Source organism: Bradyrhizobium sp. BLXBL-01, assembly GCF_051853025.1.
Classification (GTDB): Bacteria; Pseudomonadota; Alphaproteobacteria; order Rhizobiales; family Xanthobacteraceae; genus Bradyrhizobium.
This window is the reverse complement of record NZ_CP182471.1, coordinates 6105661-6161570: the sequence shown is the minus strand read 5'-3', so window position 1 is coordinate 6161570 and position 55910 is coordinate 6105661. Positions and strand designations below refer to the sequence as shown.

Annotated in this window: 54 protein-coding genes and 1 tRNA gene (2 of these 55 only partly in view); 29 read left to right on the top strand and 26 right to left on the bottom strand. The window is 66.0% G+C overall.

Going from position 1 to position 55910, the window contains the following annotated elements; translation table 11 throughout:
* The 5 genes from lpxC to ACNJYA_RS28645 form a co-directional block, all read left to right on the top strand.
* On the top strand, positions 1–553 hold the 3' portion of the coding sequence (gene lpxC, locus ACNJYA_RS28665; RefSeq protein ID WP_439401094.1) for a UDP-3-O-acyl-N-acetylglucosamine deacetylase. It extends 410 nt beyond the left edge of the window; the window shows 553 of its 963 coding nt (coding positions 411–963); its start codon lies beyond the left edge, outside the window; its stop codon occupies positions 551–553.
* A 242-nt stretch (positions 554–795) separates the two neighbouring features.
* Positions 796–1686, top strand: a complete 891-nt coding sequence (locus tag ACNJYA_RS28660) for an outer membrane protein assembly factor BamD (RefSeq protein ID WP_172787252.1) — start codon at positions 796–798, stop codon at positions 1684–1686.
* Between the two features lie 13 nt (positions 1687–1699).
* Positions 1700–3373 carry a DNA repair protein RecN gene (recN, locus tag ACNJYA_RS28655; protein ID WP_439401093.1) on the top strand — a complete coding sequence of 558 codons (1674 nt, stop codon included), beginning with the start codon at positions 1700–1702 and terminating at the stop codon, positions 3371–3373.
* Between the two features lie 161 nt (positions 3374–3534).
* On the top strand, positions 3535–5688 hold the full coding sequence (ligA, locus tag ACNJYA_RS28650; RefSeq protein WP_212254616.1) for an NAD-dependent DNA ligase LigA: 2154 nt from the start codon (positions 3535–3537) through the stop codon (positions 5686–5688).
* Between the two features lie 308 nt (positions 5689–5996).
* Positions 5997–7445, top strand: coding sequence for a cell wall hydrolase (locus ACNJYA_RS28645; protein ID WP_439401092.1), 1449 nt, complete (start codon positions 5997–5999; stop codon positions 7443–7445).
* Positions 7446–7628: 183 nt separating this feature from the next.
* Here ACNJYA_RS28645 and nadC read toward each other — a convergent pair whose 3' ends face one another.
* Genes nadC through nadA form a run of 3 tightly spaced genes read right to left on the bottom strand, consistent with a single transcriptional unit; the run spans position 7629 to position 11240 of the window.
* A complete protein-coding gene (nadC, locus tag ACNJYA_RS28640) occupies positions 7629–8507 on the bottom strand; it encodes a carboxylating nicotinate-nucleotide diphosphorylase (RefSeq protein WP_260382612.1) in 879 nt (292 codons plus the stop codon).
* Between the two features lie 10 nt (positions 8508–8517).
* Entirely contained in the window at positions 8518–10122 is a 1605-nt protein-coding gene (locus ACNJYA_RS28635) for an L-aspartate oxidase (protein WP_439401091.1), read from the bottom strand.
* Positions 10123–10133: 11 nt separating this feature from the next.
* A complete protein-coding gene (nadA, locus tag ACNJYA_RS28630; protein WP_439401090.1) occupies positions 10134–11240 on the bottom strand; it encodes a quinolinate synthase NadA in 1107 nt (368 codons plus the stop codon).
* 340 nt (positions 11241–11580) lie between these two features.
* On the opposite strand from nadA, the gene ACNJYA_RS28625 reads away from it, so the two are divergent.
* From ACNJYA_RS28625 to ACNJYA_RS28600, 6 genes are all read left to right on the top strand, one after another.
* Positions 11581–12834, top strand: coding sequence for an MFS transporter (locus ACNJYA_RS28625; RefSeq protein WP_439401089.1), 1254 nt, complete (start codon positions 11581–11583; stop codon positions 12832–12834).
* A 42-nt stretch (positions 12835–12876) separates the two neighbouring features.
* Entirely contained in the window at positions 12877–13863 is a 987-nt protein-coding gene (gene acuI / locus ACNJYA_RS28620; protein ID WP_439401088.1) for an acrylyl-CoA reductase (NADPH), read from the top strand.
* A gap of 115 nt (positions 13864–13978) precedes the next feature.
* Positions 13979–14566, top strand: a complete 588-nt coding sequence (locus tag ACNJYA_RS28615; RefSeq protein ID WP_172787261.1) for a hypothetical protein — start codon at positions 13979–13981, stop codon at positions 14564–14566.
* A gap of 162 nt (positions 14567–14728) precedes the next feature.
* On the top strand, positions 14729–14974 hold the full coding sequence (locus tag ACNJYA_RS28610; RefSeq protein WP_172787262.1) for a DUF6894 family protein: 246 nt from the start codon (positions 14729–14731) through the stop codon (positions 14972–14974).
* A gap of 207 nt (positions 14975–15181) precedes the next feature.
* Positions 15182–16918, top strand: a complete 1737-nt coding sequence (locus tag ACNJYA_RS28605; protein ID WP_439401087.1) for a methyl-accepting chemotaxis protein — start codon at positions 15182–15184, stop codon at positions 16916–16918.
* Positions 16919–17306: 388 nt separating this feature from the next.
* Positions 17307–18995 carry a methyl-accepting chemotaxis protein gene (locus ACNJYA_RS28600; RefSeq protein WP_260382618.1) on the top strand — a complete coding sequence of 563 codons (1689 nt, stop codon included), beginning with the start codon at positions 17307–17309 and terminating at the stop codon, positions 18993–18995.
* 4 nt (positions 18996–18999) lie between these two features.
* Here ACNJYA_RS28600 and ACNJYA_RS28595 read toward each other — a convergent pair whose 3' ends face one another.
* The 6 genes from ACNJYA_RS28595 to ygfZ all read right to left on the bottom strand — a co-directional run bounded on the left by ACNJYA_RS28595 (position 19000) and on the right by ygfZ (position 25766).
* Positions 19000–21705 (bottom strand): DUF2339 domain-containing protein, encoded by a 2706-nt coding sequence (locus ACNJYA_RS28595; protein WP_439401086.1) that lies wholly within the window; start codon positions 21703–21705, stop codon positions 19000–19002.
* 50 nt (positions 21706–21755) lie between these two features.
* Positions 21756–22724 carry an NUDIX hydrolase gene (locus tag ACNJYA_RS28590; RefSeq protein WP_439401085.1) on the bottom strand — a complete coding sequence of 323 codons (969 nt, stop codon included), beginning with the start codon at positions 22722–22724 and terminating at the stop codon, positions 21756–21758.
* 280 nt (positions 22725–23004) lie between these two features.
* Positions 23005–23511, bottom strand: a complete 507-nt coding sequence (locus tag ACNJYA_RS28585; RefSeq protein WP_172787267.1) for a tyrosine phosphatase family protein — start codon at positions 23509–23511, stop codon at positions 23005–23007.
* A 145-nt stretch (positions 23512–23656) separates the two neighbouring features.
* Positions 23657–24271 carry a YfbR-like 5'-deoxynucleotidase gene (locus ACNJYA_RS28580; protein ID WP_212254628.1) on the bottom strand — a complete coding sequence of 205 codons (615 nt, stop codon included), beginning with the start codon at positions 24269–24271 and terminating at the stop codon, positions 23657–23659.
* A complete protein-coding gene (locus ACNJYA_RS28575) occupies positions 24268–24894 on the bottom strand; it encodes a DNA-3-methyladenine glycosylase I (protein WP_439401084.1) in 627 nt (208 codons plus the stop codon). Before ACNJYA_RS28575 ends, ACNJYA_RS28580 begins: the two co-directional genes overlap by 4 nt.
* A complete protein-coding gene (gene ygfZ, locus ACNJYA_RS28570) occupies positions 24891–25766 on the bottom strand; it encodes a CAF17-like 4Fe-4S cluster assembly/insertion protein YgfZ (RefSeq protein ID WP_439401083.1) in 876 nt (291 codons plus the stop codon). The genes ACNJYA_RS28575 and ygfZ overlap by 4 nt, the downstream gene beginning before the upstream one ends.
* A gap of 97 nt (positions 25767–25863) precedes the next feature.
* On the opposite strand from ygfZ, the gene ACNJYA_RS28565 reads away from it, so the two are divergent.
* The 5 genes from ACNJYA_RS28565 to ACNJYA_RS28545 all read left to right on the top strand — a co-directional run bounded on the left by ACNJYA_RS28565 (position 25864) and on the right by ACNJYA_RS28545 (position 29991).
* The gene (locus tag ACNJYA_RS28565; RefSeq protein ID WP_439401082.1) at positions 25864–27198 is read left to right on the top strand and encodes a dihydroorotase; all 1335 of its coding nucleotides are present in this window, start codon (positions 25864–25866) and stop codon (positions 27196–27198) included.
* A gap of 170 nt (positions 27199–27368) precedes the next feature.
* Positions 27369–28238: a sulfurtransferase gene (locus ACNJYA_RS28560; RefSeq protein WP_172787272.1), complete on the top strand. Its 870-nt coding sequence runs from the start codon at positions 27369–27371 to the stop codon at positions 28236–28238.
* Positions 28239–28348: 110 nt separating this feature from the next.
* Positions 28349–29041, top strand: a complete 693-nt coding sequence (locus ACNJYA_RS28555) for an RNA polymerase sigma factor (protein ID WP_439363997.1) — start codon at positions 28349–28351, stop codon at positions 29039–29041.
* An 86-nt stretch (positions 29042–29127) separates the two neighbouring features.
* Entirely contained in the window at positions 29128–29661 is a 534-nt protein-coding gene (locus ACNJYA_RS28550; RefSeq protein WP_172787274.1) for a DUF4142 domain-containing protein, read from the top strand.
* A gap of 9 nt (positions 29662–29670) precedes the next feature.
* The gene (locus ACNJYA_RS28545) at positions 29671–29991 is read left to right on the top strand and encodes a cupredoxin domain-containing protein (RefSeq protein WP_439401081.1); all 321 of its coding nucleotides are present in this window, start codon (positions 29671–29673) and stop codon (positions 29989–29991) included.
* Positions 29992–30180: 189 nt separating this feature from the next.
* Here ACNJYA_RS28545 and ACNJYA_RS28540 read toward each other — a convergent pair whose 3' ends face one another.
* From ACNJYA_RS28540 to ACNJYA_RS28525, 4 genes are all read right to left on the bottom strand, one after another.
* Complete coding sequence (locus ACNJYA_RS28540) at positions 30181–30447, bottom strand: hypothetical protein (RefSeq protein ID WP_025034564.1); 267 nt, start codon at positions 30445–30447, stop codon at positions 30181–30183.
* Positions 30448–30695: 248 nt separating this feature from the next.
* Positions 30696–31073, bottom strand: coding sequence for a TIGR02301 family protein (locus ACNJYA_RS28535; RefSeq protein ID WP_212254635.1), 378 nt, complete (start codon positions 31071–31073; stop codon positions 30696–30698).
* A 45-nt stretch (positions 31074–31118) separates the two neighbouring features.
* The gene (locus tag ACNJYA_RS28530) at positions 31119–31553 is read right to left on the bottom strand and encodes an NUDIX hydrolase (protein ID WP_439401080.1); all 435 of its coding nucleotides are present in this window, start codon (positions 31551–31553) and stop codon (positions 31119–31121) included.
* Positions 31554–31562: 9 nt separating this feature from the next.
* Positions 31563–32072 (bottom strand): hypothetical protein, encoded by a 510-nt coding sequence (locus tag ACNJYA_RS28525; RefSeq protein ID WP_172787278.1) that lies wholly within the window; start codon positions 32070–32072, stop codon positions 31563–31565.
* 64 nt (positions 32073–32136) lie between these two features.
* On the opposite strand from ACNJYA_RS28525, the gene ACNJYA_RS28520 reads away from it, so the two are divergent.
* Positions 32137–32901, top strand: coding sequence for an SOS response-associated peptidase (locus ACNJYA_RS28520; protein WP_439401079.1), 765 nt, complete (start codon positions 32137–32139; stop codon positions 32899–32901).
* 144 nt (positions 32902–33045) lie between these two features.
* Here the strand turns inward: ACNJYA_RS28520 and ACNJYA_RS28515 are convergent, their stop codons facing one another.
* The 6 genes from ACNJYA_RS28515 to ACNJYA_RS28490 all read right to left on the bottom strand — a co-directional run bounded on the left by ACNJYA_RS28515 (position 33046) and on the right by ACNJYA_RS28490 (position 39124).
* Positions 33046–34239, bottom strand: a complete 1194-nt coding sequence (locus tag ACNJYA_RS28515) for a CaiB/BaiF CoA transferase family protein (RefSeq protein WP_439401078.1) — start codon at positions 34237–34239, stop codon at positions 33046–33048.
* Positions 34240–34273: 34 nt separating this feature from the next.
* Positions 34274–35203 (bottom strand): glycine reductase, encoded by a 930-nt coding sequence (locus tag ACNJYA_RS28510; RefSeq protein ID WP_439401077.1) that lies wholly within the window; start codon positions 35201–35203, stop codon positions 34274–34276.
* Between the two features lie 277 nt (positions 35204–35480).
* Positions 35481–36062 (bottom strand): NUDIX domain-containing protein, encoded by a 582-nt coding sequence (locus tag ACNJYA_RS28505; RefSeq protein ID WP_439401076.1) that lies wholly within the window; start codon positions 36060–36062, stop codon positions 35481–35483.
* A gap of 188 nt (positions 36063–36250) precedes the next feature.
* Positions 36251–36694 (bottom strand): GNAT family acetyltransferase, encoded by a 444-nt coding sequence (locus ACNJYA_RS28500; RefSeq protein ID WP_172787283.1) that lies wholly within the window; start codon positions 36692–36694, stop codon positions 36251–36253.
* Entirely contained in the window at positions 36691–38118 is a 1428-nt protein-coding gene (locus tag ACNJYA_RS28495) for an FAD-binding oxidoreductase (protein WP_172787284.1), read from the bottom strand. Before ACNJYA_RS28495 ends, ACNJYA_RS28500 begins: the two co-directional genes overlap by 4 nt.
* Positions 38119–38134: 16 nt before the next feature.
* A complete protein-coding gene (locus ACNJYA_RS28490; RefSeq protein WP_439401075.1) occupies positions 38135–39124 on the bottom strand; it encodes an L-threonylcarbamoyladenylate synthase in 990 nt (329 codons plus the stop codon).
* Positions 39125–39192: 68 nt separating this feature from the next.
* Between ACNJYA_RS28490 and ACNJYA_RS28485 the strand changes: the two genes are divergently transcribed.
* Positions 39193–39269: transfer RNA gene (locus tag ACNJYA_RS28485), tRNA-Pro, on the top strand.
* A 447-nt stretch (positions 39270–39716) separates the two neighbouring features.
* On the opposite strand, the gene ACNJYA_RS28480 is transcribed toward ACNJYA_RS28485, so the two are convergent.
* Genes ACNJYA_RS28480 through ACNJYA_RS28470 form a run of 3 tightly spaced genes read right to left on the bottom strand, consistent with a single transcriptional unit; the run spans position 39717 to position 42450 of the window.
* Positions 39717–40847: a DSD1 family PLP-dependent enzyme gene (locus ACNJYA_RS28480; protein WP_439401074.1), complete on the bottom strand. Its 1131-nt coding sequence runs from the start codon at positions 40845–40847 to the stop codon at positions 39717–39719.
* A gap of 2 nt (positions 40848–40849) precedes the next feature.
* A complete protein-coding gene (locus ACNJYA_RS28475; RefSeq protein ID WP_439403482.1) occupies positions 40850–41800 on the bottom strand; it encodes a tripartite tricarboxylate transporter substrate-binding protein in 951 nt (316 codons plus the stop codon).
* A 20-nt stretch (positions 41801–41820) separates the two neighbouring features.
* Positions 41821–42450 (bottom strand): HAD-IA family hydrolase, encoded by a 630-nt coding sequence (locus ACNJYA_RS28470; RefSeq protein ID WP_439401073.1) that lies wholly within the window; start codon positions 42448–42450, stop codon positions 41821–41823.
* A 71-nt stretch (positions 42451–42521) separates the two neighbouring features.
* On the opposite strand from ACNJYA_RS28470, the gene ACNJYA_RS28465 reads away from it, so the two are divergent.
* Complete coding sequence (locus tag ACNJYA_RS28465; RefSeq protein WP_172787289.1) at positions 42522–43433, top strand: LysR family transcriptional regulator; 912 nt, start codon at positions 42522–42524, stop codon at positions 43431–43433.
* Positions 43434–43619: 186 nt separating this feature from the next.
* Here ACNJYA_RS28465 and ACNJYA_RS28460 read toward each other — a convergent pair whose 3' ends face one another.
* The 3 genes from ACNJYA_RS28460 to ACNJYA_RS28450 all read right to left on the bottom strand — a co-directional run bounded on the left by ACNJYA_RS28460 (position 43620) and on the right by ACNJYA_RS28450 (position 44844).
* Positions 43620–43916, bottom strand: a complete 297-nt coding sequence (locus ACNJYA_RS28460) for a hypothetical protein (protein ID WP_172787290.1) — start codon at positions 43914–43916, stop codon at positions 43620–43622.
* A 157-nt stretch (positions 43917–44073) separates the two neighbouring features.
* Positions 44074–44400, bottom strand: a complete 327-nt coding sequence (locus tag ACNJYA_RS28455; RefSeq protein WP_439363980.1) for a hypothetical protein — start codon at positions 44398–44400, stop codon at positions 44074–44076.
* A 219-nt stretch (positions 44401–44619) separates the two neighbouring features.
* Positions 44620–44844, bottom strand: a complete 225-nt coding sequence (locus ACNJYA_RS28450) for a hypothetical protein (RefSeq protein WP_018648745.1) — start codon at positions 44842–44844, stop codon at positions 44620–44622.
* Between the two features lie 279 nt (positions 44845–45123).
* Here ACNJYA_RS28450 and ACNJYA_RS28445 point away from each other — a divergent pair, with 279 nt between their 5' ends.
* From ACNJYA_RS28445 to ACNJYA_RS28425, 5 genes are all read left to right on the top strand, one after another.
* Entirely contained in the window at positions 45124–46065 is a 942-nt protein-coding gene (locus ACNJYA_RS28445) for an N-carbamoyl-D-amino-acid hydrolase (protein WP_439401072.1), read from the top strand.
* 528 nt (positions 46066–46593) lie between these two features.
* The gene (locus ACNJYA_RS28440; protein ID WP_439403481.1) at positions 46594–47214 is read left to right on the top strand and encodes a TetR/AcrR family transcriptional regulator; all 621 of its coding nucleotides are present in this window, start codon (positions 46594–46596) and stop codon (positions 47212–47214) included.
* A 56-nt stretch (positions 47215–47270) separates the two neighbouring features.
* Positions 47271–48464: an MFS transporter gene (locus tag ACNJYA_RS28435; RefSeq protein WP_439401071.1), complete on the top strand. Its 1194-nt coding sequence runs from the start codon at positions 47271–47273 to the stop codon at positions 48462–48464.
* A gap of 136 nt (positions 48465–48600) precedes the next feature.
* The gene (locus ACNJYA_RS28430) at positions 48601–49017 is read left to right on the top strand and encodes a DUF4118 domain-containing protein (protein WP_260382643.1); all 417 of its coding nucleotides are present in this window, start codon (positions 48601–48603) and stop codon (positions 49015–49017) included.
* A 132-nt stretch (positions 49018–49149) separates the two neighbouring features.
* Entirely contained in the window at positions 49150–49347 is a 198-nt protein-coding gene (locus ACNJYA_RS28425; protein ID WP_172787295.1) for a hypothetical protein, read from the top strand.
* A 241-nt stretch (positions 49348–49588) separates the two neighbouring features.
* On the opposite strand, the gene ACNJYA_RS28420 is transcribed toward ACNJYA_RS28425, so the two are convergent.
* Positions 49589–50566: a LysR family transcriptional regulator gene (locus ACNJYA_RS28420; protein WP_172787296.1), complete on the bottom strand. Its 978-nt coding sequence runs from the start codon at positions 50564–50566 to the stop codon at positions 49589–49591.
* Between the two features lie 119 nt (positions 50567–50685).
* On the opposite strand from ACNJYA_RS28420, the gene ACNJYA_RS28415 reads away from it, so the two are divergent.
* The 5 genes in view from ACNJYA_RS28415 to ACNJYA_RS28395 are tightly spaced (at most 38 nt apart) and all read left to right on the top strand, a layout consistent with a single transcriptional unit that may run on beyond the window.
* Positions 50686–51723, top strand: coding sequence for a class 1 fructose-bisphosphatase (locus ACNJYA_RS28415; RefSeq protein ID WP_172787297.1), 1038 nt, complete (start codon positions 50686–50688; stop codon positions 51721–51723).
* 13 nt (positions 51724–51736) lie between these two features.
* Positions 51737–52612 carry a phosphoribulokinase gene (locus ACNJYA_RS28410; protein WP_035716173.1) on the top strand — a complete coding sequence of 292 codons (876 nt, stop codon included), beginning with the start codon at positions 51737–51739 and terminating at the stop codon, positions 52610–52612.
* A 16-nt stretch (positions 52613–52628) separates the two neighbouring features.
* Positions 52629–54647: a transketolase gene (gene tkt / locus ACNJYA_RS28405; RefSeq protein ID WP_439401070.1), complete on the top strand. Its 2019-nt coding sequence runs from the start codon at positions 52629–52631 to the stop codon at positions 54645–54647.
* Positions 54648–54659: 12 nt separating this feature from the next.
* Positions 54660–55742: a class II fructose-bisphosphate aldolase gene (gene fba / locus ACNJYA_RS28400; RefSeq protein ID WP_172787299.1), complete on the top strand. Its 1083-nt coding sequence runs from the start codon at positions 54660–54662 to the stop codon at positions 55740–55742.
* 38 nt (positions 55743–55780) lie between these two features.
* Positions 55781–55910: the 5' end (the start) of a form I ribulose bisphosphate carboxylase large subunit gene (locus ACNJYA_RS28395; RefSeq protein WP_439401069.1), read on the top strand. It continues 1331 nt past the right edge of the window; only the first 130 of its 1461 coding nucleotides appear in the window; it begins with the start codon at positions 55781–55783; the stop codon falls past the right edge of the window.

The window sequence follows — 55910 nt, the reverse complement described above, 5'->3', positions numbered from 1 at the left end:
GCCGATCTCGGTCAAGATCGGCGATTCCTTCGGCGAGATCAGGCCCCACGCCAATGGGTTCCGCGTCGAGGTCGAGATCGATTTCACCAATCCCGTCATCGGCCAGCAGGCTTACGCCTTCGACGTCAACCCTGAAGGTTTCCGCCGCGAAGTCGGCCGGGCCCGGACCTTCGGCCTGATGAGCGATGTCGCGCGGCTCTGGAGCGCGGGCTACGCCCTCGGCGCCTCCTTTGACAACACCGTCGTGTTCGACGACGAGCGGCTGCTCAACACCGAAGGCCTGCGCTACGCCGATGAATGCGCCCGCCACAAGGTGCTGGACGTGATCGGCGATCTCTCGCTGGCCGGCCTGCCGCTGCTTGGCGCCTACCGCTCGGTGCGTGGTGGCCACAAGGTCAACCACGCCGTCCTGACCGCGCTGCTCGCCGACCGGACCGCCTGGCGGGTGGTTGAGGGCGAGGCTGCCCGCCGCACCACGCGTCCCGTGGGTGAGGTCGGTCGCGGCATCGTCGGCGGCCGGATCGTTGCGGCCTTCGGACCGGATGTGTCCTGACGCGGCCTGCCGCCTTCGGAACGTGGTTGGCGGCCCCGGAAAACTCCTGGTAACCATGATCGGCTAGCATTGCGGCAGGTTCGCCTTAATCCGGGCGAAATGCCTCCCTATCCGGTTCGTTAACGGTCGTTTTTCGGATACATCGGCGTGGTCGCACGGCAGGCACCACGGTTACATTTCGCGCCCATGAGGGGTTCGTGGGCTGGCGGACACCGCATCACAGGGCGTCAGGGCTTAAACTCATGTCGGCACAGCGTATGACGCGCGGATATTTCTCGGTCTCGTCGCGAGCCCGCGGGCTGCTTCAGGCCGTCACCTTCATCATGCTCGCGCTGCCGCTCGCCGGATGCGGCACGGGCGCGCTCTGGGACAAGTTCACCGCCAAGGACGACACCTTCGTCGAGGAGCCCGCCGACAAGATCTACAATGAGGGCCTGTACCTCATGAACGAGAAGAAGGACATGAAGGCGGCGAACAAGAAGTTCGAAGAGGTCGACCGCCAGCATCCTTATTCCGAATGGGCCCGCAAATCGCTGCTGATGTCGGCCTATGCGTCCTATCAGGGCGGCGATTATGACGGCTGCATCGGCGCCGCCACCCGCTACGTCACGCTGCATCCCGGCAGCCCGGACGCGGCCTATGCGCAATATCTGATCGCCGCCTCCCATTACGACCAGATCCCGGACATCAGCCGCGACCAGACCCGCACCGAAAAGGCGATCGCGGCGCTGGAAGAGGTGGTGCGCAAATATCCGAACTCGGAATATGCGACCTCGGCCAAGGCCAAGATCGAGGGCGCCCGCGACCAGCTCGCGGGCAAGGAAATGAACGTCGGCCGCTACTACGCCCAGAAGCGCGACTACACGGCCGCCATCAATCGTTACAAGACCGTCGTCACGCAGTACCAGACCACCCGCCATGTCGAGGAGGCGCTGTTCCGCCTGACCGAGGCCTATATGGCGATCGGCATCGTCGGCGAAGCGCAGACCGCGGCGGCCGTGCTTGGGCACAATTTTCCTGACAGCCGCTGGTACAAGGACGCCTATAATCTTGTAAAATCCGGCGGTCTCGAACCGAGCGAGAATCAGGGGTCCTGGATCAGCCGGACCTTCAAGAAGATGGGTCTCGGCTAGGAAATTTGGTTCCATGCTGGCGCGTCTGTCGATCCGTGACATCGTCCTGATCGAACGGCTCGATATCGAATTCGCCTCCGGCCTCGCGGTTTTGACCGGCGAGACCGGTGCAGGCAAATCCATCCTGCTCGATGCTTTTGCGCTGGCGCTCGGCGGCCGCGGCGATGCCGGCCTCGTGCGTCACGGCGCGGAGCAGGGGCAGGTCACGGCGGTGTTCGATGTCCCGAAGAATCACCCTGCGACGAAGATCCTGGCCGAGAACGGTCTGGACGACACCGGCGAGATGATTCTCCGCCGCGTGCAGCTCGCCGACGGCCGCACCCGCGCCTTCATCAACGACCAATCGATCAGCGTGCAGACGCTGAAGGCGGTCGGCACCGCCCTGGTCGAGATCCACGGCCAGCACGACGAGCGCGCGCTGGTCGATGCCGCCACCCACCGCCGCCTGCTCGACGCTTTTGCCGGCCTCGAAAAGGACGTCGCGGCGGTCGAAGCGCTCTGGGACGCGCGCCGCACCGCCAACACCGCGCTGGAGGAGCATCGCGCCGCCATGGAGAGCGCGGCGCGCGAGGCCGATTATCTGCGCCACGCCTCCGACGAGCTGAAGCAGCTCGCGCCCAAGGACGGCGAGGAGACTGCGCTGGCCTCCCGCCGCACCACCATGATGCAGGGCGAGAAGATCGCCTCCGACCTGCGCGAGGCGCAGGAAGCAGTCGGCGGCAATCATTCGCCGGTCGCAGCCCTCTCGGCAGCGGTGCGCCGGCTAGAGCGCCGCGGCGTCAACTCGCCGGCGCTGGTCGAGCCCGCGGTGAAGGCGATCGACGCCGCGATCAACGCGCTGGAGGAAGCCGACCAGCATCTCCAGGCGGCGCTGGCCGCAACCGATTTCGATCCGGCCGAGCTCGAGCGTATCGAGGAGCGGCTGTTCGCATTGCGCGCCGCCTCGCGCAAATATTCGACGCCGGTCGACGGGCTCGCCACGCTGGCCGCCAAATATGCCGCCGACGTCGTCCTGATCGATGCCGGCGCCTCGCGCTTGAAGAAGCTGGAGCAGGCCGCGATCGAGGCAGACAGCCGCTATGCTGCGGCCGCCAAGAAGCTGTCGCTGGCGCGGAAGAAATCGGCGGAGAAGCTCAACAAGGCAGTCAATGCCGAGCTCGCCCCGCTCAAGCTCGAACGCGCCAGGTTCATGACCCAGGTCGAGACCGACGAGGCTGCGCCCGGGCCGCAAGGTTTCGACCGCGTCGAGTTCTGGGTGCAGACCAATCCGGGCACCAAGCCGGGTCCCTTGATGAAGGTCGCCTCCGGCGGCGAGCTGTCGCGCTTCCTGCTCGCGCTCAAGGTCGTGCTGTCCGACCGCGGCTCGGCGCCGACGCTCGTGTTCGACGAGATCGACACCGGCGTCGGTGGTGCGGTGGCCGACGCCATCGGCGGGCGCCTGGCGCGGCTTGCCGGCAAGGTCCAGGTCATGGCCGTGACCCACGCCCCGCAGGTCGCCGCCCGCGCCGACCAGCACCTGCTCATCTCCAAGGACGCCCTCGACAAGGGCAAGCGCGTCGCCACCCGCGTCAACGCACTCGCCGCCGACCACCGCCGCGAGGAGATCGCCCGCATGCTCGCAGGTGCCGAGATCACGGCCGAGGCGAGGGCGGCGGCGGAGAGATTGCTGAAGGCGGCGACGGCTTAGGTTTGTGTCCCGGACGCGCGAAGCGCGAGCCGGGACCCAGAGCTCTCGTCGCATGGGCCCCGGCTCTGCAGCGCACCGCCGAAGAGGCGCTGCGCTGCGTCCGGGGCACGAGATTTCCACAAGCCTTTACCCTCCCGCCCGCTACGTCGTATCCAAGCATCATGGCCAGAGCAGCAAAATCCAAAGCAGCACCGCTACGCGACGTCGCCGACCTCACCAAGGCGCAGGCCAAGGTCGAGCATATGCGGCTCGCGCTCGAGATCGAGGGGCACAACGAGCGCTACTATCAGGAGGATGCGCCGACCGTCACCGATGCCGAATACGACGCGCTGCGCCAGCGCCTCAACGCGATCGAGACGCGCTTTCCCGAGTTCGTCACCGCGGAATCGCCCTCGCAGAAGGTCGGCGCCGCACCGTCGGGGCGGTTCAAGAAAGTCCCGCATGCCGTGCCCATGCTGTCGCTCGACAACGCCTTTGCGGAGGAGGACGTGCGCGACTTCGTTGGTCGCATCGTGCGCTACCTGAAGCTCGACGACGACAAGATCGACTTCTCCGCCGAGCCCAAGATCGACGGCCTCTCGATGTCGCTGCGCTACGAGGGCGGCGAGCTCGTCACCGCCGCGACGCGCGGCGACGGCGCGGTCGGCGAGGACGTCACCGCCAACATCCGCACGCTCGAAGACGTGCCGCAGAAGCTGAAGGGCCGCAACATCCCCGACATCTGCGAGGTGCGCGGCGAAGTCTACATGACCAAGAAGGCGTTCCTGGCGCTCAACGAGCGGCAGAAGGCGGCAGGCGACACCATCTTCGCCAATCCGCGCAATTCGGCCGCCGGCTCGCTCCGCCAGAAGGACCCGACCATCACCGCCTCGCGCCCGCTCGGGTTCTTCGCCTATGCCTGGGGGCAGATGAGCGCGATGCCGGAAGACACGCAGAGCGGCATGATCGGCTGGTTCGAGCGCTGCGGCTTCAAGACCAATCCGCTGACCAAGCTCTGTCGCTCGGTCGAGGAGCTGCTCGCGTTTCATCACGCGATCGAGGAGCAGCGCGCAAAACTCGACTACGACATCGACGGCGTCGTCTACAAGGTCGACCGCATCGACTGGCAGGAGCGGCTCGGCTTCGTCTCGCGCACGCCGCGCTGGGGCATCGCGCACAAATTCCCGGCCGAGCGCGCCATGACGGTGCTGCGCGACATCGAGATCCAGGTCGGCCGCACCGGCTCGTTCACGCCGGTCGGCAAGCTCGAGCCGGTCGGCGTCGGCGGCGTGATCGTGCAGAACGTCACGCTCCACAACGAGGACTACATCAAGGGCATCGGCAACAAGGGCGAGGTGCTTCGCGAGGGGCGCGACATCAGGATCGGCGACACCGTGGTGATCCAGCGCGCCGGCGACGTCATCCCGCAGGTGGTCGACGTCGTCCTGGACAAGCGGCCGAAGACCGCCAGGGAATTCCACTTCCCGAAGAAGTGCCCGTGTCCGCTGCACACCGACGTCGTGCGCGAGGAGACGGCGACGGGCGAGGAGGGCTCGCGTGCCCGCTGCACCGGCGAGTTCGCCTGTCCCTACCAGAAGATCGAGCATCTGAAGCTGTTCGTGTCGCGGCGGGCCTTCGACATCGACGGCCTTGGCGAGAAGCAGCTCCAGTACTTCTTCGACGAGGGCTGGGTGAAGGAGCCCGCCGATATCTTCACGCTGGAGAAGCGCAACGCCAAGCTGAAGCTCGAGGAGGTCGAGGGCTACGGCGCGACCTCGGTGCGCAACCTGTTCGGGGCCATCGAGAGCCGGCGGAAGATCGCGCTGGAGCGCTTCATCTACGCGCTCGGCATGCGCCATGTTGGCGAGACCACGGCGCTGGCGCTGGCGCGCGGCTACGGCTCGTGGGATGCGTTCCACGATGCCTGCCTGAAAGTTGCTGAGGGTGACGAGGAGGCGATGGCCGAGATGGATGCGCTCGACCAGATCGGCGACACCGTGATCAAGAGCATCGCCGATTATTTCGGCGAGAGCCACAATCGCGGCATCGTCGAACGCCTGACCAGGGAGGTCGAGATCGTCGACGCCGAGAAGCCGAAGAGCAATTCGGCCGTCGCCGGCAAGACCGTTGTGTTCACGGGATCGCTGGAGAGGATGACGCGGGATGAAGCCAAGGCGACGGCCGAGCGGTTAGGGGCCAAGGTATCGGGCTCCGTGTCGAAAAAGACCGATCTCGTCGTCGCGGGCCCCGGCGCCGGCTCGAAGCTCGCGGATGCGAACAAGCACGGCGTCAAGGTGCTGACCGAAGACGAGTGGCTGAAGCTGATCGCGGAGTGAGGGGCACGTCGGCTCCTCACGTTCCGTCGCCATCGCCGAGGCTCCTGTAACAAACGTCCCGTAATGATACGCGGCGGCAAGAGTTCCTTCACCTTTCGCGTTGACCCGATCTTTACCGCTTCACGTCAGGCCGCATTTACCAATGCGCGACGTCGCCCCGTGAAAACACCTGCATTCGCTTGAGTGTGCCGCATGCGCAACGCCGATTAACGCCCCGGCAACCTAAATTAGATACTCACGATAAAGATCGAATTGCACGGATGTACTGAGTTCGATCGGACGAGCGTAAGCGTAGCGTGAGTGTATCGATGTCTGTGTTGCGTAACCATCCGAAGGGCGCGCGGTTCGCGTCCTTCGGCATCGGTCTCTGCATCTTCGCATTGATGCCGAGAGAGACCGGTTATCAGGACATTGCCTCGCTGCTGGCGCACCAACCCGGCGTCGCTGAGCGGTGGCAGAAGCAGGTGTTCTCTGCTGCGTCCTCGATCCAGCTCGCCACCTACAGTTTTTCCCGTCCTATCGGCACGTCGGTTCCGCAGAGCGCGATGGTTCGGCTCGCCAGCCTCGACGGCCGCGACGTCACCGGCGCGATCAGCCGCAATCCGGCGCTGCAGGCCCCGGCGCGCTACCAGGCTTCCGACTTTCCCAAGGTTGATCGCGCCTTGAAGGGTGATCGCCTCGCAATCGTCACGCCGACACAGTCTCCCGAGACGGTCGCGCCGGCTGCAGCCCCGGCCAAGGAAGATCCCGCGACCTCGAACAGCTCGGTGTTCGGCGCCAAGACCGCCGCATTGCCGCCGGCGATGTCGCCGGAATCCGCGGCCGCGCTCGATCCCGAGCTGCAAGAGGCGCTGCGCGCACCGCCGCTGCCGCAATATTCCAATCCGCCGCAGGCGAGCGAAGCCGCGCGCGCGCTGGCGGTGCAGCCGCTGGAAGCGCTGAAGCGGGCCGCGGCGCCGGCTGCGCCCGCGCGCGATCCCTTCAGCGTCAAGACATCAAACCTGTTCTTCGGCAGCTCCTCGCTCGGCGGTAATCTCGAGACCATCGAGAGCTGGCAGCCCGGCGCCGAGCCGCTGATCGTGATGCCCGACCCCGACATGAAGGTGACGGCCTCGCTGACCCCGCCGACGGCGGAGATCGCCAAGGACATCGAGAGCGGCGAGAGCGTCGCGCCGAAGGGCGAGGTCAACGCCGATAACCAGCGCGCCAAGTCGCCGGCGGAACGGCTCGCGCTCGACGAGAAGGCGCGCGCGAAATCTGAAAAGTGCCTCGCGGAAGCCGTTTACTTCGAATCCCGCGGCGAGGCCGTGCGCGGCCAGATCGCGGTGGCGCAGGTGGTGATGAACCGCGTGTTCTCCGGCAAATATCCCGACACGGTGTGCGGCGTGGTCTACCAGAACAAGTATCGCCATCTCGCCTGCCAGTTCACCTTCGCCTGCGACAACAATCCCGACGTGATCCGCGAGCCCGAAATGTGGGAGCGGGCGAAGAAGATTTCCAAGGCGATGCTCGACGGCCAGATCTGGCTGCCGGAGGTCGGCAAATCCACGCACTACCACGCCTATTGGGTCCGTCCGTCGTGGGTCGCCGAGATGAAGAAGCTGTACAAGACCGGCGTGCACACCTTCTATCGGCCGCGCAACTGGGGTGACGGCAGCGAGGTGCCGAGCTGGGGCTCGCCTGCGCAGACCGCCGCGCTCTCGGCTGAACTCGCGCAGGAAGCCAAGAGCTCCGCGGAAATGGGCGAGCGGCGGTAGTTTCCTTACCTCTCCTTGCTTGCGCAAATGCGCTCCCTCGCCCCGCTTGCGGGGAGAGGGTTGGGGTGAGGGGGACTCTCCGCGAGGACGGTGAGAGTTGGACTCGCGGAGACTCCCCCTCACCCGGAATCCGCGCTACGCGCGCATTCCGGCCTCTCCCCGCAAGCGGGGGAGGCGAAGACGTCACGCCTCGATGTCCAGCGCGCAGTCGAAATTCGGCGCTGAATGCGTCAGGGCGCCGGCCGATGCATAGTCGACGCCGGTTGCCGCGATGGCGGCGATCGAGTCCAGCGTGACGCCGCCGGACGCCTCCAACTCGAGGCGACCCTCGTTGAGCCTCACCGCCGCGCGCAGCGTCGCAATGTCCATGTTGTCGAGCAGCACCGCGTCGGCCGTTCCGCTGTCGAGCACCTCGCGCAGCTGCGCCAGCGTATCGACCTCGATCTCGATCTTGACGAGGTGGCCGGCATGGGCGCGGGCGCGCTCCAGCACCGGGCGGATGCCGCCGGCCACCGCGATGTGGTTGTCCTTGATCAGGATCGCATCGTCGAGCCCGAAGCGGTGGTTGAAGCCGCCGCCGCAACGCACCGCGTATTTCTCCAGCGCCCGCAGTCCCGGCGTGGTTTTGCGCGTGCAGCAGATGCGCATCCTGGTGCCTTCGGTGCGCGCGACATAGTCCGCCGTGAGCGTGGCGATGCCCGACAGGCGGCCGACGAAGTTCAGCGCAGTCCGCTCTGCCGTGAGGATGGCGCGCGCAGGGCCCGAGATCGTCAGCACGTGCTGGCCGCGCGCAACCCGCGCGGCGTCGCGGACATGTGCGCGCACCTCGATGTCGGGCGACAGCTTCTGCAAGGTCGCGAGCGCCAGCGGCAATCCGGCGATCACGCCGGACTGGCGCGCGACAAGGATAGCCTGCGCGCGCGTCGCTTCCGGGATCGTCGCGAGCGAGGTGATGTCGCCGGCCCGGCCGAGGTCCTCGTCGAGCGCGCGCTCAACGGCCGCCTCGATCGCGAGCGGCGAGAGGAAGGCATCGGGATAGAGCAGTGAGGTCGGGGTGATCATGGGGCCTCCTTCAGGCGATCATGGATTGCGCAATGCGTGGCCGCGGGCGTTCATCGAGGCTCTCCGCGACCTCGCGCGCTGCGGCGAGCGTGGTCATCGTTCTCTGCGCCGGCGCCGGGTTTTCGGCCGGGTGATCGGAACGGAAATGCGCACCGCGGCTCTCGCGCCGCGTCCAGGCCGTTGCCGCAACGAGCAGGGCCGAGATCGCCATGTTGCCGAGGGCACCGTGTCCGGCTTTGCGCTCGAGCCTGGCGAAATAGCGCACCGCTAGGGCAAGCCCGTCACCGTCGCGAATCACGCCGACATGTGCGCTCATCGCCGCGCGCAACCGCTTCACCTCTGCAGCATCCACCGTGCCGGCGCGCGGCGTCACCAAACCGTCGGGAAGCTGGGCGGGCGGGGGCACGGTGCGGCCGGCGATGTCGTCGGCAATGCGGGCGGCATAGACGACGGCTTCGAGCAGGGAATTCGAGGCGAGCCGATTGGCGCCATGCGCGCCGGTGGAGGAGACTTCGCCGGCGGCCCAGAGGCCGTCGATCGAGCTGCGGCCGTGCGCGTCCACCGCGATGCCGCCCATGTGGTAATGCGCGGCCGGCGCGATCGGAATCGGCTGCGCCGCGGGATCGATGCCGGCGGCGATGCAGCTCGCATGCACGGTCGGAAACCTCGTCGCGAAGCGCGCGCCCAGCGCCTGACGCGCATCGAGGAAGGCGCCGCGCCCGGCCGCGATTTCGGCGAACACGCCGCGGGCCACGATGTCGCGGGGCGCGAGCTCCGCGAGCGGGTGGCGGGCGCTCATGAAGCGCTCGCCGTTGCCATTGATCAGCGTTGCTCCTTCGCCGCGCAGCGCTTCGGTGGCGAGCGGTGCCGGGTCGCGGCCGACCATGATGGCGGTGGGGTGGAACTGCACGAATTCAGGATCGGCGATCACGGCGCCGGCGCGGGCTGCGATCGCAAGGCCCGAGCCGCTCGCTTCCGGCGGGTTGGTGGTGACGGCGTAGAGATGGCCGAGCCCGCCGGTCGCCAGCACGACTGCGCGTGAGGCGAGCACGAGCGGCCGTGCCGCAGGATTGCCGGCCTCGCGCAATTGCAGCCCGGTGACTGCGCCGTCCTCGGTCAGCAATGCTTCGGCGACGCAGCCTTCCATCAGGCGGATCGAGGGCGTGCGGCGCACGGCCTCGCTCAAGGCGGCGATGATCGCGGCGCCAGCGCCATCACCGCGCACATGCACGATGCGGCGCGCGGAATGCGCAGCCTCACGTCCGACGGCAAGCCTGCCGTCGAGATCGCGATCGAACGGAACGCCATAGGCGAGAAGATCGTGAATGCGCGGCGCCGCCTCGCGCGCGATCCCGAGCGCGACGGCTTCATCGACGAGGCCGCCGCCGACCGCGACGGTGTCGGCGGCGTGTGCCTCCGGCGTGTCGCCTTCAGCCACGGCCGCAGCGATGCCGCCTTGCGCCCATGCGGTGGATGCGCCGTGCCCGAGCGGTGCTGCCGAGATCAAGGTCACCGGCCGCGGCGCGAGCTTCAGCGCGCAGAACAGTCCGGCAAGGCCGCCGCCGACGATGATGACGTCGTCGGTTGAGCGGGTGAGATCGTGGATGTCGTGCATGTTGCTCGCCCTCAATTGCTCAGATTGATCATGCGCTCGACCGAGCGCCGCGCGCGTTCCGCGAGCGCGGGTTCGATCGTCACCTCCTCGCCAAGCGTCAGCAGGCTCTCCAGGATGTTGGCGAGCGTGATGCGCTTCATGTGCGGGCAGAGATTGCAGGGGCGGAGCATCTCCACATCGGGCAGCTCGGCCCGGACATTGTCGGCCATCGAGCATTCCGTGATCATGACCAGCCGCCGCGGCCGCTTTGCGCGCACCCAGTTGATCATGTGCGCGGTCGAGCCGGTGAAGTCGGCTTCCGCCAGCACGTCCGGCGGACACTCCGGATGCGCGATGATCTGCACGGTGGAATCGGCCTCGCGAAAGCTGCGCAGCTCTTCGCCCGTGAAGCGCTCATGCACCTCGCAGACGCCTTTCCAGGCGATGATCTTCACGTCGGTCTTCGACGCCACGTAAGTGGCAAGGTATCGGTCGGGCAGGAAGATCACGGTCGGGGCGTTCAGGCTCTCGACCACCTGCACCGCTTTCGAGGACGTGCAGCAGATGTCGACCTCGGCCTTCACCTCCGCCGAGGTGTTGACATAGGCGACGATGGGCACGCCGGGGAATTTCTCCCGCAGCAGCCGCACGTCCGCACCGGTGATGCTGGCGGCAAGCGAGCAGCCCGCGCGCGAGTCCGGGATCAAGACGGTCTTGTCCGGATTGAGCAGCTTGGAGGTCTCCGCCATGAAGTGCACGCCGCATTGGACGATGATGTCCGCCTGCACCTTGGTGGCTTCGACCGCGAGCTGGAGCGAGTCGCCGCCGATATCGGCGACGCAATGGAAGATCTCCGGGGCCTGGTAGTTGTGGGCGAGGATGACCGCGCCCCGCGCGCGCTTCAGCTCGTTGATCGCGTGAATCGTCGGCGCCATCAGCGGCCATTCGATCGACGGGATGACGTGCTTGACACGGTCATAGAGCGGCGCGGTCGCGCGTTCGACCGCCGCCGTCCATTCCAGTGACGGCGTCGGCCATGTCGGTCCGGGGGGCACCGGCGCGGCGCGGGAGGAGGCGATGGGCTGGCCTTGCGGCCGGTTGGCAAAGTCGTCGGGACCGTAAATTCCAGTGATCGGCATTGAAGCCTCCCAGGTGTGGCCAAGCTATTATGCTCAATTTGAGAATATATGGGGCCCGAGAAATCCGGCCGAGAAGGCCGGGCGAACGTCGCTGCTACCAAATATGCTCAATCTGAGTAAATCAAACATAGCACGCACCCGCGCGTGCCGCCAGAGCCTGCCGCACACATTCCCGTCACTGCGCACCTGCCAGACGAGGCCAGATTGAAACGCAATGCTCCCGCGTCAGCTCTTCGTGGAATGCAACCGTTTTTGGCTTGGGATTTTCATGCATATGCATTAAACGAGCTGTCCCGCGGCTGCTGATTTGCGGATCCGCCAACGACAGACGAGGAAAACCATGTCGACACAGATCGGCGAACTCGCACCGGCCTTGCGTTCCTCCAACTGGCGTACCCCGGCCGTCATCATCCTCTGCGGTTGTGCCATCGGCATGCTCGGCTTCGGCCCGCGCTCGGCGCTCGGCTTCTTCGTGCAGCCGATGAGTCACGAATTCAGCTGGGGCCGTGACGTGTTCGGCCTCGCCATCGCCGTGCAGAATCTGTTGTGGGGACTGGGCCAGCCGTTCGCCGGTGCGGTTGCGGATCGCTTCGGCCTGTTCCGGGTGATGTGCGTCGGCGCGCTGCTCTATGCCGGTGGCCTGCTCTTGATGCGCTATTCCTCGACGCCGCTGTCGCTGAATGTCGGTGCGGGCGTGATGGTCGGCTTTGGTCTCGCGGGCTGCTCGTTCAACCTGGTGCTGTCGGCCTTCAGCAAGCTCCTCCCGGCAGAGAAGCGCGGGCTTGCGCTCGGCGCCGGCACCGCGGCGGGCTCGTTCGGTCAGTTCCTGTTCGCGCCCATTGGCGTCGCCTTGATCGACAATTTCGGCTGGCAGCAGGCGCTCTCCGTGTTCGGTTTCCTGATGCTGCTGATCATCCCGCTGTCGCTGGCGCTCTCGACGCCGCCGGTGACAACCGCGAACAGCGCAACGCCCGCGGATGACCAGACCATCACCAAGGCGCTTGCCGAAGCCTTCGGTCATCGCTCCTACGTGCTCCTGGTGCTCGGCTTCTTCACCTGCGGCTTCCAGCTCGCCTTCATCACCGTGCATCTGCCGGCCTTCCTCGTCGATCGCGGCATCTCCGCGCAGACCGGCGGCTGGGTGATCGCGGCAATCGGCCTGTTCAACATCATCGGCTCGCTCAGCGTCGGCTATCTCCAGAACTCACTGCCCAAGCGCTACATCCTCTCGACCATCTATTTCACGCGTGCGCTGGCAACGCTCGCCTTCATCATGTTCCCGATCACGCCGTTCTCGGCGATCGCGTTTGGCGCGATCTCCGGCCTGACCTGGCTGTCGACGGTGCCGCCGACCTCGGCGCTGGTGGCGCTGATGTTTGGAACGCGCTGGCTCGCCACGCTCTATGGCTTCGCTTTCGTCAGCCATCAGGTCGGTGGCTTCCTCGGCGTCTGGCTGGGCGGCATCGTGTTCGAAAAGTTCGGTTCCTACACGCCGATCTGGTGGCTCTCGATCCTGTTCGGCGTGCTCTCGGCGCTGATCAATCTTCCGATCGTGGAGAAACCTGTGGCACGGGCGGTTGCGCAGCCGGCCTGATCGGCTAAACATCCCCGACAAACAAAGTCAGGGAGTTCAGTCGTGGCCACATTCAAGGCTGTCAGGATCGACAAGGCGGACAAGGGCACAACCACGCAGCTCACGCAGTTCGACGAAGCCGAGCTGATGGAGGGCGACGTCACCGTCCGGGTGGAATGGTCGACGCTGAACTACAAGGACGGTCTTGCGCTCACCGGCAAGGCGCCGGTGGTGCGCCGCTTCCCGATGATCGCCGGCATCGATTTCGCCGGCACGGTCGAAGCCTCCTCGCATCCGCAGTGGAAGGCGGGCGACAAGGTCGTCTGCACCGGCTGGGGCATGGGCGAGACCCATCTCGGCGCCTATGCCGAGAAGGCGCGGGTGAAGGGCGACTGGCTGGTCGCGCTTCCGCAGGGCCTGTCGGCGCGCGACGCCATGGCGATCGGCACCGCCGGCTTCACGGCGATGCTCTCGGTGCTGGCGCTGGAGAAGCACGGCATCTCGCCGAAGAGCGGCCCGGTCGTGGTGACGGGCGCTGCCGGCGGCGTCGGCTCGGTTGCGATCGCCGTCCTGTCCAAGCTCGGCTACCACGTCATCGCTTCGACCGGCCGCGTCTCCGAGGCCGACTACCTGAAGCAGCTGGGAGCTGCCGAGATCATCGACCGCAACGAATTGTCGACGCCGGCAAAGCCCCTCGCCAAGGAGCGCTGGGCCGGCGGCGTCGACAGCGTCGGCTCGACCACCCTCGCCAACCTGCTCTCGATGACGAAATATGGTGGCGCGATCGCGGCCTGCGGCCTGGCCGCCGGCATGGACCTGCCGTCCTCGGTGGCGCCGTTTATTTTGCGCGGAGTGTGCCTTCTCGGCATCGATTCCGTGATGTGCCCGATCGAGCCCCGGAAAGCCGCCTGGCAGCGTTTGGCGTCCGACCTGGATCGAACAAAACTATCTGAAATTACTGAGGAAATTTCGCTCGACCAGATTCCGGGATGGGGCGCGAAAATCCTGGCCGGCCAGGTTCGCGGCCGCGTCGTGGTAAAAATTGTCTAACGGCGTTCAGACTTTACCAACCAAGCTGCTTCAATGTCGCCATGGTTGGTATGGTAAGCAGCGGGTAAAGAGATAAAGGCATCGCCCGCTGCGGGGGTTGGGTTCGGAGTTGAGCATGCTTGCGCGTATTGTGTTGGGGGCTGTCACGGCGGCAGCGACGTTTGCGCCGGCCATCGCTGGAAGCATGAACGCCGACGAGGCGCGCCGCTTCGTGGCCGGCAAGGTGTTCGCCTTCACCTGTTTCGACGGCACCCGCGGTGCAGGCCGCATCCTCGACGATCTCGGCGCCGCCGGCGCCGTGCAGTTCTCGGGCTCGGGCCCGGTGAAACATCTTCGCCTGCCCGGCAACACCCTCCAGATCCGTGGCCAGAACGTGTGCGCCTCGATCAAGGGTATCCCGTTCGAGCCCTGCTTCAACCTGGAAAAGACCGACGACCGCAGCTTCCGCGGCTCGGTGTCGGGCATGGGCTTCGCCTATTGCGACTTCCATCACCAGGGCGGCAATCAGATGCTGATGGCGCGCGCCGCAGCGCGGCCGCGCTCGCTGCACAGGCCGGAGCACACCGGTTCGGTTGCCGCCTCGACCACCGAGGTCGCCGCGCGCGTCGAGACGCCGCGTGTCGAAGGCAGCCGGCTCGAGCCGGTGAAGTCCGAGCCGGCGAAGAACGAGGGCCCGCTGGAACTGCGCCGCTCGACGCAGTGAGCTCGCCTGCGCGGGACAACCCGCGCCATTGATCGTCGAAGACATCATCGAACACCAAGCCGGCGCGCCGTAGTCATACGGACCGCGGCCTTCACGCCTTGGTAGCTGTTCGCGCCCCAGTTTGCGCGCGGCCGGGGGGCGGTCCCACGCAAGGGTTCAACGATGTCGCTCTATTTCTTCCGCATCAGCACCGGTCGCTATTCCGGCGCCGCCGACCTGCCGTACGAGTTCGAGGATCGCGCAGCCGCCTGGACCGAGATGACAGAGGTGTGCGCCAATCTGCTCAGCGGCATCGCGCGCAGCCTGAAGCCGAACGCCGAGTGGTGCATGGAGCTGCTCGACGAGAACAAGCAGCCGGTCTTTCGCATCAGCCTCGTCGGCGAGACCATCGGATGCAAGGCGTCGTAGATCCGACTTGAAGCTGCAATTTACAACTATGACGAGATCATATCCCTTCGCGCTCAATCATTTAGCGTGCAAAGTCAGTATTTCTGCGAGGGATCGCGTTAACCAAATCGGAATGTGAAAAGCTCACTTTTTGGGCAGCAGCGCAGCCAATGGCAGGGGGAAGCCGACAACGCCTCGGCTGCGCGTTCCTTCGGGGGAAACATGCCCATGCTGAGCCTTGTTCAGAATCTGAGGATCGGGACCAAGCTGGCGATTGCGTCGGCGCTCGGTGTGCTCCTGGTGGGCGCCATGATCGTGAGCCAGATGCGTGGCAATGCGAGCATTCGCGAGACCAGCCACAGCGCACTTGAACAGCAGGAGATCGTGCGCGACGCCGTCCGGGCCGAGGTTGCCGTTCGCGGCATGCAACTCGCGGTGCGAGATCTTCGTCTCGCCAATAGCGCGGCCGACCTTCAGAAGGCCACCCAGAGATTGGAGGATCAGCAGAAAGCGATGGGCTCGCTGGTCAATGAGATGCTGAAGCTTTCTCACTCGGCCGAAAATCGGGCGCGCATGGAGAAGCTGAGATCGCTCGCCGCAGACTACACCAAGGCTGCACAGCAGATCGCCGCGGTGCGCGCCGAAGCCCTCGCCGCGAGCGGCGCTGATGGCGCTTCGCGCGCCGCGAAGCTCAATGAAGAAGCCATTCGCATCGCGCGAGAGGTTACCCTGCCCATCGCAGCTCAACTCGACGTGCTGATCGAGCAGATCGCCGACTATGCGAAGCACAAATCCGAAGAGAACAACGCCGCGGCCACCGCTCAGATGAGATCGAGCGAGCAGGTCGGGATGGTGGTCGGCGCGCTCGCCATGCTCGTCCTCGTCTGCTCCTGGTTGATGTCGTTCCTGACCATCGCGCGGCCGATCCGCGCGCTCACGGTTGCCATGGACAAGCTCGCCGGTGGCGATTTCTCCGTGGTTCTGCCCGGTCTCGGCCGCAAGGATGAGGTCGGCGGCGTCGCGGCGGCCGTCGAAAAGTTCAAGATCGTGTCTGAGCAGAAGGCGCGCGAGGAAGCTGAAGCCAAGATCAGGCAGGACCAGCTTGCGGCCGCGCAGCGCAAGGCCGAGATGCACAAGCTGGCCGACAGCTTCGAAGCCGCGATCGGTGAAATCGTCGACACCGTGTCCTCGGCCGCGACCGAGCTGGAAGCTTCCGCCTCGACGCTGACCGCGACCGCGGCGCGCGGGCAGGAGGTCACCACCATGGTTGCTGCCGCTTCCGAGGAAGCATCCACCAACGTGCAGTCGGTGGCGTCGGCGACCGAGGAGCTGTCATCGTCGATCACCGAGATCAGCCGGCAGGTGCAGGAATCCGCCCGTGTCGCCGGCGATGCGGTGAACCAGGCCCGCAGCACGACCGATCGTGTCGGCGAGCTTTCCGCGGCGGCGGCGCGGATCGGCGACGTGGTCGAGCTGATCAACACCATCGCCGGCCAGACCAATCTTCTGGCGCTCAATGCAACCATCGAAGCGGCGCGGGCCGGCGAGGCGGGCCGCGGCTTTGCCGTCGTCGCCTCCGAGGTCAAGGCGCTTGCCGAGCAGACCGCGAAGGCGACCGGCGAGATCGGCCAGCAGATCGCCAGCATCCAGACCGCGACCGAGCATTCGGTCGGCGCGATCAAGGACATCAGCCACACGATCGAGAGGCTGTCGGAGATCTCCTCGACCATCGCAGCCGCGGTGGAAGAGCAGGGCGCGGCAACGCAGGAGATTTCCCGCAACGTGCAGCAGGCGGCCACGGGCACCCACCAGGTGTCCTCCAACATCACCGACGTGCAGCGCGGCGCGAGCGAGACCGGGTCGGCATCCACGCAGGTGTTGGCAGCAGCGCAATCGCTGTCCAGCGACAGCAGCCGGCTCAAGCTCGAGGTCGGCAAATTCCTCGGCACCGTGCGCGCGGCCTGAAGGCGGCGTCGGCATTTAGGCAGGATTGATCTGCAACCGCCACGCGTGGAGGCGCGGTGGTTGCAGAGCGAGGTCGCGCGCTTTTTGGAATCGGTGCGGGCGGCGTGACGGCAGCCGGCGCGAATGCTGCGCTGCACCGAGTTGCGCCCGCATCCCAACGCGAGAAGCCGATGCAGCTGCAAGAAAGAGTTGCAGAGACAACACGATCGCTGCGCGCGAGCCGTATTCTTACGTAGGCTCCTGTTAACGCCTGTTTGCGAGTATGGGCGCAATCCTTCGGGAAAAAGAACCAGCCAGCATTGTTGAACTGACCTCCGCCCGGTCGTCCGTCGTGACGCTGCGGCGCAGGTGATGTGCGCGTTGCCGGGTAATCATCGGGATTGTTGTGATGTCGAAGTTGTCGATCGTCTTCAAGCTGCTGACCGTACTGTCGGTCCTGGTGCTCTCGCTTGCCGGCGTCGGCGTGATGGCGATCGGCACGATGCAGAACATCAACGCCCACACCGTCGAGATTGCGGAGAGCTGGCTGCCGAGCGTGCGTGCGCTCGGCTCGATGCGTGCCGACATCAACGAGCTTCGCGTCGCACTGCGTCTGCACCTGATGCAGGACACTGCCGAAGGCAAGGAGGCCGCGGAGAAGCGGCTGGCAGGCTTGCGTGAGCGCATCGAGAAGACGCGCAAGGTTTACGAGCCGCTGATCACGGTCGCCGAGGAGCGCTCGCTGTACGAGCAATGGACCAAGGCCTGGGCCGAGTATCTGAATGGCGTGCAGGACGTGATGGCGCTGTCGCGCAAGAGCGTCGGCCGCTTCCCGACCGATGCCAACGAGCTGCTGCAGACCAAGGTCGCGAAGATGGCGCAGGCCGCCGATCCCCTGCTGCAGAAGGGCATCGAGCTCAACAACAGGGGCGCCGAGCTGGAGACCAAGCAGGCGGCCGACAGCTACGCCACCGTGTTCCGCGTGCTGGTAGGCATCATCGTCGCTGCCGTCGTGATCGCGATCGGCGCCGCCTACTATCTCGTGCGCGACGTCTCGCGCGGCATCGCCTCGATCATTCGCCCGATGCAGTCGCTCGGCGAGGGCGACCTTTCCGCCGAAGTGCCGCATCGCGGCGAGAAGACCGAGATCGGCTCGATGGCGGATGCGCTCCAGATCTTCAAGGAGGCGTTGATCGCCAAGAAGGCCGCCGACGAGGCGGCGGCGCGCGACGCCGAGGCCAAGATCGAGCGCGGCCGCCGCGTCGACGCCATCACCCGCAATTTCGAGGTCATGATCGGCGAGGTCGTCGAGACCGTGTCGTCGGCCTCGACCGAGCTCGAGGCCTCCGCGGCGACGCTGAGCGGCACCGCGCAGCGCGGCCAGGAGCTCGCAACCGTCGTTGCGGCAGCGTCCGAGGAAGCTTCCACCAACGTCCAGGCGGTGGCCTCAGCCTCCGAGGAGCTGTCGTCCTCCATCACCGAGATCAGCCGCCGCGTGCAGGATTCGGCGCGGATGGCGGCGGAGGCGGTCGAGCAGGCGGCTCGGACCAACGAGCGCGTCAACGCGCTGTCGCAGGCCGCCGCCCGCATCGGCGACGTCGTCGAGCTCATCAACACCATCGCGGGCCAAACCAACCTGCTCGCGCTGAACGCAACCATCGAGGCGGCGCGCGCAGGCGAAGCCGGCCGCGGCTTTGCCGTCGTCGCCTCCGAGGTCAAGGCATTGGCCGAGCAGACCGCGAAAGCGACCGGCGAAATCGGGGCGCAGGTCTCGGGCATCCAGGCGGCGACGCAGGAATCCGTCAGCGCCATCCAGGAGATCGGCGGCACCATCGAGCGGCTGTCCGAGGTGTCCGCCGCGATCGCCGCCGCCGTCGAGGAGCAGGGCGCGGCCACGCAGGAGATCTCGCGCAACGTTCAGCAGGCCTCGCTCGGCACGCAGGAAGTGTCGTCCAACATCACCAACGTGCAGCGCGGTGCGATCGAGACCGGCTCGGCCTCGAGCGAAGTGCTGTCGGCGGCGAAGTCGCTCGCGACCGACAGCACCCGCCTGAAGGTCGAGGTCGCGCAGTTCCTCGAATCGGTCCGCGCGGCCTGACGCTTCAGCTGCCGGTCTGCGGCGCAGCCGGCGGCGGTGCGATCTGCCGCCGGAACAGGATGCGCTGGTAGAGCCAGCCGATCGCGACCAGCACGACGCCGAGGCACATGAACGAGAGCGCGCGATAGACGCCGGTCAGCGTCGACATGTCGATCACGAAGGCCTTCAGGATCGTCAGCGCGATCACGGCGGCGGACGCCAGGCGCGCACGCTCGGAGTTGACCAGGATGCCGACGCCGAGCAGCACCACGCCGAAGGCGAGCCATCCGATCGAATAGGTGTATTGCTCGGCACTCGTGGTGCCGCCGTAGAGCAGGACCGGGCCGTGATAGAAGCGGCGGATCTCCAGCGTCACATAGGTGAGTGCGAACACCAGGGCGCCACCCGCAATCGTGTTTGCATATGCGACACGGCGGTGTCCCGCCACCGCGTAGGAGAGCAGCAGCATCAGCACGGCCGGCAGCGCATAGCCGAGCAGCAGCAGATTGAACACGAGGCCGCCGACATTGACGCTGGAGAACAGTAGCGGGTTCTCCAGGATCAGGAGGCCGAACACGCTGATGAGGCCGGCGATTGCCGTCAGCACGACCGCGCCGACATCGTGCACGATGCTGTGGCTGCGCAGCCGCAGGCGCTCCAGCCCGATCGCCATGGCGAGCGTGACGCAGACCTGCAGCGCGAATTCGAGCAGCGAGGGCGGCGAGATCATGTCGCCACCGGTCGCAAAATGCCGGATCTCCGTGAAGGCGAGCAGCGCGGTGAACAGGATCGCGGCGGTCTCGACCACGCGCAGCGGCGCGTCGTCGGCGCGACGGCGCAGGAAGATGCTCGCACCCCAGAACGAGGCGGCCGGCAGGCCATAGCCCCACAACAGCCAGTTGAAGATCGGCGTCGTGCCGACGGCATCGCCGACGATGCGCGGATCATAGGCGATGCGCGCGGTGACGATCGCGGCGAAGATGGCAGCCAACCGGCGCAGCACCGGAATCGGCCGCTGCAACGAGATCCAGGCGGTGCCGAGCGACATCAGCGCGAGCGCGATGGTGAGCCAGCCCTTCTCCAGGGCGAAGGTCAGCGCCAGCGCCAGCGCGCCGAGCGTGCCGGTCGCGAACAGCGCGACCGAGGTGGCAACGCCCGGGCGTTCTTCGCGGCGCATCAGCGCCTCGGTCGCCGCGCCAAAGGCCGCGGCGACCAGCACGGCGAGGATCGCGAACGGGATCGAGCGGTCGAGATGGGCGATGCGCGCATAGAGCGCGACCAGGATGGCGATCGGCGTCGCGACGCCCGCCGCCGACCACACCACGGGAATGATCGCCGAGTTCGAGCGGCCCTGCGCGAAAAAGCCCGCGACGCCGAAGCCGGCGGCGAAGATCGCGGCCGTCACCAGGTGCAGCGTCACTGAACTGTCGGTCGCAACAGGGCCGACGCCGGGCATCGGGCCGCCCGGCAGCACCAGCATGTCAGGATTGGCGCGCACCGCCCATTCGGCGAACACGATGAACACGGCCGCCGCGGCTGCGCCCAGCGCGCCGGTCGCCGCCGGTGCACGCCAGGCGACGAACAGCGTGCCGCCGACCAGGAGCGTGAATGCGATCAGCGCGAGATCCGCATGCGCGCTCGACAGTACGACCAGCATCGCCCCGAACAGGTAGGCGCCGAGCGCGCCCGACGAGACCGGCTCGATCTCGCCGTCCTCGAAGGTGGGTCCGAACATGAAGCCGCAGACGACGAGCAGTGCGGCGAGCACGAAGCCGACGATGGCGTGGAAGGCGTGCGGCGCGACCTGCACCTGTTCGGTATCGAGACCCGGGAAGATCCAGAGCACCGCGAAGGCAATGGTCGTGACCGCAAGCCAGCGCCACAGCCTGATGCGGGCGAGACCGAAACTCGCGGCCGTCACGACCGCAAGATAGATGTAGAGCGCCCAATAATCCGGCTTGCCCGAGGAGACGAGGATCGGCGTCACGAAGGCGCCGACGACGCCGAGCCCCGCGAGCGCGGGGCCGTGCAGGAGCGCTGCGGCCAGCGTGCCCATCGCAACGATGCCGAGCAGCACGAAGGCCGTCGCAGGCACGAGGAAGCCGTAGAGCGCGTAAGCCGCGTAGATGGTCGCGAAAGCCACCGCCGTTCCGGCCGCGGTGAGGATCGCGGGGATGTTGGCGATCGGCAGCGCCGCGATGCTCGAGATGCTCTCCTTGCGCCGCGTCCATTCGCCGGCGCCCAGCAGTGCAGCGGCGAACAGGCCGCCGAGGAACACGCGCACGCCCGGGCCGAGCAGGCCGGCCTCGATCGAATAACGCACCATGAAGAAGCCGCCGAGCGCGAGCGCAACCCCGCCGATCCACACCACCCAGCGGGTGCCGAGCCGTTCTTCGAAGCCGGGTGCTGCCTCCGGGACCGGAGGGGGCGCATCGGCGCCCGTGCTCGGCTCGAGCGGGGGCGGCGAAATCTCTTCGGTGACGAGCGGCGGCGGCGTCGTTTCAGCTTCCGGCGCCAGCGGCGGCGGCTCGGCAGCCGTACTCGTCGCGGTTGCTTCGGCCTGCGCCGGCATCAGCGGCGGCGGCTGCACCGGCCGCTGCGCATAAAGCATCTCTTCGAGCGAGTTGAGCCGGCGGCGCAACTCGGTCGCCTGGCTGGATGCCTTGATCGCAATGAGGAAGGCGATGATCGCAATGATCAGCGCAAAGGCGTCAAACGGGCCGTCGAACATGAAGCCTCCAGGCAACCGGCGGGCAGGGGCCGGTACCAAAATATCAGGATCTAGCGCCGGGAGCGCACGCGCAAGCCCGGCGCGGGCCGCTCCTGGAGCACCTCGCGGCGGAAGCGGTAGAGCGCCGCCGGCCGTCCGCCCGTCTGTGTCGACATCACCCCGGTCGGTTCGACCAGGGCTTCCATTTCGACCAGGCGGCGGAAGTTCTGCTTGTGCAGGTGCCGGCCGGAGATCGCCTCCACCGTATGCTGCAGTTCAGTAAGTGTGAACTCAGCCGGCAAAAGTTCAAACACGACAGGACGATACTTCAGCTTTGCGCGCAGCCGCGCGATTGCCGTGGCGAGAATCCGGCGGTGGTCGAACCGCATCGAGGTCCCGAGCGGGGGAAGCGTCTTGCGCGCTAATGCCGCAGGACGGCCGTCGCGGCGCGCCTCCTCGATCAGCCCGGCCTCGTAGAGCAGCTCGTAGCGGTCGAGCACGCGCTCCTCGTCCCAGGGCGCGCCGTCGAGACCGAAATAGAATCGCACCCGATCCTTCCGCGGCAGCGCGCGCGTCGTCTCCGGCGTCTCCTCCTCGGCCCATTTGGTCAGGGCGGGGATGATGTCGCGGGCGATGATCGCCGGCGGCTGCTCGCGCCAGTCTTCCCAGGGGAAGAAACGATACCAGGGCGCGAAGCTCGCCGCGTTTGCCGCGAGCTCGCCATCGACGGGGCGCGTCAGCGCGAGATAGCCGATCGACACCATATGGGCGCCGGTGTCGCCGGCCTCGGCATGACGGCCGCGGTCGCCAAACGTGTAGAGCTGCTCGACATAGCCGAGCCGCAGCCCCGCCTGCTCCTCGACCCAGGCGCGCAGGCCGATCTCGAACGTGCGATGGCTCACCGCGTCGAACGGGCCGAACGGCAGGCCGGCCAGGCCGTCAGCACCGCGCGCGGTGAGGATCAGCGGCTCATGGTCCTCGATCGCGACGATCGCGGCGGTCAGGCCGATCTCGATCGGTGTCAGCAGCGTCTCGCTCATGCGGCTGAGATCGCAGGTGTTGCGAGAAGAATGTCTTCGTTGGTTGAGCCGGTCGCTCCGCGGGCAAGCTGCAACCTCTCCCGCTTGCGGGAGAGGCGTAGGCCGCCCTCGGCGGCCGTAACTAGAGACGCCGAGGCAAAGCCTCGGCTATGGCATAGCGCCGGGTGAGGGCTTTGTCCTCTAGGGGATTGTCCCGTTGCGGAGACACCCTCTCCCCAACCCTCTCCCGAAAGCGGGAGAGGGGGCGCGGTCCCGTCGTGGTTGCTATTCGACTCCCGCCTCATTCGAGCTCGATCACGAAGGGGCGGCCTTCGACCATCATCGCGCCGGGGCCCATCTCGTCGAGTGCGCGCAGCATGCGGCCCTCGCGTCCCAGCGCGCGGTCGGCGAGACCGACGATGCGCCGGTTCGGCGAGGCGATCGGTGAAGCCGCGCGGATCTTCTTTGCGATCTCGATCTCGTCGCGATGCGGATTGAGTGCACAGACCGCGGCGAAGGCGCTGGCGGTGGAGCGGCTGATGCCGGCATAGCAATGCACCACCAGCGGGGCGCTGCGGTCCCAGCCGCGCACGAAGTTCAGCACCTGCTCGATATGCGTCTCCGACGGCGCGACAAAGCCGTCCATCTCCTCGGTGATGTCGTCCATCGACACCTTGAGATGGTTGGCCGGCAACACCGACACCGGCCGCGCCACCTGTTCGACATTGGCCATCACGGTCAGCACATGGCTGGCGCCGGTGATGCGGACGGTTTCGGGAAGCGCGGCGAGGGAACAGACGTGGATCATGGCGAACCTTTTTGCGCCCGATTATAGCGAGCGCTCGTAGAGTGGGCAAAGGCGCATCGCGCCGTGCCCACCATTTCGCAACTGCGCGCATCGCGCTTAGTTTGGTGGGCACGGCGCAAGAGCGCCTTTGCCCACCCTACAGGACCTACGCAAACACGGCGCCAAACCGCTCCAGAAACTGCTTCTCGGCCCGCGCCGCGGTCCAGGGCGTCAGATAGTCGCGCCGGACGCTGTCGGAGAGACCCGGATCCTTCCCGAACAGGCGCCGCGCTTCACTCGCGCTGAAGCCCGCGAGCTCGGTTGCCTCGAGATAAGCCGCACCGCGATCGGCGGCCTTGATGGCCTGCGTGATGTCGTCAGGCAAGACCGGCGGCAAGCCGAAGCGGATGTGGATGGCACCGAGCAGCCGCTTCTCGACCGCCTTGTAATGACCGTCGAGCACGGCCTTGAACGGCGAGATCATGTCGCCGATCACGTATTCCGGCGCATCATGGAGCAGGGCCGCGAGCCGCACGCGCTGGTCGACGCGGGGCATCTCGAGCCGCAGCACGGTCTCTACCAGCAGCGTATGCTGTGCGACCGAAAAGATGTGCGCGCCGAGGGTCTGCCCGTTCCAGCGCGCCACCCGCGCCAGCCCGTGCGCGATGTCGCCGATCTCGATGTCGAGTGGGGAGGGATCGAGCAAATCGAGCCGCCGGCCCGACAGCATGCGCTGCCAGGCGCGGACCTCATCGTTGCGCGTCGCCTTCTTCGCCGTCATTTGGCCTTGAGGCGCGGCTTGCGCTGCGTCTTGCCGCAGGTCGCATGACAATGGCAATCGACCAGGTGGTCGTTGACCATGCCGGTTGCCTGCATGAAGGCGTAGACGATCGTCGGGCCGACGAATTTGAAGCCGCGCGAGGACAGCTCCTTGGAGATCTGCACCGACAGCGGCGTCGAGGCCGGCACGCTTCCCGTGGACTTGAAGCGGTTGACCTTGGGCCGTCCGTCCATGAAGTCCCACAGCAGCTTCGAGAAGCCCGGGCCCTTCTCCATGATGTCGAGATACGACTTCGCGCTCAGGATCGCGCCGTCGATCTTGGCCTTGTTGCGCACGATGCCGGCATCGTTCATCAGCGCGTGAACCTTCTTGGCATTGTAGCGCGCGATCTTCTCCGGCTGGAAATCGTCGAAGGCTTTGCGGAAATTGTCGCGCTTGCGCAGGATCGTGATCCAGGACAGGCCGGCCTGGAAGCCGTCCAGCATCAGCTTCTCGTACAGCGCGCGGTCGTCAAATTCCGGCACGCCCCATTCGGTGTCGTGATAGGCGACATAAAGCGGATCTTCCCCCGGCCACGGACACCGCTTCACGCCGTCGGGATGCAGACGTGCAGCGCGGCTCATGCGATGGGCTGCTTGGCTGGAATGCGGACGACGTCGGGTTCAGCGAGCGTCAAAGCCAGCCCCCCGGCGGTGAGCGGTTGGCCTGCATCGAGCGCGTCGGCGACACGGTCGATGCGCACCAGCGCGATGCCCTTGCCGCCGGCGCTCGAGCCGATCGTGCCGACCGGCTTGTCGCCGGCGAGAATGGTCGTGCCCGGCTCGGGCGAGGCGTCCTCGAGCAGCACTTTCACGCTGCGCGTGCGCGCGGTGCCGCGATGCTGCATGCGCGAGACGACCTCCTGGCCGACATAGCAGCCCTTGTCGAAATCGACGCCGGCGAGGCGATCCATGTTGGTCTCGTGCGGGAACGCATCGCCGTACATGAAATCGAGCCCGCCGCGCGGCACGCCGAGCGCGATGCGGTGCGCCTCGTAGCCGGCCGCATCGACCAGCTCGGCGCCGATGAGGTCCGACAGTTTCTGCTTGAGGTCTTCCGGGATCAGGATGCGGGTGCCGAGCCCATCGGCCCGCGGATCGGCGAAGGCAAGGTCGGGCTGGGCCGCCGGCTCGCCGTCCCATGCCGCGAGCACGCCGAGGTCGAGGTTGTCCACCGTGACCTTGGCGCGCAGCTTGTAGAATTTCAGCTTGGTGGCGAGGGTGTCCGCCAGCGCCTTGGGGCAGTCGATCAGGAACCCGCCGCCGTGACCCGCGGGCGCTTCCGTGATCAGGAAATCCACGATGATCTTGCCCTGCGGCGTCAGCAGCGCGCCGAATCGCCCCAGGCCAGGTTTCAGCCTGTCCAGGTCGGTGGTGACGATGCCATTGAGGAAGTTGCGCGCATCCTCACCCGCGACCTTGATCACGCCCCGATCGGGAAGAAACGCTGATTTCATGCGAAAATCTCTTGCGACATGTTGCTCCGGAACGTAAGCCCGCAACGCACAAACGACAAGACCTCGAGCCCTGTGCCCTGAGGATGAGAGAGGCCCCATGACCCAGCGTTTCGATGTGATCCTCAAGGGCGGCACCGTGGTCAACCAGGACGGTGAGGGTGTTCGCGATATCGGCATCACGGGCGGCCGCATCGCGGAGCTGGGCCCGCTGCCGCAAGGCTCGGCCGCCGAGGTGATCGACTGCAAGGGCCTGCACATCCTGCCCGGCGTGATGGACACGCAGGTGCATTTCCGCGAGCCCGGGCTGGAGCAGAAGGAAGACCTCGAGACCGGTTCGCGCAGCGCCGTGATGGGCGGCGTCACCGCGGTGTTCGAGATGCCCAACACCTCGCCGCTGACCGTGACGGAGGCCACCTTCACCGACAAGGTGAAGCGCGCCCATCACCGCATGCATTGCGATTTCGCCTTCTTCATCGGCGGCACCCGCGAGAACGTGCAGGACCTGCCCGTGCTGGAGCGCGCACCCGGCTGCGCCGGCGTCAAGGTGTTCATCGGCTCGTCCACCGGCGCGCTGCTGGTCGAGGACGACGAGAGCCTGCGCCGCATCTTCCAGGTGATCCGCCGCCGTGCCGCCTTTCACGCCGAGGACGAATACCGCCTCAACGAGCGCAAATCGCTGCGCATCGAGGGCGATTCGCGCTCGCATCCGGTCTGGCGCGACGAGACCGCGGCGCTGATGGCGACGCAGCGCCTGATCAAGCTCGCGCACGAGACCGGCAAGCGTATCCACGTGCTGCACATCTCGACCAAGGAGGAGATCGAGTTCCTGCGCGACCACAAGGATGTCGCCTCCTGCGAGGCGACACCGCACCATCTGACGCTGGTCGCGCCCGAATGCTACGAGCGGCTCGGCACGCTGGCGCAGATGAACCCGCCGGTGCGCGGCGCCGATCATCGCGCCGGCATCTGGCGCGGCATCGAGCAGGGCATCATCGACGTGCTCGGCTCCGACCACGCCCCGCATACGCTGGAGGAGAAGCAGAAGACCTATCCGGCCTCGCCCTCCGGCATGACCGGCGTGCAGACGCTGGTGCCGCTGATGCTCGATCACGTCAACGCGGGTCGGCTCTCGCTGGCGCGCTTCGTCGACCTCACCAGCGCCGGCCCGGCACGTCTCTACAACATGGCCTGCAAGGGCCGCATCGCCGCCGGCTACGATGCCGACTTCACCATCGTCGATTTGAAGCGCAGCGAGACCATCACCAACAAATGGGTGGCGTCCAAGGCCGGCTGGACGCCCTATGACGGCGTTCGCGTCACCGGCTGGCCCGTCGGCACCTTCATCCGCGGCCGCCGCGTGATGTGGCAGGGCGAGCTGGTGACGGCCGCGCAGGGCGAGCCGGTGCGGTTTCTGGAGACGCTGAAGCAGTAGGCGGGCAGGGTCCCGCTCCTCGTTCCCCTGTCATGCCCCGCGAAGGCGGGGCATCCAGTACGCCGCGGCTTCTCGGTTCAATTGCCGCCGTCTCTGGAATACTGGATTGCCCGCCTTCGCGGGCAATGACAGAGTGCCCGGCAGCGCGAGCGCAATTTGGAGTGCAGTCAATGCCCCAACCCACGCCCCTCATCACCACCGAGCAACTCGCCGCCATGCTCGGCGATCCCAATCTCCGGCTTTATGACTGCACGACCTACAACGAGCCGGTGCCGCCCGGTAGCGACGTGCCCTATCGCGCGGTGCCAGGCGACAAGACGTTCGCGGCCGGCCACATTCCCGGAGCCGATTTCCTCGACCTGCAAGGCGAATTCTCCGACACCTCCGCGCGCCCACTCTTCATGATGCCTGACGTAGCCCAGCTCGAGGCCGCCTTCGGTCGCCACGGCCTCGATGCGAGCAAGACGATCGTGCTCTACAGCATCGGCACCATGATGTGGTCGACGCGGTTCTGGTGGATGCTGCGCTCGCTCGGCGTTGATGCCCGCGTGCTCGACGGCGGCCTCGACAAGTGGAAGGAAGAGGGGCGGCCGATTGAGACCGGTGCACCGAAGGGTTATCCGGCCACGACCTTCGTGGCCGCATCGCGCGCGGGCTTCTTCGTCGATAAGGACACAGTGAAGGCGCGCATCGGCGATGCCTCGACGGTCATCGTCAACGCGCTCTTGCCGCAATTTCACCAGGGCCTCGAGCCGAGCCGCTATGGTCGGCCCGGCCGCGTGCCGGGCAGCGTCAATGTTCCCGCCCCAACACTCGTTAATGCCGACAAGACGCTGACGAATCTTGCGGACGCGGAAGAGAAGTTCGTTGCCCAGGGCGTCACGCGCGACAAGACCGTGATCTGCTATTGCGGGGGAGGCATCTCGGCGACGATCAACCTCTTGTTGCTGACGCAGCTCGGCTACGAGAAGCTGACGCTGTACGATGGATCGATGGGCGAATGGGCGCGGGATCCCTCGCTGCCGATCGAGACAGACTAGGAGGCGGTCCTTACCTTCCAGGAAGGTAAGATCCCGGGGAAGAAAATCGGGAACCTTTCCTCTGCGGCTGCATCCAATGTCCGGAACCAATTGGAGACAGGACACCCGCCATGCCAGGGACCGCAGCCGGCCTGACCGCCGGCGCCCGGACTTCGGAGGCCGCGCTGGTGGCCCGCGCGCGGCGCCGCGACGAGGCCGCGTTGCGCGAGATTATGCAAGCCAATAACCGCCGGCTCTTCAGGCTCGCCCGCGGCATCCTGCGCAGCGACAGCGAAGCGGAGGACGTTGTGCAGGAGACCTATGTCCGCGCCTTCACGCATCTCGACGGATTCCTTGGCGAGTCGGCGCTGTCGACGTGGCTGTCGCGCATTGCCATCAACGAAGCCCTCGGACGCGCACGCGGTCGGAAGCCGCAGGTCGAGCTGGGATCGGTGCCGGAGGCAACGCTCGAAGCGCAAATCATCCAGTTTCCGCTTTCGTCCGCCGCAACTGATCCGGAAAAGTCCATGGCCCAACGCGAGATCCAGCGTGTCGTCGAACGCGCGGTCGATGAACTGCCCGAGACCTTCCGCATGGTCTTCATCGCGCGGGTGATGGAGGGGATGAGCGTGGAGGGGACCGCCGAGCTGCTCGGCATCAAGCCCGAGACGGTGAAGACTCGGTTGCACCGTGCGCGCGCGATGCTGCGCGAGAACGTCGAGAAGAAGATCGGTCCGGTCGTGATGGATGCGTTTCCGTTCGCCGGTGAGCGTTGCGAGCGCCTGACGGAGGCCGTGCTCAGGCGGCTTGGCATCGGGGCCTAATTTTTCGGGAACGTTCGCGCGGAATTGGCATCCAACCTGTGCAAGCAACAGTCCGGAACGTTTCCGGCCCACAGGAGTGCCAAGCCATGCTGATCCGATGGAGCGCGGCGGCCGCCGCAGCGATGATGTTGTCGAGTCCCGTTTTGCTGCACGGCGCCAGCGCAGCCGACAAGCCCACCGATCCCCAGATCGCGCATATCGCCTACATCGCGGGCGTGATCGACATCAACGCTGCCAAGCAGGCGCAGAAGAAGGCCAAGAACAAGGATGTCAAGGCGTTCGCCGAAGACATGCTGCGCGACCACGAGGCGGTCAACAAGCAGGCCCTCGCGCTCGTCAAGAAGCTGAACGTCACGCCGGAGGACAACGACACCAGCAAGGCGCTATCGAAGCAGGCGGCCGACAAGCTGGCCGAGCTCGACAAGCTCGATGGCGCGGCGTTCGACAAGGCTTACGTCGCCAACGAGGTCGCCTACCACAAGGCAGTCAATGGCGCCCTGGAGACGCAACTCATTCCGTCTGCGAGCAATGCCGAGCTGAAGAGCCTGCTGCAGACCGGGCTGAAGATCTTCCAGGGCCATCAGCAGCACGCCGAGCACGTTGCGGCCGAGCTGAAATAGGAGCCTCGCATGATGCCGGGACGCCTCGCTTCGATCGCGCTTGCGGTCGTCCTCCTGTCGACCATCGTCCCGGCACGCGCCGCGTCGATCGAGATCACGATGGACAATCTGGTGATTGCTCCGGCTGAGGTATCGGCGAAGATCGGCGATACCATCACCTGGGTCAACAAGGACGTCTTCGCCCACACCGCCACCGCCAGGAACGGCGATTTCGACGTGATGCTGCCGCCGAAGAAATCGGCGACATCAGTTCTGAACAAGGCCGGAACGGTCGAGTATTACTGCCGCTATCATCCCAACATGAAAGCGACGCTCAGGATCGAGCCGTGACGAGGGAGCGAATTCCCGCGCGCTGCGGGAACATCTCCCGACGGCCGCGAGACTAATGCTTGTCCGCTGAAAGAGGCTTCCGTGCGATAACAGCGGCAGACTTCGCGAAGCCTTTCGCCAAATCCGTTCGCAAAGTCATTCATCCGCAACTGGCCCCGCCCGCGTGGCGGGGTCATTTTTCGGAGCGGCCTACTGCCTGGAGATGCCGACCGAGAATTCGCCGTTGCGGATGCGGCCGGGAAAGCCCTCGACGAACTTTGCCACCGCGTCCTCGCCATAGGTGCCGACGAGCTCGGCGAGCGCCGCGAACAGGCTCGCCTGCGCCAGGCAGTCGCCGTCGACGCCGTCATGGCGCGCCTCGGCCCAGGCCTCGTTGAGATAGCTCAGCGCAGCCTGTTTCTGCTCGTGATCGGGCAGCGGCGCGCGGGCGGGGGCGTAGGAAATCGGCTGGCTCATGAAACTCGGTCAGGGCTGGGGCGCGATCCACGGCGATGCGCTGTGCGAGAAGGTGTAGCACGGGCGTTAACGACCGCTAGGCCACATCTTTAAGAACGGTTAACGGCTGTGAACAAAATCGATGACAGTTCCAGCACTCGTCATTCCGGGGCGCGCGCAGCGCGAGCCCGGAATCCATCAGGCCACCAACTCTGCGGCTCGATGGATTCCGGGCTCTCGACTTCGTCGCGCCCCGGAATGACGAGAAATCAGTTCGCGTAGCGCGCCGTGAGATCCCGCGAGATCTTCGAGCCTTCCTCGATATAGCGGCGGATCGCCACCGTCGCGGCCGGCGTGCAGCTGCGATAGGTCTGCTGAAAACCGTTATAGCCGCGGTTGAAGGCGGCGATCATGCGGGTGCGGCGCTCCCCGGAGGGGGTCTCGGCATCGATCAGCGCCTGCATCTCGTTGCGCCATTTGTTGCCCTCGTTCGCCCCGCAGATGCCGCGCAGATAGTGCAGGCCGCCCAGGATCTCGGCCAGCCGCTGCAGTCCGCCGTCAAACGGCGCCGCCACGTCCTGGGCTCTCGCAGGCCCGGAGGCGCAGGCGAGAATCACGGCAAAAATGGCCAGAAATCGCATCGACATCGGCGGCTGTATGCCCCCTCGGGACGGCTGGCGCAAGACGGGCCGTCAGGCCCCAAGCAGCCGGTGAGCCGACAGGATGACCTCCCCCAGCCCCCCGGTCAGCTTGAGGTCGCCGAGGCTTGCCAGCGCATCCGGCGCGATCCAGCGGTAATCGTCGAGCTCGTCGTTGAGAGCCGGCTCCCGGGCCGTCCAGCGGGCGGCAAAGGACATGATCAGGTAATGGCCGGCGCCGGCGGTGGCCGGCAGCACCTCGCGCCAGCCGGCAAGGCCAACGATCTCGATACGAAGCCCGGTTTCCTCGTCGACCTCACGGCTCAAGGCCTGATGCAGCGATTCGCCGAACTCGACACGGCCGCCCGGCAGCGAATAGAAGCCCTTGGCGGGCGAGCGGGCGCGGCGGACCAGCAGCACCTTGCCGTCGCGGAAGATCGCCGCGCTGACCGCGAGCTGGGGATGGGCAGGGTGGACGATTGCGGTCAATCGCGCCACCTATCGGGCCGAGTTCGCCATGATGGTGTCGACGTCGGCTTCCGCCCCGCCATTGATGATGCCGCCGCAGGCCGCGATCAGCGGCTTGACCCAGAGGGTGGCCTGCTCGGCGAGGCGCACGCGGGTCGAGTCCTTCTCGACCTCGCGCATGGCCGAGCCGACCGCGGTCAGGATCGAGGTCATGGTATCCGTCATGTGGTCGAACTGGGCACGCACGTTGGGATCGGCTTTCTCATAGGCTTCGATCGCCAAATCCCGCGCCTTGAAATTCGACGCCGTGAAATGCTCGGCGTAGGACAGCGGCGTCCAGGTCAGGAAGTCATCCGCGCATTCCGGCATATCCGGCACCATCTCGAGCAGCATCACGGCTTCATTGAAATGGTTGAGATAGTCGGTGGCAAGCCCGGTCCGCGGGTTGATGTTGGCCACGCGCAGCCGTTCGGCCCAGGCGGCCGCCTCGGGGCCCGTCTGTACATGCGTCCGCGCGGGTTGGGTGGCCGTTGAGCTCATCTGCCGCAGTGTTAACGTTCGGGGTTAAAAGGACCTGAACGGACCCTATATAGGCCCCCAAAGGATGTGTGGACGCTTCGTCATAACTTCGGCCCCCGCGGCTTTGCGGCAACTGTTCGGCTATGTCGAGCAGCCGAATTTCCCGCCCCGGTACAATGTCGCCCCGACGCAACCGATTCCGGTGGTGCTGGTCGAGAACGGCGCGCGCCGCTTCCGCCTGATGCGCTGGGGTCTGCTGCCGAGCTGGGTCAAGGACCCCCGCGGGTTCACGCTCCTGATCAACGCCCGCTCCGAGACTGTGCTGGAGAAACCCGCCTTCAAGAACGCGATTCGCCGCCGGCGCGGCCTGATCCCGGCTGATGGTTATTACGAGTGGAAGACGGAAGCCGGCCGCAAACAGCCCTTTTTCATCCACCGCGCCGACGGTGAGCCGCTCGGCTTTGCCGCCTTGTTCGAGACCTGGGTCGGGCCGAACGGCGAGGAGCTCGACACGGTCGCGATCGTCACCGCGGCGGCTGGCGAGGATCTCGCCGCTCTGCGTGACCGCGTGCCCGTCACCATCAGCCCGCGCGACTTCGAGCGCTGTCTCGACATCAAAGGCGACGAGGTCGATGCGATCCTGCCGCTGATGAGGCCTCCGCACGTCGGCGAATTCGCCTGGCACCCGGTCTCTACCCGCGTCAACCGCGTCGCCAATGATGACGAGCAGCTCGTGCTGCCGATCAGTGCGGAGGAGATCGAGGCGGAGGCCGAGGCGACGAAGCCGAAGAAGGGGGTGCGGAAGATTGCGGCTGCGTCGTCGGATGACGGGCAGGGATCGTTGTTCTAGGCGCGGTGCCGTAGGGTGGGCAAAGGCGCAACGCGCCGTGCCCACGATCCCTCTCTTCAACACCGCGGTGGTGGGCACGCTTCCGCCTTCGCTCCTCGAGCTACGGCGGACAAGTCGCTTTGCCCACCCTGCGGCAGCGCAAGCTTAAACGACGTCCCGCGCCCGCAGCCCCGCGATCTCCGCCGCGTCGAATCCCAGCTCGCCGAGCACCGCGTCCGTATCCGCGCCCAGCTCCGGCGCCATGCGATCCAGCCTGCCGCCGCCATGCGCGAGCTTGAAGCCGCTGCCGGCAAAGCGCAGGCGGCCGTATTGGGTGTCCAGCTCCTGGATCGCGCCGCGCGCCTTCACTTGCGGATGGTCGATGACCTCCTCGACCTTCCAGATGCTGGCGCAGGGCGCGCCGGCGTCTTCCAGGATCGTTTCCCATTCGCGCGCCGGCCGTGCGGCGAGCGCTTCCTCGATGATGGCGCGGAGCGCCGGCTCGTTCTCGTTGCGGGAGAACCAGTCGGCAAAGCGCGGATCTGACAGCGTGTCCTCGCGGCCGAGCGCAGCCATCAACGCGCGGTATTGCTTCTCGTTGTTGACGGCGAGCAGGATATGGCCGTCGCCGCACTTGAATAAATTTGCCGTGGTCCGGCGGCTCACCGCCTGATTGCCCGACAGTGTTTGCCGATGACCGGCGACCGACCAGTCCGCGATCTGGCCCGAGAGAAACGCCAGCGTCGCCTCCAGCATGGAGACGTCGATCAGCTGCCCCTTGCCGGTGCGGTCGCGCTGGTAGAGCGCGCTCGACACGCCGAACGCGGCCGTGGCGCCCGAAAGCACGTCGCACACCGCAAAGCCGGCGCGCGTCGGTCCGGTCTCGGGGTGGCCGGTGATCGCCATGATGCCCGACAGCGCCTGCATCTTGCCGTCATAGCCGGGGCGCAGGCGATCCGGGCCGGTCTGGCCGAAGCCTGACACCGCGCAATAGATCAGCTTCGGATTGATCGCGGACAGCGCCTCATAGCCGATGCCGAGCTTGTCCATCACGCCCGGACGGAAATTCTCCATGACGACGTCGACGCGGCTTGCGAGCTTCTTCACGATCGCGATCGCCTCCGGCTTCTGCAGATCGAGCGTCAGGCTGCGCTTGTTGCCGTTGATGGCCTGGAATGCCGGCGCCAGGCCACGCTCGGCCCATTCGCGGGACAGCGGCGTGCGGCGCATGTCCTCGCCCTCGCGCCGCTCGACCTTGATGACGTCGGCGCCGAGCAGCGCAAGCTGATAGCTCGCATAGGGGCCGGCCAGCACTTGCGTGAAATCCAGGATCTTCACGCCCTCGAACGGTCGCGTCACGTCGCTCTCCCTTGATTGTTGTTATCGGAGGACGTCAGGCGGCGCGGTTGCCGCGCGCGATCTCCTTCTGCTTGTCGAATTCGGCGCGGCGGCGCGCCAGCTCTTCAGGGCTCAGCTGCGCGACGTTGTTGTAGTCGAGCTTCCAGGAGGCATCCTCGCTCCAGCGCAGCGGCGACTGCATCGTGGTCTGCGGACCGCTCGCGGTCTCCAGCAGCCGGAGCGCGAGCTCGAGCGTCTGCGCCTGCGAGGCGATGTCGTGCGGCTTGCCGGCAGAATTGCCGAGCGGGAAATCAGAGAACAGGAAGCGCGGCACGGCGGCGTGCTCGACGATGTCCTTGGCGCAGCCCGTGATCACGGTCGGAATACCGTTGCGCTCCAGATGCCGCGCCACCAGTGCGGTGGTCTGGTGGCAGACCGGGCAGTTCGGCACCAGCACCGCGACGTCGACCTTGTCCGCGAGGCAGCGCGCCAGGATCTCCGGCGCGTCGGTGTCGAGCGTGACGCGATGGCTGCGGTTGGTCGGCGCGCCGAAGAAGCGCGGGGCGATCTCGCCGATCCGCCCCGCGGCGGACGCTTTCAACAACTGTGGCAGCGGAAACCAGGTGCCGCTGTCGGTGGCCGAGGTGTGCTTGCGGTCGTAGCCGATGTGCGAGATGCGCAGGTCGTGCTCTTGCGACGTGTCGCCGTCATAGACCTGATTGAACTTCGCGCTGCCATTATACGCCGCGCCCGGCCCCTGGTCGCCCTTGGCCGGATCGTAGGGCGCAGCGGTGGTGATGATGGTGACGCGCGATTGGGCCAGCGGTTTCTTCAGCGGCTGGAACGGCGCCTCGGTGTAATGCGCCCAGCGGTACGGCGTGGTGTAGCCGATCGCCGCGTAATAATCGCGGGTGCGCTGCATGTAGGGAACGGGGGAGTCGTAGTCGGGCGCAAAGCCGAATTCGTCGTCGCGCGGAGCAGACATGGCGCGTCTCCTGGTTCTTGGTTGGGGCAGACTAGAGATAGTTTTGCGGTTGCTCAACCAGGGGAGCGGCGACGCGGGACAGAATTGCAATGCTGATAGAGCGAGCTACGCTCTTACCCTCTCCCCTTGCGGGAGAGGGTGGCTCGCCGCGGAGCGGCGAGACGGGTGAGGGGTATCTCTCCGCGAGTCCAACTCTCTCAGGAGCCCGCGGAGAGATACCCCTCATCCGGCGCTTCGCGCCACCTTCTCCCACAAGGGGAGAAGGAAGAAAGACAACCTACTTGAACACGTGCAGCGCTGCATATTGCAGCAGCATGATCGCCTTGGCGTCGATGATGCGGCCGTCGGCGATCATCGCCAGGGCCTCGTCGATGGACAGCTCCAGCACCTCGATGTCCTCGCCTTCGTGTTCGAGGCCACCGCCGTCGCTCACCCGCATCTCGGGCTCGTATTCGGCGACGAAGAAATGCAGCTTTTCGGTGATGGCGCCGGGACTCATGAAGGCCTCGAACACCTTGTGGACGTGGTGCAGGCGATAGCCGGTCTCTTCCTCCGCCTCGGCGCGGATGCGCTCCTCGGGCTCGGCGTTGTCGAGCACGCCGGCAGCGGCCTCGATCAAGAGGTCGTCGTAGCCGCGGATGAAGGCCGGCAGGCGGAACTGCTTCACCAGGATCACGGTCCGCCGCGCGAGATTGTAGGGCAGCACGGCGGCGGCGTTGTCGCGCTCATAGGTCTCGCGATGCTGCGTCTGCCACTCGCCACTGGCGCGCCGGTACTCGAACGTCGTGGTCTTCAGCGTGGTCCAGCCGTCCGAGAGCACGCGGACGTCCTTGATGCGGACGCGGTCGGAAATGGTCATGAGGTCTCTCTCTTCTTCACCTCTCCCCGCTTGCGGGGAGAGGTCGCATCCCATCGGAGATGGGATGCGGGTGAGGGGGTACAGGTCCATCGACGATCTCGCGTGCGGAGAGAAGCCCCTCACCCCAACCCTCTCCCCGTAAGAACGGGGCGAGGGGGCGCAGTTGCGTTCGCGGCCGCATCTCGATCTCAATTGCTTGGCGTGGTCGCGCGGCCGTCGAGCCACTTCTGGAACATCACGGAGGTCGATAGCTCGAAGCCCAGCGAGCCATAGAACGCATTGGCCTGCGCGTTCTCGCGGCGGACCAGGAGCTGCAGCTTCGAAATCCCGGCGCTTCGCAGCCAGTCCTCGGCCGCGGCCATGATGATGCGGCCATAGCCGCGCTTCTGACAGGTGGGATCGACGGCGACGTAATAGACCCAGCCGCGATGGCCATCATGGCCGACCATCGCGGTGGCAACGATCGCGCCGTTCTCGCGGCCGACCAGCACGGTGGAATTGGCCCGCCGCCGCGCCAGCGCGATGTCGGCATGCGGATCGTTCCAGGGCCGCGTCAGGCCGCAGCGCTGCCATAGCGCGACGACTGGCTCGACATCGGCGTCGGAGATGGGCTCGATCGCAAGGGCGCTCACAGCACCTTCCCCGGATTCATGATGCCGAGCGGATCGAGCATCGCCTTGACCTGTCGCATCAGCTCGAACGCGGTCTTGTCCTTCACCTCGGGCAGCTCGTCGCGCTTGAGCACGCCGATGCCGTGCTCGGCCGAGATCGAGCCGCCCATGCGCAGCACGATCTCGAACACCACCGCGTTCACATCATGCCAGCGCGCGAGGAAATCGGCGGTGTTGGCGCCGATCGGCTGACTGACATTGTAATGCAGATTGCCGTCGCCGAGATGGCCGAACGGCACCGGCCGGGCGCCGGGGATCAGCTTCACCACGGCCGCATCGGCTTCCGCGATGAATTCGGGCACGGCCGCAACCGGGACGGAGATGTCGTGCTTGATCGAGCCGCCTTCCGGCTTCTGCGCCGCCGACATCTCGTCACGCAGCTTCCAGAACGCCGCGCGCTGGGCGAGGCTCGCCGCGATCACGGCATCGTCGACGATCTCCTCCTCCATGGCGCGGGCGAGGATCGTCTCCAGCGGCGTGCGGGCATCCTCGCTTGGCGATGACAATTCCATCAGCACGTACCAGGGATGCTTCTCGGCGAGCGGATCGCGCACGTCGATGCCGTGGCGCACGGAGAAATCCACCGCCAGCTGCGACAGCAGCTCGAAGCTCGTCAGCGCATTGGCGGCCTCGCCTTGCGCGATGGTGAGCAGCTTCAGCGCCGCCGCCGGCGATTTCAGCCCGACGAAGGCGGTCTCGATCGCCCGCGGCTTCGGAAACAGTTTCAGCGTCGCCGCGGTGATGATGCCGAGCGTGCCTTCAGCGCCGATGAAGAGGTTGTGCAGATTGTAGCCGGTGTTGTCCTTCTTCAGCTTCGACAGCGCGTTCAGCACGCGCCCGTCGGCGAGCACCACTTCCAGCCCCAGCGCCATCTCGCGCGCGACGCCATAGGCGAGCGCCGCGGTACCGCCGGCATTGGTGGAGAGATTGCCGCCGATGGTGCAGCTGCCTTCGGCACCGAGCGACAGCGGAAACAGCCGGTCGACCTCGGACGCCTTGGCTTGCGCGATCTGCAGCACCACGCCGGCTTCGACCGTCATGGTGTTAGAGGCGGTGTCGACCTCGCGGATCTTGTCAAGCCGGCGCAGCGACACCACCACCTCGCCATTATGCGGCGTCTGGCCGCCGACGAGCCCGGTGTTGCCGCCCTGCGGCACCAGCGCGATGTTGTGCGCGGACGCGAGCTTGCAGATGGCAGAGACCTCCGCCGTCGAGCCCGGGCGCAGCACCAGCGGCGAGCGGCCGTGGAACAAATTGCGCTCCTCGGTGACGTAAGGCTCGATATCAGTCGGATCGGTGATCGCGTGGCGGTCGCCGACGATGTTGCGGAATTGCGCGATCAATTCGGGGGCAAGCGGCGGGGTGGCAGGCTTGTTGATGTTCATGTCCTCGTCTCTTGCTTCACCGCGCCACCGCGGCGCGGCGCAGCCGGTCGTTGATCGCCTCGCCCAGACCATCTTCGGGTATCGGCATCACCGCAATCGCCCGCGGCCCCTTCGCATCGAGGCTGCGAAGATAGCCGAACAGATTGGCGGCGGCTTCATCGAGATCACCGGTGGGCGACAAATTCATGACGGCCGACGCGGCGTCAAGGCCGGGCAGGCGCGCGGGGCCGAACGCCAGCAGCGCCTCGCCCGGCGCGATCTCACGCGCATCGAGCCGCACATGGGCGCGCGGCGCGTAATGCGAGGCCAGCATGCCCGGCGCCAGCGGCTGGCCGTCGTCGCTCTCGGCCTCCGCCGGCGGCCGCGCCAGCGGCGCGCCCAGCACCGCCTCGATCCGCTCGCGTGACAGCCCGCCGGGACGGAGCAGCATCGGCGCGTCGAGGCAGCCGACGATCGTCGATTCCACGCCGACCGTAACAGGCCCGCCATCGACGATCAGGTCGATCCGCCCGGCAAGGTCGCTCTCGACATGGGCAGCCAGCGTCGGCGAGACGTGGCCGGAGATGTTGGCCGACGGCGCCACCACGGCGCCGCCGAAGGCGCGCAGGATCGCCTGCGCGACGGGATGGGCGGGGATGCGGATCGCGACCGTGTCGAGGCCGGCGGTGGCAAGATCCGCCACCGGGCAGTCCTCGGTCTTCGGCACCACCAGCGTCAGCGGCCCCGGCCAGAACGCTTCCGCCAGTGCCAGCGCGCGCGCATCGAATCGCCCGATCCGCCGCGCGGCCTTGAGGTCCGCGACATGCGCAATCAGCGGATTGAACGCCGGCCGCCCCTTGGCGGCGTAGAGATGGGCGATCGCGACTGCATTGGCTGCATCCGCCCCGAGCCCGTAGACCGTCTCGGTCGGGAACGCGACCAGCCCGCCGGCCGCAAGTCGCCGGGCGGCGGCTTCCGCGCCGGCCGCGCCGGCCGGCAAAATCAGCGTTTCAACACCCGTTTTCACGAGGGCAAAATTCCTCAGCTCGGCCGCTTGCAGTGCGTCAAACCCGACGCTATAAGCCGCCTTCTTGTCGGAGTGTGGCTCAGCCCGGTAGAGCACTGCGTTCGGGACGCAGGGGTCGCAGGTTCGAATCCTGCCACTCCGACCATCATTTCAAGTACTTATACTTTCTACGTTTTTCCCACGCAATGAAATGCGTAATGATTTGAGGCACGGCAGCCATCCCTGTCGATCCCAGGCTTATGCCAGGGGCGTCGAGGAGCAGATCAGGCTGATGCGGGACGACCTAAACGAACCCTGGCGGGATGTCACGTAGGACATGATCGAGCATCACAAATGCTCCCTCCGGACTTACGGGCCTATTTTGGCTGACCTCCGGGCGCGAATGGCGCGCGGGGGATAGAGTTCAACTCAGCGCCTTCCTCCAAACGCCTACGCAGCCTCTTCATCCGGATGAAGGTCCTTGTCAGCAAGCCTCGCACCATTGGCGGAGATCGGCAATTGTCCGGAAACAAAGACAAAAGCGCCGGCTCTCACCGCATGACTGTCGTACCCACCTGGGGCCGCCACTCCGTGAGGTTCTAGGCAGGCAATGTCACCAGCCATTAAACCTCCGCCATCTTTCAATGCCGTTTTCCGTGGCGGCATGATATTCGGAGAATTGTGCTCCGGTAGCACAGGCGTGATTCGGGAGTATTCGAAGTCGTGTGCCAATCGGAAAGCAATTTTCAAGAGAGATGACAGGACCGTTTCTTACGGCAAGGATTCCGTGTTCCTGATTTGCTGCGATCATCACCAAGTCTTCCTTGAGCGGGCGCCCCTCTAAATCGCATGCGATCCCGTATCCGTAATCACGGCGCTGACGAGCAGTGCCGCGGTCTCGGCTCATCGCCATCCATCCGGCGTCGACGATAATCCAGCCTTTCTCCGACTGATGGCCGACCACGCTCGTCAGCACGGACAGGGCGATATCGTCGAACGCGCAGACGCCGACATTCGTCATGAATAGATCGAAGAACACGTACACGCCGCAGCGCACTTCCGTAACGCCGTCCAAGGCGCGGGCGGACAGCGCTGTCGGGGTCGATCCGACGCTCACGACCGGGCATGGAAGGCCGGCAGCGCGAAGCCGTTCGGCCGCGCGAACGCTCAAGGCACGCTCCTGCTCCGCCAACCGCTCCAGGGCCCCGGGCTCGTCGAGCTCATAGGAGTTTCCGGCATGAGTCAGCACGCCGCGAAGTGTGGCGCCGCCGGTGTGAAGAATGCGGCCGATCTCGATGAGACGCTCATCCTCGGGGCCTACACCCGAGCGGTGTCCGTCAGTGTCGACCTCGATCAGGACGTGGAAAGGATCGCGATGGGACTGCGCCTCGACGACGGCTTGCGCAGCCTCGACCGAGTCGACCAGAATTTTGAGGCGGCAGCCTCGATCACGCAGTCGCTGGGTCCGGCTGAGCCGGTGCGGCGCGATGCAGACCGCGTAGAGGATGTCGTCGTAGCCCGCAGCAAAAAACTCCTCGGCTTCGCGCAGGGTCGAGACGGTGATGCCGTTCGAGCCCGCGGCGCGCTGCCTGTCCGCAACAGCGAAGCATTTGGTCGTCTTGACGTGGGGACGGAAACTGACGTCCAAGGCGTTCATCCGGTCCTGCATGCGGGCGATATTACGCTGCATGCGCACGACGTCGACGATGGCAGCGGGCGTTTCGATGTCGGAAAAAGATGTCATGCTTAGTCCAGATATTCGCCCTTGGCGCGCAGCACTGGCACGTCGTGCTCCAGCCCTTGGGCGATCAGTGCGCTGACGGCACCGGGCTCGAGATCCGCTCCCCGTGGCAGTTCGACACCCACCGCTGTCATTTGCCGCATGACATCCGGGTCGACGAGTGCTGCGCGCAAGGCGTCGTTTAATTTCTGACGCACCGGAACGGGCGTTCCCCTTCGCACGAAGATCGCGTTCCAGGAGCGGAGTTTCACGCCCGGATAGCCGGCCTCTGCCGTAGTGGATATTTGAGGCGCCTGCGGCAGGGGCTGATCACTCAGCGCTGCGATTGCCTTGATCGTTCCGCCGAGCACTTGAGGGAGCGCTGTGGTGGTCTGGTCACACATGAAGTCCACGTGACCACCCATGAGGTCGTTCATCGCTGGGGCAATGCCGCGATATGGAACATGGGTGATGCTCAGTTTCAGGTTTGACAGCAGCAGAACGCAGGCATAGTGCGAAATCGATCCGACGCCAGCGCTGCCATAGGTGAGTTTCTCGCCGTTGGCACCGGCATAGGTGACGAACTCATGTAGATTGGATGCCGGCAGGTCCATCTTCGCGACAAGAAGTGTGGAAGCCATCCCAGCGAGGCCCACAGGCTCGAAGTCGGCGATTGGGTCGTATGGAAGGCGTTTGTAGAACGCGACATTCGCGACATGTGTACCGATGGTGCCAAATCCGAGCGAGTATCCATCCGCAGGCGCCTTTAGCAATTTGGTTAGGCCGATGGTGCCGCTGGCGCCGCCAATATTTTCTACGATGATCGACTGCTTCAAGTGGGCGGCCATGGCTTGAGCCACCGCCCGGCCAAGTGCATCGCTCGGGCCACCGGCGGGAAACGGAACGATCAGCGTCAATTGCCTCTCGGGAAACTCCTGGGCCGTTGCCGCAGAGATGTTCAATCCGACTGCGAACATGGCGGCCAACGTGCGAGATATCATGAAAAGTCCTCCAGCCAGGGAACGAGGTCATCGAGGTTCGGAGATTCTCTCTCAGCTGCCGGTGCGCCCTCCGGACGAGCCAAGCCCACGCGATTGTGCCAGTAGGTGCGCAGTCCGACGGCTGAGGTGCCGATGAGGTCGTAGCCGGAGCCTGCGACAAACGCTGCGTCCGCAGCCGACACGCCCAGCATGTCCAACGCAAGACGATAGGGGCGGGTGTGGGGCTTATAGAATCCGGCCTCTTCCGCGGTGATCACGACATCCCATTGTGTGCGGAGGCGGGCGGCGGCCATTCGTCCAAGGCGCGTCGAGCAATTGGTGACGACTGCCAGGCGCGCGCGTCCGGCCAACTGGTCTAGCGCAACCTGCGCGCCGCTCCAGACCGGGAGGGACATCCAATTTGCTTCGAGGGCGTCTGCCGCCGACGGAGCGAGACCAGTTGCGCGCGCAGCCTGGCGGACCAGATCCTCATACGGAACATAACTACCGCAACCATAGGTCATGCGGAGATACTCGGCCCTCCAGGCTCGGCCCGACGCTTCGGATCCGGCGGAGGCATTCCAGACGCTCCAGGAATCGAGGAGCGCCGTGAGAAGATCGAAAAGAACGGCGCGGGGCATGGTCATTGTCAAACTTCTATCACTTCGGTGATCAGTTGTGTTTAAGTATGATTATCTCATCCTTTCAGGAAAATTGAATGATTGCGCTTGAGGATTTTCGATTTGTGGTAGCCCTGAGCCGAACCGGCTCGCTTAGCGGGGCGGCGAGGGCGCTCGATGTCACGCCGCCGGCGCTTTCCATGCGATTGAAAAAGCTGGAGGCCGTTCTCGGAATCAATCTTGTCGTCCGCAACTCCCGAGGCCTGCGCTTCACGCCGGAAGGCGAACGGCTCGTTCATGAAGCCCAGTCCCTGTTGGCGCGTATCGATGATCTGGGGAACAGTCTCAGCGGTGGCGCATTTGCCGGCCCCCTACGGGTTGTCGCGCCCTTTGGCTTTGGCAGGATTCATGTCGCGCCCGTCATGGCGGCATTCATTCGCGACTACCCACAGGTGCGTGCGACGCTGGATCTTTCCGAAACCCCCTGGAACAGCAATGTCGAAGCTGACGTCGTCATCCATATCGGGACAGTCCGGGATTCCTCGTGGATCGCTCACCTTCTTGCCCGCAACGCGCGCTGGGTGTGCGCCAGTCCCGGCTATCTTCGACGACGCGGAACGCCGTCACATCCCCGCGACCTGGCCCAGCATGCATGTCTCTCCGTTCGCGAAAACGAAGAGGACGTGACGCTTTGGCGCTACAGGAATAGCCACGCATCATCCCGGCGATCAGAAGCGCTTCGAATAACTCCGGCACTCACCAGCAACAATGGTGAGGTTGTTCGCGAGTGGGCTATTGCAGGGTTGGGCATCGCACTCAGGTCCGAATGGGACGTGGCGCCATCGGTTAAGAAGGGCGAACTGCGTCGGCTGTTTCGTGAATATGAATTCGAAGGCGCCGATATTCTGGCTTTGGTGCCAACGCGTCGCGGGGTCTCAGCCCGTGTCTCGCATTTTGTTGAAAGCCTGAAAACCCGCTTTCAACCGAGGCCGCCTTGGCGAAGTATTTGACGTGCAGCGCTCGAAGCCGCCTTGCTGACGGTTCGGCCGAGCGATTTGGCCCTTGCCGTGGGGACACGTCCAGCAATGTCCGCTATCAGCGCGAGAGAGCGGGTCATGACCCGGAGCCGGGCCGTGGCGGGACAGCGGCGCGGCCGTGATTGGCCGCGCCGCTGTGATCTTGCGATGGAAGGGCCCCTAGTCTTCGTAGGGTGCGTAGGCTGATGTGCCCCAGCGGGGCTCGTCATATCCGTAGCCCGGGCCCTGATAGCCATAGGTGTTGGTGGGGTGCCAACCGCCGATGCGCTGGCATTGGCCGACGCCGGCCATCAACTGGCCGCCGCTCATCGCCGGGCCGGCGGCGCCGACAGCTTCTCCGCTAGGTGTCGTGCACCAGCCGGGACCGCGTCCCGCAGCGAGGCTGGGGCTTGCAGTTGCGAGCGGCAAAATCGCGGCAAGAGTTGCGGCGACGCTCACGAGTTTCGTACGTGTCATGGTTGTCTCCATGTTCGGGTTCAACGGGGGACCAATCCCTCCTGCCGCGAGACGTTCCGCGCGGAACGGTCGCGATGTCGCGAGCAAAGGGTTTCCTCGGGTTTCCCGGAACGCGGTGATTCCATTCATGTGAGCGCGTCATCGCGAGCGTGCATCATCATCTGCGCGCGACCAGCACACCCACCAGGAAGGCCACCAGCAGCGACGGCAGCGGGGCGTCACGCACCATGCCGCGGACCACGTCTTGCCAGTGCTGCTCCGGCACCAGTTTCGGCGATCGCACGTTTGGCGCGGGCTCGATGGCCCAGCTGGATGCGAGCTCGGCGATTTCGCTCTGCGCGAGGCGCACGCCGTCGCGGACGCGAAAGATTGCGGCCTCGGATCGCTCGCGCGGCGCGAGCAGCATCAAGGTCTCGACGGCCGTGCGCAGCGTCATCTCGCCGTAGCCTTGCAGCCTGACCTGCTCCTCGGGATCGGACGTCATGCGAAATCCCTCACAAGCCAAATTCTTCATAACGCGACGGGGCGCGCGATGGTGAAGACGCCGCCGCGCACAGGACCAGCATGGATACCGCGCCGGCCACGCCGCGCGCGAGATAGGCGCGCGTCGGGTGCCTGCTCATGATCTCGCTCCATGCTTTGCATGGAAATGGCCGCCGCCGCGCTTGGTTCCCCCTGGCGCGGCGCGAATCGGTAGGCCTGGTTATTTCCGCAGCAGCTCGCTCAAGGCCGCCGTCGCCTCGGCGCAGCGGATGTCGTCGATCTCGCGCGACAGGCTGAGCGCGCTCGATCTCAGCTCTTCCAGCTTCCAATTCTCCGGATTCTGGTTTTCGAGTTGGCTGAGACGCTTGTTCAGATCGTCCAGCCTGGATTGGAGCTGCCCGATGCTGGCGGCCCCATTCACTTTCCAAACGCGTTGTGCACGCATCGTCTTCCCCTGATAGTCTCACGGCCTTGTGAGAGCGGTTCGTGGCCGGAATGGGAGTTTGTTTTGTCCAGCTTCAGACGGTGGGGAACCGTTGCAGATCGGCAACGAAATTCCCGTCCAGGGTGCTCACCCAGCGCCGCAAGATGATACCCGCAGGCACGGAATTTGATTGTGCCCTCGGCACGGAGGGCCGAGGCGGCCTGTGCGCGCGGTGCGCCGCCCGATAGGCTCGGGCCCGGTGCACTCGAAAAAGATGGGGAATGACGCGTGGCGAGGATTATGACCATCGCAGCCGGCCAGCTCGGACCGATCGCGAAGAGCGAGACCAGGACCGCGGTGGTGGCGCGGCTGATGGCGTTGATGCGCGAGGCACGGGCTTGCGGCTGCGATCTGATCGTCTATCCCGAGCTGGCGCTGACCACGTTTTTCCCGCGCTGGTACTTCGAGGACCAGGCCGAGATCGACAGCTTCTTCGAGCGCGAGATGCCGGGCTCCGAGACGCAGGCGCTGTTCGATCTTGCGCGCGAGCTCGGCATCGGCTTCTGCCTCGGCTACGCCGAGCTGACCGTCGAGGCCGGGATCGTCAGGCACTACAACACGTCCATCCTCGTCGACCAGAGCGGCGCGATCGTCCTGAAATATCGCAAGGTGCATCTGCCCGGCCATGCCGAGCACGAGCCCTGGCGCGAATTCCAGCACCTGGAGAAGCGCTATTTCGAGCCCGGCAGCGGCTTCGGCGTGGTCGATGCCTTCGGCGGCGTGATGGGCATGGCGATCTGCAACGATCGCCGCTGGAGCGAGACCTATCGCGTCATGGGGCTGCAGGGCGTCGAGATGGTGCTGATCGGCTACAACACGCCGGTGCACAATCCGCCCGCGCCGGAGCATGACGATCTCTCGCTGTTCCACAATCACCTGGTGATGCAGGCCGGCGCCTATCAGAACGGCACCTTCGTGGTCGGCGTCGCTAAGGCCGGCAACGAGGAAGGCGTCGATCACATCGGCGGCAGCTGCGTCATTGCGCCCTCGGGCGAGATCATCGCGGCCTCCACCACCAAGGGCGACGAGATCGCGCTGGCGCGCTGCGATCTCGATCTCTGCAACTCCTACAAGCGCACCACCTTCAATTTCGACGTTCATCGCCAGCCGCGGGCCTACGGCATGATCGTCGAGCGTAAGGGCGTGACGACGATGGCGGATGGCACGCCGGTGAAGGGGTGATGCTGCCGTGGCCCGGATGGAGCGTCAGCGTAATCCGGGGCCGCTCGCCCGGTTCATGGAGGCGTAGGATGGGTAGAGCATTTGCGAAACCCATCATGCTTCGGCGAGGAGGATGCGTGACGGGTTTCGCTTCGCTCTACCCATCCTACGAGAGCCGTTCAGAACTGCGGTGCTGCCACACTCCGTCATTGCGAGCGCAGCGAAGCAATCCAGAGTCTCTCCGCGGCGGTAGTCTGGATTGCTTCGCTGCGCTCGCAATGACGAGGAGGAGAGTGTGCGCACCCTACTTCGCTCTCGTGCCCCGGACGCAGCGCAGCGTCCCAGCGATGCGGAGCATCGTCCGGTGCGGTGCGCTGCAGAGCCGGGGCCCATCTATCCGCACCACGCCGTGTCGCCCTGGGTCCCGGCTCTGCGCCGCAACGCTTACGCGTTGCAGCTTGTCCGGGACGCGAGAATGACGTCACCATCATGTCCCCCTTCACAACCACGTGTCTTTATTCGGAAACGTTCATTCCCTATTATCCCGCAATGCAAAAGACCGCCCGCCGCTCCCGGCCTGCCGCACGTCCGCCCGGCCGCCCCCGGGAATTCGACATGGACACCGCGCTCGACCGCGCCGTGCGCGTGTTTCGCGAGCGCGGCTATCATGCCACCTCGATCGGCGAGCTCACCGCGGCGATGCGGCTCGCCACGGGAAGCATCTACAAGGCGTTTCGCGACAAGCATGCGGTGTTCCTCGGCGCCTTCGAGCGCTACGCGGCGCTGCGCCAGGAGCAGACCCGCAGCGCGGCGGCGCGCGGCGCGAACGGCCGCGAGCGCATCCGTCACCTGCTGCTGTCCTATGTCGAGCATTCCCAGGGTAGCGAGGGGCGGCGCGGCTGCCTCGTCGTCGGCAGTGCCGTCGAGCTCTCCGCGGTCGATCCGGTCGTCGGCGCCCGCGTCAATGCGCAGCTCGAGCGCAACGAAAGCTTCATCGCCGGCCTCATTCGCGAGGGCCAGGCCGACGGCTCGATTCCCCGCCACGTCGCGGCCGATGACACCGCACGGCTGATGATCTGCATCACGCAAGGCCTGCGCGTCGTCGGCAAGGCCCGCGTGCCGCTCGAAGGCGAGCGCCTCGTCGCCGTCGCCATGAAGCTGCTCGCCTGAATTTATCGTCATAATAGGGAATGATCATTCCCTATTAATATCTGGAGTCGATGCGAATGACCATGAATGCCACGATCGATACCGCGCCCGGGCCGGATGCGGTGTCGCAGCGCCTGACCTTCGTGCTTGCCGCGGCCTGTGGCATGGTCGCCGCCAACATCTATTATGCGCAGCCGCTGATCGCCCCGATCAGCGCCGCGCTCGGCCTGTCGCATGCAGCTAGCGGGCTGATCGTGACCATGACGCAGATCGGCTACGGCACCGGGCTGCTGCTGATCGTGCCGCTCGGCGATCTCGTCGAAAACCGCGCCTTGATCTGTTCGGTGATCATGCTCGGCGCCGCAGCGCTCATCGCCGCGGCGTTCGCAACCCATGCGCTGCCGTTCCTGCTCGCGGCGCTGTTCATCGGCCTCGGCTCGGTCGCGGTGCAGATCATCATCCCCTATGCGGCGCATCTGGCGCCCGAAGCCATCCGCGGCCGCGTCGTCGGCAACGTCTCGACCGGCCTGATGCTCGGCATCATGCTGGCGCGTCCGGTGTCGAGCTTCGTCACGGCCTTGACGTCGTGGCACGCGGTGTTCTTCGCCTCCGCCGCGCTGATGATCGTGCTCGCGGCCGCGCTCTGGATGACGCTGCCGAAGCGCAAGCCGGTCACGCGGATGCATTACGGCCAATTGCTGCTGTCGATGCCGGATCTGGTGCGGGCCACGCCCCTGCTGCGGCGCCGCGCGCTCTACCAGGCGAGCCTGTTCGGCGCCTTCACCCTGTTCTGGACGGTGGCGCCGCTCCAGCTCGCCGGCGAGTTCGGCTTCTCCCAGCGCGGCATCGCGCTGTTCGCGCTGGCCGGCGTCGCCGGCGTGTTCGCCGCACCGATCGCCGGACGCCTCGCAGACCGCGGCCATAGCCGTATCGCGACGCTGGTCGCGATGCTGCTCACGGCCGCCGGCTTCCTCGTGACCGCCATCGGCGCGCCCGGCTCGATGCTGAACCTCGCCTGTCTGGTGGTCGCCGCGATTGCGATCGACATCGGTGTCCAGGGCAACGTAGTGCTGGGTTTCCGCGCCATCTTCGCGCTCGGCCATGAGCACCGCAGTCGCCTCAACGGTCTCTACATGGCGACGTTCTTCGCCGCCGGCGCGGCCGGCTCCGCGGTCGGAGCCTGGGCGTTCGCACAAGGCGGCTGGATGCTCGCATCGGCCATTGGCCTTGCTTTGCCCGTCGCGGGGCTGCTCTACGCGGTGACCGAGTAGCGGCCGGTCGCCGGGATGGCGCTATGCGAGCCGTTCACCAACCGCGCGATGAGGCAATTTCCATCTCGCGGATGGGTTGCGGTTGTAGTACTTTCGTCGCAAACGCACCTGGTTAACGGGCGGCAGGGGGAGGCTGATGAAGCGTGCGGGGCTGTTTGGCGTACCGCGGGTACGGCCATGGTCGTGGCAGGCGTTTCTGCTCGGATTGGCCGTCGTCGCGATGTCGGCCGTGCTTCAGGGTATCTGCGTCGTGCTCGGCGCAAAGTTCTATTTCGCAGCATTCCTGCCCGGCCTGTTCGTGCTTGCGCTGATGACGGGCGCACCGGCGGCGGCGTTGGCCGCGCTGCTCACGGTGCCGCTGGTGTGGTGGGCGTTCATCCCGCCCTTTTTCGAGTTCAACGCACTGACCAGCGCGAATGCCGATTCCATCAACCTGTTCTGTCTTCTCGCAGTCCTCCTGATCGGCCTTGCCGATCTCTGCCGCGCCACGATGACGATCGTCAGAAGCGGTGGGCTGAAGCCCTCGGGCGAGAGCGCGGCAACGAATCCGTAATAGATCGCGCCGCGCGCGTTGCGGCTGCGCAACAGTCCGGCAACCATCCGCGGACTTGCCGCGCGCCGCTAACTTTTCGAAAAAGATTTGGCCGCAGTTTCTCCCGCGGGAATGACGAGGGAGTTTTCGGACATGAACGGTCACGCCATCTTGGAGAACGTGCGCCGCTACCGCGGCATCGCATCGCTCTATCGCCAGACCGCAGCATTCCGCCCAGGCCAGAGCTGGTCGCTGCTGGAGCAGGCGAGGGAGTGGGAAGCGCGGGCGCTGTCGGAGCTGGAAGCCTATTTCGCCTCGCGCTCGGACCATGCCGTCCCGCTCGCGGCCTGATCGTTAACAACCTGCGCGGCCGTGAACCGGCGCGCCGCAGGCAAGATCCCTCACGGGGCGATTACGGAGTTGTCTCCGCGCCCTTCTGTGCTAGCAACGGGCCGATCGAATCTACTTCACGACGGCCGGGGCAAAAGATGACCACGTTCAACCGCATCTTCACGACGGAGCGCCTGCTCCAGATCATCGTGGTGCTGGCGGCGACCCTTGCCATGAAGCTGTTGAGCTGAGCGCCGGCCGGCTACCGCCCGCCGAGTTCGGGCACGTCGGGCAGATAATTCGAGCCTTCCGAGCCGAGAAAATCGAACATCGCCTGCGCCGGCGGCAGCAGCACCTTGTCGCTGCGGCGGATCACGTACCATTGCCGGACGATCGGCAGGCCTGCGACGTCGAGCACGACCAGCCGGCCCTCGGCGAGCTCATGCGCCACGGTGTGGGCCGAGATGAAGGCGATGCCGAGCCCGGCGATCACCGCCTGCTTGATGGTCTCGTTGCTGCTCATCTCCATGCCGATGATCGGCTCGAGATCGGACTTCTGGAACATGCCCTCCATCAGCGTCCGCGTGCCCGAGCCGGGCTCGCGGGTGAGGAAGGTCTCGTGCACGAGGTCGGTCAGGCTGAGGCCGGAATCCTTCTCCAGCCAATGCCCCTTGCGCGCGACGATGACGTGCGGGTTGCGCCCGAGCTGGCGGACGTCGACGGTGACGTCGGCCGGCGGCCGACCCATCACCGCGAAGTCGAGGTCGTAGCCGTGCATCGCCTCGCGGATCTCCTCGCGATTGCCGATGGTGAGCTTGATCTCGATCTTGGGGTAGCGCTTGGAGAACGCCGCGATCGCATGCGGCACGAAATACTTGGCCGTCGAGACCGCACCGAGATGCACCGTGCCGCCGGTCCGCCCCGCGAGCAGGTCGAGCGCGCCCTGGCAATCCGTGATCGCGGCCTCGACTCGTTCGGCCAGCGCCAGCACTTCCTTGCCCGCCTCGGTCAGCAGCATGCCGTCGCCGGTCCGCTGCACCAGCGGCAGGCCGGCGAGGTCCTGAAGCTGCCGCAGCTGCTGGGTCACGGCCGGCTGGGTCAGCCCGAGATGGCCGGACGCCGCCGTCACGCTGCCCTTGGCCGACAACGCCGCGAGCGAGCGCAGCTGCCGGATCGTCAAATGCCGGAGCTGGGCCGCCGCATGGCCGGGACCATTATAAGAAAATTCTTTGAGGCTCATTATGAATAGAAATTTTCCTTATTAAGCCGCCGCTGTCAATCTCCTGATGACGGGACTGACCGCACCGACCTCCAGAGTGGAGGGAACGGATGCGGCACCGGCCCAGGGGATGGACGCAGATGACCGGGCAACTCAGGCTGGACGACCACCTTCAACGGTATTCCGAGACCGCACCTCACGCGCTCGCGGTGGCCGGCGCCGTCGACGCCATCGCGGCGGCGGCGATCGAGATTGCCGGTCTCATCGCCAGCGGCGATCTCGCCGACGCCTCGGGCCTCACCACCGGGCGCAACAGCGACGGCGATCTCCAACGCGACCTCGACGTCCAGGCGGACGCGATCCTGCGCCGTTGCCTCGGCCGGCTGCCGATCGCCGCGCTGGCGTCGGAGGAGATGCGCGAGGCCCAGATCGTCGATCGTCAGGGGCGCATCTGCATCGCGATCGATCCGCTCGATGGCTCCTCCAACATCGACATCAACATGACCGTCGGCACGATCTTCTCGATCCTGCCGGCCCCCGATGATCTCTCACTGGCCTTCCATCAGCGCGGCTCGGCGCAGCTCGCGGCGGGCTTCGTCACCTACGGCCCGCAGACCTCGCTGGTGCTGACGCTCGGCGACGGCGTCGACATCTTCACGCTCGATCGCAAGGCGGGCTGCTTCCGCCTCGCGCGCAGCGCCGTGCAGATCGTCGAAGCCTGCGAGGAGTTCGCGATCAACGCCTCGAACCGCCGGCACTGGGATCCGCCGGTGCGCGCCTTCATCGACGAATGCCTCGCCGGCGTCGACGGGCCCGCCAACCACGATTTCAACATGCGCTGGATCGGCTCGCTGGTCGCGGAGGCCTATCGCATCCTCACCCGCGGCGGCGTGTTCCTCTATCCCTCCGATGCGCGTCCCGGCTACGGCGACGGCCGTCTGCGCCTGACCTACGAGGCGCATCCGATGGCCATGATCATCGAGCAGGCCGGCGGCTCGGCCTCGACCGGGCGCGAGCGCATCCTCGATCTGTCGGCGCAGAGCCTGCACCAGCGCGTGCCGCTGATCATGGGCTCGAGCAACGAGGTGCGGCGCGTCGAGGAGCTGCATTGCGATCCGCTGCTGGTCGCCAGCGTCTCGGCGCCGCTGTTCGCGCGGCGCGGATTCTTCCGGCTCTGAGCGAGGTCACGCCATGTCCAGGAAACATCCGATCATCTCGATCACCGGCTCCTCCGGCGCCGGCACCACCTCGGTCAAGAAGACCTTCGAGCAGATCTTCTTCCGCGAGAAGGTCAATGCCGCCTACATCGAGGGCGACGCCTTCCATCGCTACGACCGCGCCGAGATGCGTGCGCAGATGGCGAAGGAGGCCGAGCGCGGCAACAAGCACTTCAGCCATTTCAGCCCCGAGACCAATTTGTTCGAGGAGCTTGAGCGCGCCTTCCGCGACTATGGCGAGACCGGAACCGCGGTGACGCGGCACTACGTCCACGACGCCGAAGAATCGGCGCTGCATGGCGCGGCACCAGGCACCTTCACCGACTGGAAGCAGCTGCCGGAGAACTCCGACCTGTTGTTCTACGAAGGCCTGCACGGCGCCGTGGTCACCGACAAGGTCAACGTCGCGCGCTATGCCGACCTTAAGATCGGCGTCGTGCCCGTCATCAATCTCGAATGGATCCAGAAGCTGCACCGCGACCGCAGCGCGCGGGGCTATTCGACCGAGGCCGTCACCGACACGATTTTGCGGCGGATGCCTGACTACATCCACTACATCTGTCCGCAATTCACCGAGACCGACATCAACTTCCAGCGGGTGCCGACGGTCGATACCTCCAATCCGTTCATCGCGCGCTGGATCCCGACGCCGGACGAATCGATGGTGGTGATCCGCTTCAAGAACCCGCGCGGTATCGACTTCCCCTATCTGCTCTCGATGCTGCCGCAGAGCTGGATGTCCCGCGCCAATTCAATCGTGTGCCCCGGCGCCAAGCTCGACCTCGCGATGCAGCTGATCCTGACGCCGCTGATCATGCAGCTGATCGAGCGCAAGCGCAGCCTGAAGTGAACAGGGAGAGACTCCGATGAACATCTCCGTCCACGCCGAAGCCGACCTCAATGCGGTCACGCACAACGATCTCGCCAATGCCGTCCGCTTCCTTGCGGTCGACGCCATCGAGGCAGCGCAGTCCGGCCATCCCGGGCTGCCCATGGGCATGGCCGACGTCGCAACCGTGCTGTTCTCGCGTTTCCTGAAATTCGACTCCGCGCACCCCAACTGGCCGGACCGCGACCGCTTCGTGCTGTCGGCGGGGCACGGCTCGATGCTGCTCTATGCGCTGCTGCATCTCACCGGCGGCGATGTCAGCCTCGACGACATCAAGGCCTTCCGCCAATGGGGCTCGAAGACGCCGGGCCATCCCGAGTATGGCCACACGCCTGGTGTCGAGACCACGACCGGACCGCTGGGCCAGGGCATTGCGACCGCGGTCGGCATGGCGCTTGCCGAGCGCATGGCGAATGCGCGGCATGGCGATGGCCTCGTCGATCACTTCACCTATGTCATCGCGGGCGACGGCTGCCTGATGGAGGGCATCAGCCAGGAGGCGATCTCGCTTGCCGGCCATCTCGGGCTCGGTCGGCTGATCGTGCTGTTCGACGACAACGGCATCTCCATCGACGGGCCGACCTCGCTGGCGACGTCGGACGACCAGCTCGCGCGCTTCGCCGCCTCCGGCTGGTCGGTGCGCCGCGTCGACGGGCATGATCCCGAAGCGGTGGCGCAGGCGATTGCGGAGGAGCGGGGGACCGCAAAACCGTCGCTGATCGCCTGCCGCACCATCATCGGCTATGGCGCGCCTGATCGGCAGGGCACCGAGAAGGCGCACGGCGCGCCGCTCGGCACCGAGCAGACGGCAGCGGCGCGCCGGACTCTGGGTTGGGACTATCAGCCCTTCGTGGTGCCGATCCCGGTGCTCAAGGCGTGGCGGATGATCGGGCAGCGCGGGCAGGTCGACCGTCTCGCCTGGCTTGATCGCTACGAAAACGCCACGCCGGAGCAGCGTGACCTGTTCATCGAAGGCAAGGCCGTCGCGCTGCCGGCGGCGTATGCGCTGGCCGCGGCGAAATTGCGCGAGCGCTTTGCCAGCGAGCGGCCGAAGCTCGCAACGCGGCAGGCCTCGCAGCAGGTGCTCGACGGGATTGCTGGAACGATAGCCGGCCTGATCGGCGGCTCGGCAGACCTCACCCATTCGAACCTGACGCACGCCAAGGCGCAAGCTGCGGTCAGGAGCGGTGCGTTCGCCGGCGACTACATCCACTATGGCATCCGCGAGCACGGCATGGCCGCCGCGATGAACGGCCTCGCGCTGCATGGCGGCTTCATCCCCTATGGCGGCACGTTCCTCGCGTTCTCCGACTACAGCCGGCCGGCGATCCGACTTGCCGCCCTGATGCGGCTGCGCGTCATCCATGTGATGACGCACGACTCCATCGGTCTCGGCGAGGATGGCCCGACGCATCAGCCGGTCGAGCATCTCGCGGCACTGCGCGTGATCCCCAATCTGCTGGTGTTCCGCCCCGCCGATGCCGTGGAAACGCTGGAGGCCTGGGATTGCGCCCTCGCGGCGGAGCATCGCCCCTCAGTGCTGTGCCTGTCGCGGCAGGCCTTGCCGACCTTCCGCAGCGACGCCCGCGGCAGAAACCGCGTCGCGAACGGTGCCTATCTCGTCGTCTCGCCGGATGGCGGCCGCGACGTGACGTTGATCGCAACCGGTTCGGAAGTTTCCATCGCGCTGGAAGCCGCGCGCCTGCTCGCGACCGAACATATTCGTGCGGCTGTGGTCTCGGCACCGTGCTTCGCACTGTTCGAGGAACAGCCGGAGGACTACCGCGCCGCCGTGCTCGGCACCGCGCCGCGTGTCGGTATCGAGGCCGCTGTCGCCGGCGACTGGCATCGCTGGATCGGCGCTGACGGCGAATTCGTCGGCATGCGGGGCTTCGGCGCCTCGGCGCCGGCGCCGGTCCTGTACCGCGAATTCGGCATCACGCCGCAAAGCATTGCGGAAGCGGCCCGCCGGGCGATCGCCCGCAAGAGCCAATAAGGAGGACGACCCGTGGCCCGTATCACCCTTCGCCAATTGCTCGATCACGCTGCCAGCCACGGCTACGCCGTGCCGGCGTTCAACATCAACAACATGGAGCAGGGCATTGCGATCATGCAGGCGGCGGCCGCGGTCGATGCGCCCGTCATCATCCAGGCCTCGCGCGGCGCGCGCAGCTATGCCGGCGATCTCATGCTCTCGCACATGATCGACGCGCTGGAGCGGACCTATCCCGACATCCCGCTCTGCATGCACCAGGACCACGGCAATGACGAAGCGACCTGCGCCTCGGCCATCGCGCATGGCTTCACCTCGGTCATGATGGACGGCTCACTCAAGGCCGACGCCAAGACGGCGGCTGACTATGACTACAACGTCGCGATCACGCGCCGCGTCGTCGATCTCGCCCATTGGGTTGGCGCTTCCGTCGAAGGCGAGCTCGGCGTGCTCGGCTCGCTCGAGCACGGCGGCGGCGAGCAGGAGGATGGCCACGGCGTCGAGGGCAAGGTCAGCCACGACCAGCTCTTGACCGATCCGGACCAGGCCGTCGACTTTGTCCGCGCGACGAAGGTCGATGCGCTGGCGATTGCGATGGGCACCTCGCACGGCGCCTACAAGTTCAGTCGCAAGCCTGATGGTGACATCCTGGCGATGCGGGTGGTCGAGGAGATTCACCGCCGGCTGCCGAATACGCATCTGGTCATGCATGGCTCCTCCTCGGTGCCGCAGCCGCTGCAGGACATGTTCAACCAGTTCGGTGGCGAGATGCCGCAGACCTGGGGCGTGCCGGTGGAGGAGATCGTTCGCGGGATCCGAAGCGGCGTGCGCAAGGTCAATATCGACACCGACTGCCGTCTCGCGATGACCGCCGTGTTCCGGAAAGTGGCCGCGGAAACGCGCTCCGAATTCGATCCGCGCAAGTTCCTGAAGCCGGCGATGGACGCGATGCGCGAGCTTTGCCGCGAGCGGTTCGAGCAGTTCGGCACCGCGGGCCATGCCAGCAGGATCAAGGTGGTCCCGATGAGCGAGATGGCGCGGCGCTATCGGGCGGGCGAATTGGACCCGCGCATCACCCGCGAGCCTGTTGCCGCTTAACCAATCAGCAAGAAGAGTGAAAAGAGCAGGAGAGAGACATGAACGCACATGCAGGCACGGTCCGCGGCAAAGAGCGCTATCGCTCCGGCGTGATGGAGTACAAGCGCATGGGCTATTGGGAGCCCGACTACACGCCAAAGGACACCGACGTCATCGCGCTGTTCCGTG

What these genes read in the sequence shown, in the direction of transcription:
- ACNJYA_RS28465 (WP_172787289.1), top strand. Translation starts at nt 42,522, where the DNA reads ATGATTGCGCTTGAGGATTTTCGATTTGTGGTAGCCCTGAGCCGAACC.
- ACNJYA_RS28545 (WP_439401081.1), top strand. Translation starts at nt 29,671, where the DNA reads ATGATGCCGGGACGCCTCGCTTCGATCGCGCTTGCGGTCGTCCTCCTG.
- nadC (WP_260382612.1), bottom strand. Translation starts at nt 8,507, where the DNA reads ATGATCACCCCGACCTCACTGCTCTATCCCGATGCCTTCCTCTCGCCG.
- ygfZ (WP_439401083.1), bottom strand. Translation starts at nt 25,766, where the DNA reads ATGAAATCAGCGTTTCTTCCCGATCGGGGCGTGATCAAGGTCGCGGGT.
- ACNJYA_RS28470 (WP_439401073.1), bottom strand. Translation starts at nt 42,450, where the DNA reads ATGACCATGCCCCGCGCCGTTCTTTTCGATCTTCTCACGGCGCTCCTC.
- ACNJYA_RS28445 (WP_439401072.1), top strand. Translation starts at nt 45,124, where the DNA reads ATGACCATCGCAGCCGGCCAGCTCGGACCGATCGCGAAGAGCGAGACC.
- ACNJYA_RS28565 (WP_439401082.1), top strand. Translation starts at nt 25,864, where the DNA reads ATGACCCAGCGTTTCGATGTGATCCTCAAGGGCGGCACCGTGGTCAAC.
- ACNJYA_RS28495 (WP_172787284.1), bottom strand. Translation starts at nt 38,118, where the DNA reads ATGAACATCAACAAGCCTGCCACCCCGCCGCTTGCCCCCGAATTGATC.
- ACNJYA_RS28585 (WP_172787267.1), bottom strand. Translation starts at nt 23,511, where the DNA reads ATGATCCACGTCTGTTCCCTCGCCGCGCTTCCCGAAACCGTCCGCATC.
- ACNJYA_RS28595 (WP_439401086.1), bottom strand. Translation starts at nt 21,705, where the DNA reads ATGTTCGACGGCCCGTTTGACGCCTTTGCGCTGATCATTGCGATCATC.
- ACNJYA_RS28410 (WP_035716173.1), top strand. Translation starts at nt 51,737, where the DNA reads ATGTCCAGGAAACATCCGATCATCTCGATCACCGGCTCCTCCGGCGCC.
- ACNJYA_RS28510 (WP_439401077.1), bottom strand. Translation starts at nt 35,203, where the DNA reads ATGTCTGCTCCGCGCGACGACGAATTCGGCTTTGCGCCCGACTACGAC.
- ACNJYA_RS28525 (WP_172787278.1), bottom strand. Translation starts at nt 32,072, where the DNA reads ATGAGCTCAACGGCCACCCAACCCGCGCGGACGCATGTACAGACGGGC.
- ACNJYA_RS28625 (WP_439401089.1), top strand. Translation starts at nt 11,581, where the DNA reads ATGTCGACACAGATCGGCGAACTCGCACCGGCCTTGCGTTCCTCCAAC.
- ACNJYA_RS28610 (WP_172787262.1), top strand. Translation starts at nt 14,729, where the DNA reads ATGTCGCTCTATTTCTTCCGCATCAGCACCGGTCGCTATTCCGGCGCC.
- ACNJYA_RS28505 (WP_439401076.1), bottom strand. Translation starts at nt 36,062, where the DNA reads ATGACCATTTCCGACCGCGTCCGCATCAAGGACGTCCGCGTGCTCTCG.
- ACNJYA_RS28580 (WP_212254628.1), bottom strand. Translation starts at nt 24,271, where the DNA reads ATGACGGCGAAGAAGGCGACGCGCAACGATGAGGTCCGCGCCTGGCAG.
- ligA (WP_212254616.1), top strand. Translation starts at nt 3,535, where the DNA reads ATGGCCAGAGCAGCAAAATCCAAAGCAGCACCGCTACGCGACGTCGCC.
- ACNJYA_RS28430 (WP_260382643.1), top strand. Translation starts at nt 48,601, where the DNA reads ATGAAGCGTGCGGGGCTGTTTGGCGTACCGCGGGTACGGCCATGGTCG.
- ACNJYA_RS28605 (WP_439401087.1), top strand. Translation starts at nt 15,182, where the DNA reads ATGCTGAGCCTTGTTCAGAATCTGAGGATCGGGACCAAGCTGGCGATT.
- tkt (WP_439401070.1), top strand. Translation starts at nt 52,629, where the DNA reads ATGAACATCTCCGTCCACGCCGAAGCCGACCTCAATGCGGTCACGCAC.
- ACNJYA_RS28450 (WP_018648745.1), bottom strand. Translation starts at nt 44,844, where the DNA reads ATGCGTGCACAACGCGTTTGGAAAGTGAATGGGGCCGCCAGCATCGGG.
- ACNJYA_RS28520 (WP_439401079.1), top strand. Translation starts at nt 32,137, where the DNA reads ATGTGTGGACGCTTCGTCATAACTTCGGCCCCCGCGGCTTTGCGGCAA.
- ACNJYA_RS28480 (WP_439401074.1), bottom strand. Translation starts at nt 40,847, where the DNA reads ATGACATCTTTTTCCGACATCGAAACGCCCGCTGCCATCGTCGACGTC.
- ACNJYA_RS28555 (WP_439363997.1), top strand. Translation starts at nt 28,349, where the DNA reads ATGCCAGGGACCGCAGCCGGCCTGACCGCCGGCGCCCGGACTTCGGAG.
- ACNJYA_RS28615 (WP_172787261.1), top strand. Translation starts at nt 13,979, where the DNA reads ATGCTTGCGCGTATTGTGTTGGGGGCTGTCACGGCGGCAGCGACGTTT.
- ACNJYA_RS28420 (WP_172787296.1), bottom strand. Translation starts at nt 50,566, where the DNA reads ATGAGCCTCAAAGAATTTTCTTATAATGGTCCCGGCCATGCGGCGGCC.
- ACNJYA_RS28435 (WP_439401071.1), top strand. Translation starts at nt 47,271, where the DNA reads ATGACCATGAATGCCACGATCGATACCGCGCCCGGGCCGGATGCGGTG.
- ACNJYA_RS28415 (WP_172787297.1), top strand. Translation starts at nt 50,686, where the DNA reads ATGACCGGGCAACTCAGGCTGGACGACCACCTTCAACGGTATTCCGAG.
- nadA (WP_439401090.1), bottom strand. Translation starts at nt 11,240, where the DNA reads ATGCCGATCACTGGAATTTACGGTCCCGACGACTTTGCCAACCGGCCG.
- ACNJYA_RS28645 (WP_439401092.1), top strand. Translation starts at nt 5,997, where the DNA reads ATGTCTGTGTTGCGTAACCATCCGAAGGGCGCGCGGTTCGCGTCCTTC.
- ACNJYA_RS28535 (WP_212254635.1), bottom strand. Translation starts at nt 31,073, where the DNA reads ATGTCGATGCGATTTCTGGCCATTTTTGCCGTGATTCTCGCCTGCGCC.
- ACNJYA_RS28475 (WP_439403482.1), bottom strand. Translation starts at nt 41,800, where the DNA reads ATGTTCGCAGTCGGATTGAACATCTCTGCGGCAACGGCCCAGGAGTTT.
- ACNJYA_RS28660 (WP_172787252.1), top strand. Translation starts at nt 796, where the DNA reads ATGTCGGCACAGCGTATGACGCGCGGATATTTCTCGGTCTCGTCGCGA.
- ACNJYA_RS28460 (WP_172787290.1), bottom strand. Translation starts at nt 43,916, where the DNA reads ATGACACGTACGAAACTCGTGAGCGTCGCCGCAACTCTTGCCGCGATT.
- ACNJYA_RS28600 (WP_260382618.1), top strand. Translation starts at nt 17,307, where the DNA reads ATGTCGAAGTTGTCGATCGTCTTCAAGCTGCTGACCGTACTGTCGGTC.
- ACNJYA_RS28540 (WP_025034564.1), bottom strand. Translation starts at nt 30,447, where the DNA reads ATGAGCCAGCCGATTTCCTACGCCCCCGCCCGCGCGCCGCTGCCCGAT.
- ACNJYA_RS28590 (WP_439401085.1), bottom strand. Translation starts at nt 22,724, where the DNA reads ATGAGCGAGACGCTGCTGACACCGATCGAGATCGGCCTGACCGCCGCG.
- ACNJYA_RS28425 (WP_172787295.1), top strand. Translation starts at nt 49,150, where the DNA reads ATGAACGGTCACGCCATCTTGGAGAACGTGCGCCGCTACCGCGGCATC.
- ACNJYA_RS28575 (WP_439401084.1), bottom strand. Translation starts at nt 24,894, where the DNA reads ATGAGCCGCGCTGCACGTCTGCATCCCGACGGCGTGAAGCGGTGTCCG.
- recN (WP_439401093.1), top strand. Translation starts at nt 1,700, where the DNA reads ATGCTGGCGCGTCTGTCGATCCGTGACATCGTCCTGATCGAACGGCTC.
- ACNJYA_RS28550 (WP_172787274.1), top strand. Translation starts at nt 29,128, where the DNA reads ATGCTGATCCGATGGAGCGCGGCGGCCGCCGCAGCGATGATGTTGTCG.
- ACNJYA_RS28635 (WP_439401091.1), bottom strand. Translation starts at nt 10,122, where the DNA reads ATGCACGACATCCACGATCTCACCCGCTCAACCGACGACGTCATCATC.
- ACNJYA_RS28560 (WP_172787272.1), top strand. Translation starts at nt 27,369, where the DNA reads ATGCCCCAACCCACGCCCCTCATCACCACCGAGCAACTCGCCGCCATG.
- ACNJYA_RS28455 (WP_439363980.1), bottom strand. Translation starts at nt 44,400, where the DNA reads ATGACGTCCGATCCCGAGGAGCAGGTCAGGCTGCAAGGCTACGGCGAG.
- ACNJYA_RS28440 (WP_439403481.1), top strand. Translation starts at nt 46,594, where the DNA reads ATGCAAAAGACCGCCCGCCGCTCCCGGCCTGCCGCACGTCCGCCCGGC.